The 56793-nt window shown below is 64.2% G+C and carries 54 protein-coding genes and 2 tRNA genes (1 of these 56 only partly in view); 30 read left to right on the forward strand and 26 right to left on the reverse strand.

Translation table 11 applies throughout. From position 1 onward, the window contains the following. The 8 genes from G7044_RS16090 to rplA all read left to right on the forward strand — a co-directional run. Positions 1 to 383 (forward strand): EF-Tu C-terminal domain-related protein (locus tag G7044_RS16090; protein WP_456238500.1); only part of this gene is annotated, 383 nt, incomplete at its 5' end. A 143-nt stretch (positions 384 to 526) separates the two neighbouring features. Next, positions 527 to 922, forward strand: coding sequence for a VOC family protein (locus G7044_RS16095; protein ID WP_166330731.1), 396 nt, complete (start codon positions 527 to 529; stop codon positions 920 to 922). A 143-nt stretch (positions 923 to 1065) separates the two neighbouring features. Next, complete coding sequence (locus G7044_RS16100; protein WP_166330733.1) at positions 1066 to 2937, forward strand: ABC transporter ATP-binding protein; 1872 nt, start codon at positions 1066 to 1068, stop codon at positions 2935 to 2937. A 96-nt stretch (positions 2938 to 3033) separates the two neighbouring features. After that, a tRNA-Trp gene (locus tag G7044_RS16105) sits at positions 3034 to 3109 on the forward strand. 206 nt (positions 3110 to 3315) lie between these two features. Next, entirely contained in the window at positions 3316 to 3507 is a 192-nt protein-coding gene (gene secE / locus G7044_RS16110; RefSeq protein WP_166330735.1) for a preprotein translocase subunit SecE, read from the forward strand. Between the two features lie 151 nt (positions 3508 to 3658). After that, positions 3659 to 4198, forward strand: coding sequence for a transcription termination/antitermination protein NusG (gene nusG, locus G7044_RS16115; protein ID WP_166330737.1), 540 nt, complete (start codon positions 3659 to 3661; stop codon positions 4196 to 4198). A gap of 95 nt (positions 4199 to 4293) precedes the next feature. Then, entirely contained in the window at positions 4294 to 4746 is a 453-nt protein-coding gene (gene rplK / locus G7044_RS16120; protein ID WP_166330739.1) for a 50S ribosomal protein L11, read from the forward strand. A gap of 3 nt (positions 4747 to 4749) precedes the next feature. Continuing rightward, complete coding sequence (rplA, locus tag G7044_RS16125) at positions 4750 to 5451, forward strand: 50S ribosomal protein L1 (RefSeq protein ID WP_166330741.1); 702 nt, start codon at positions 4750 to 4752, stop codon at positions 5449 to 5451. A gap of 35 nt (positions 5452 to 5486) precedes the next feature. Here the strand turns inward: rplA and G7044_RS16130 are convergent, their stop codons facing one another. Continuing rightward, positions 5487 to 6362, reverse strand: coding sequence for a glycosyltransferase (locus tag G7044_RS16130; RefSeq protein ID WP_166330743.1), 876 nt, complete (start codon positions 6360 to 6362; stop codon positions 5487 to 5489). Positions 6363 to 6726: 364 nt separating this feature from the next. On the opposite strand from G7044_RS16130, the gene rplJ reads away from it, so the two are divergent. The 6 genes from rplJ (at position 6727) to G7044_RS16160 (ending at position 19268) form a co-directional block, all read left to right on the forward strand. Next, complete coding sequence (rplJ, locus tag G7044_RS16135) at positions 6727 to 7242, forward strand: 50S ribosomal protein L10 (RefSeq protein WP_166330745.1); 516 nt, start codon at positions 6727 to 6729, stop codon at positions 7240 to 7242. Between the two features lie 66 nt (positions 7243 to 7308). Further along, positions 7309 to 7683 carry a 50S ribosomal protein L7/L12 gene (gene rplL / locus G7044_RS16140; RefSeq protein ID WP_166330747.1) on the forward strand — a complete coding sequence of 125 codons (375 nt, stop codon included), beginning with the start codon at positions 7309 to 7311 and terminating at the stop codon, positions 7681 to 7683. 241 nt (positions 7684 to 7924) lie between these two features. Continuing rightward, positions 7925 to 12079 (forward strand): DNA-directed RNA polymerase subunit beta, encoded by a 4155-nt coding sequence (rpoB, locus tag G7044_RS16145; RefSeq protein ID WP_166330748.1) that lies wholly within the window; start codon positions 7925 to 7927, stop codon positions 12077 to 12079. A 94-nt stretch (positions 12080 to 12173) separates the two neighbouring features. Next, the gene (gene rpoC, locus G7044_RS16150; RefSeq protein ID WP_166330750.1) at positions 12174 to 16424 is read left to right on the forward strand and encodes a DNA-directed RNA polymerase subunit beta'; all 4251 of its coding nucleotides are present in this window, start codon (positions 12174 to 12176) and stop codon (positions 16422 to 16424) included. Between the two features lie 171 nt (positions 16425 to 16595). Further along, entirely contained in the window at positions 16596 to 19010 is a 2415-nt protein-coding gene (gene lon, locus G7044_RS16155; protein WP_166330752.1) for an endopeptidase La, read from the forward strand. 183 nt (positions 19011 to 19193) lie between these two features. Beyond that, positions 19194 to 19268: transfer RNA gene (locus G7044_RS16160), tRNA-Val, on the forward strand. 139 nt (positions 19269 to 19407) lie between these two features. Here G7044_RS16160 and G7044_RS17895 read toward each other — a convergent pair. The 9 genes from G7044_RS17895 to G7044_RS16200 all read right to left on the reverse strand — a co-directional run bounded on the left by G7044_RS17895 (position 19408) and on the right by G7044_RS16200 (position 26903). Continuing rightward, on the reverse strand, positions 19408 to 19941 hold the full coding sequence (locus tag G7044_RS17895) for a hypothetical protein (RefSeq protein ID WP_207630341.1): 534 nt from the start codon (positions 19939 to 19941) through the stop codon (positions 19408 to 19410). Between the two features lie 6 nt (positions 19942 to 19947). Next, positions 19948 to 20526 (reverse strand): vWA domain-containing protein, encoded by a 579-nt coding sequence (locus tag G7044_RS17900; protein WP_207630342.1) that lies wholly within the window; start codon positions 20524 to 20526, stop codon positions 19948 to 19950. Positions 20527 to 20647: 121 nt separating this feature from the next. Beyond that, on the reverse strand, positions 20648 to 21691 hold the full coding sequence (locus G7044_RS16170) for a lysine-2,3-aminomutase-like protein (protein ID WP_166330754.1): 1044 nt from the start codon (positions 21689 to 21691) through the stop codon (positions 20648 to 20650). 26 nt (positions 21692 to 21717) lie between these two features. Then, positions 21718 to 22044 carry a heat shock protein HspQ gene (gene hspQ / locus G7044_RS16175; protein ID WP_166330756.1) on the reverse strand — a complete coding sequence of 109 codons (327 nt, stop codon included), beginning with the start codon at positions 22042 to 22044 and terminating at the stop codon, positions 21718 to 21720. 105 nt (positions 22045 to 22149) lie between these two features. Further along, entirely contained in the window at positions 22150 to 23460 is a 1311-nt protein-coding gene (locus G7044_RS16180; RefSeq protein ID WP_166330758.1) for an AI-2E family transporter, read from the reverse strand. 98 nt (positions 23461 to 23558) lie between these two features. Beyond that, a complete protein-coding gene (locus tag G7044_RS16185) occupies positions 23559 to 24782 on the reverse strand; it encodes a saccharopine dehydrogenase family protein (protein WP_166330905.1) in 1224 nt (407 codons plus the stop codon). A gap of 17 nt (positions 24783 to 24799) precedes the next feature. Beyond that, a complete protein-coding gene (gene nspC, locus G7044_RS16190) occupies positions 24800 to 25897 on the reverse strand; it encodes a carboxynorspermidine decarboxylase (protein ID WP_166330760.1) in 1098 nt (365 codons plus the stop codon). A 200-nt stretch (positions 25898 to 26097) separates the two neighbouring features. Next, positions 26098 to 26556, reverse strand: a complete 459-nt coding sequence (locus G7044_RS16195) for an ATP-binding protein (protein ID WP_166330762.1) — start codon at positions 26554 to 26556, stop codon at positions 26098 to 26100. A 20-nt stretch (positions 26557 to 26576) separates the two neighbouring features. Beyond that, positions 26577 to 26903, reverse strand: a complete 327-nt coding sequence (locus G7044_RS16200) for an STAS domain-containing protein (RefSeq protein WP_166330764.1) — start codon at positions 26901 to 26903, stop codon at positions 26577 to 26579. 87 nt (positions 26904 to 26990) lie between these two features. Between G7044_RS16200 and G7044_RS16205 the strand changes: the two genes are divergently transcribed. Then, positions 26991 to 28289: a carboxylesterase family protein gene (locus tag G7044_RS16205; protein WP_166330766.1), complete on the forward strand. Its 1299-nt coding sequence runs from the start codon at positions 26991 to 26993 to the stop codon at positions 28287 to 28289. Positions 28290 to 28358: 69 nt separating this feature from the next. Here G7044_RS16205 and rplT read toward each other — a convergent pair whose 3' ends face one another. The 4 genes from rplT to pyk form a co-directional block, all read right to left on the reverse strand. Beyond that, positions 28359 to 28718 carry a 50S ribosomal protein L20 gene (rplT, locus tag G7044_RS16210; RefSeq protein WP_166330768.1) on the reverse strand — a complete coding sequence of 120 codons (360 nt, stop codon included), beginning with the start codon at positions 28716 to 28718 and terminating at the stop codon, positions 28359 to 28361. Positions 28719 to 28733: 15 nt separating this feature from the next. Further along, complete coding sequence (rpmI, locus tag G7044_RS16215; protein ID WP_166330770.1) at positions 28734 to 28934, reverse strand: 50S ribosomal protein L35; 201 nt, start codon at positions 28932 to 28934, stop codon at positions 28734 to 28736. Positions 28935 to 29044: 110 nt separating this feature from the next. Next, positions 29045 to 29254 (reverse strand): hypothetical protein, encoded by a 210-nt coding sequence (locus tag G7044_RS16220; protein WP_166330772.1) that lies wholly within the window; start codon positions 29252 to 29254, stop codon positions 29045 to 29047. Positions 29255 to 29287: 33 nt separating this feature from the next. Then, complete coding sequence (pyk, locus tag G7044_RS16225; protein WP_166330774.1) at positions 29288 to 30733, reverse strand: pyruvate kinase; 1446 nt, start codon at positions 30731 to 30733, stop codon at positions 29288 to 29290. A gap of 102 nt (positions 30734 to 30835) precedes the next feature. On the opposite strand from pyk, the gene G7044_RS16230 reads away from it, so the two are divergent. After that, positions 30836 to 31594, forward strand: a complete 759-nt coding sequence (locus tag G7044_RS16230; RefSeq protein WP_166330776.1) for an N-formylglutamate amidohydrolase — start codon at positions 30836 to 30838, stop codon at positions 31592 to 31594. On the opposite strand, the gene G7044_RS16235 is transcribed toward G7044_RS16230, so the two are convergent. The 5 genes from G7044_RS16235 to G7044_RS16255 form a co-directional block, all read right to left on the reverse strand. Continuing rightward, entirely contained in the window at positions 31591 to 32250 is a 660-nt protein-coding gene (locus G7044_RS16235; RefSeq protein ID WP_166330778.1) for a glutathione S-transferase family protein, read from the reverse strand. The two genes, G7044_RS16230 and G7044_RS16235, sit on opposite strands and share 4 nt — an antisense overlap. Positions 32251 to 32376: 126 nt before the next feature. Beyond that, entirely contained in the window at positions 32377 to 32799 is a 423-nt protein-coding gene (locus G7044_RS16240) for a hypothetical protein (RefSeq protein WP_166330780.1), read from the reverse strand. Between the two features lie 71 nt (positions 32800 to 32870). Then, on the reverse strand, positions 32871 to 33998 hold the full coding sequence (locus G7044_RS16245) for a GNAT family N-acetyltransferase (RefSeq protein ID WP_166330782.1): 1128 nt from the start codon (positions 33996 to 33998) through the stop codon (positions 32871 to 32873). Further along, positions 33995 to 34711, reverse strand: a complete 717-nt coding sequence (locus tag G7044_RS16250) for an LrgB family protein (protein WP_166330784.1) — start codon at positions 34709 to 34711, stop codon at positions 33995 to 33997. The genes G7044_RS16245 and G7044_RS16250 overlap by 4 nt, the downstream gene beginning before the upstream one ends. Then, positions 34704 to 35057 (reverse strand): CidA/LrgA family protein, encoded by a 354-nt coding sequence (locus G7044_RS16255; protein WP_166330786.1) that lies wholly within the window; start codon positions 35055 to 35057, stop codon positions 34704 to 34706. Before G7044_RS16255 ends, G7044_RS16250 begins: the two co-directional genes overlap by 8 nt. A gap of 252 nt (positions 35058 to 35309) precedes the next feature. Between G7044_RS16255 and G7044_RS16260 the strand changes: the two genes are divergently transcribed. Then, positions 35310 to 38759 (forward strand): chromosome segregation SMC family protein, encoded by a 3450-nt coding sequence (locus tag G7044_RS16260; RefSeq protein ID WP_166330788.1) that lies wholly within the window; start codon positions 35310 to 35312, stop codon positions 38757 to 38759. A gap of 10 nt (positions 38760 to 38769) precedes the next feature. On the opposite strand, the gene G7044_RS16265 is transcribed toward G7044_RS16260, so the two are convergent. Then, positions 38770 to 39612, reverse strand: coding sequence for an aminoglycoside phosphotransferase family protein (locus G7044_RS16265; RefSeq protein WP_328803868.1), 843 nt, complete (start codon positions 39610 to 39612; stop codon positions 38770 to 38772). 102 nt (positions 39613 to 39714) lie between these two features. Here G7044_RS16265 and G7044_RS16270 point away from each other — a divergent pair, with 102 nt between their 5' ends. From G7044_RS16270 to zapE, 4 genes are all read left to right on the forward strand, one after another. Further along, positions 39715 to 40278, forward strand: a complete 564-nt coding sequence (locus tag G7044_RS16270) for an NADPH-dependent FMN reductase (protein WP_166330792.1) — start codon at positions 39715 to 39717, stop codon at positions 40276 to 40278. Positions 40279 to 40341: 63 nt separating this feature from the next. After that, positions 40342 to 40797, forward strand: a complete 456-nt coding sequence (locus G7044_RS16275) for a RidA family protein (protein ID WP_166330794.1) — start codon at positions 40342 to 40344, stop codon at positions 40795 to 40797. Beyond that, the gene (locus G7044_RS16280; RefSeq protein ID WP_328803869.1) at positions 40797 to 41543 is read left to right on the forward strand and encodes a glycerophosphodiester phosphodiesterase family protein; all 747 of its coding nucleotides are present in this window, start codon (positions 40797 to 40799) and stop codon (positions 41541 to 41543) included. The genes G7044_RS16275 and G7044_RS16280 overlap by 1 nt, the downstream gene beginning before the upstream one ends. Further along, positions 41543 to 42655, forward strand: a complete 1113-nt coding sequence (gene zapE / locus G7044_RS16285; protein ID WP_207630344.1) for a cell division protein ZapE — start codon at positions 41543 to 41545, stop codon at positions 42653 to 42655. Before G7044_RS16280 ends, zapE begins: the two co-directional genes overlap by 1 nt. On the opposite strand, the gene G7044_RS16290 is transcribed toward zapE, so the two are convergent. Then, positions 42652 to 43926 (reverse strand): bifunctional folylpolyglutamate synthase/dihydrofolate synthase, encoded by a 1275-nt coding sequence (locus tag G7044_RS16290; protein ID WP_166330797.1) that lies wholly within the window; start codon positions 43924 to 43926, stop codon positions 42652 to 42654. The genes zapE and G7044_RS16290 overlap by 4 nt on opposite strands. Positions 43927 to 43943: 17 nt before the next feature. Beyond that, a complete protein-coding gene (accD, locus tag G7044_RS16295) occupies positions 43944 to 44864 on the reverse strand; it encodes an acetyl-CoA carboxylase, carboxyltransferase subunit beta (RefSeq protein WP_166330799.1) in 921 nt (306 codons plus the stop codon). Between the two features lie 104 nt (positions 44865 to 44968). Between accD and cls the strand changes: the two genes are divergently transcribed. Next, positions 44969 to 46396 (forward strand): cardiolipin synthase, encoded by a 1428-nt coding sequence (cls, locus tag G7044_RS16300; protein ID WP_235931359.1) that lies wholly within the window; start codon positions 44969 to 44971, stop codon positions 46394 to 46396. Positions 46397 to 46514: 118 nt separating this feature from the next. On the opposite strand, the gene G7044_RS16305 is transcribed toward cls, so the two are convergent. Then, positions 46515 to 47108 (reverse strand): CAP domain-containing protein, encoded by a 594-nt coding sequence (locus G7044_RS16305; protein ID WP_235931360.1) that lies wholly within the window; start codon positions 47106 to 47108, stop codon positions 46515 to 46517. A 160-nt stretch (positions 47109 to 47268) separates the two neighbouring features. Between G7044_RS16305 and G7044_RS16310 the strand changes: the two genes are divergently transcribed. Both G7044_RS16310 and G7044_RS16315 read left to right on the forward strand, forming a co-directional pair. Then, complete coding sequence (locus G7044_RS16310; protein WP_166330803.1) at positions 47269 to 48054, forward strand: DUF6478 family protein; 786 nt, start codon at positions 47269 to 47271, stop codon at positions 48052 to 48054. 9 nt (positions 48055 to 48063) lie between these two features. After that, positions 48064 to 48441, forward strand: a complete 378-nt coding sequence (locus tag G7044_RS16315; protein ID WP_166330805.1) for a hypothetical protein — start codon at positions 48064 to 48066, stop codon at positions 48439 to 48441. An 18-nt stretch (positions 48442 to 48459) separates the two neighbouring features. On the opposite strand, the gene G7044_RS16320 is transcribed toward G7044_RS16315, so the two are convergent. Together G7044_RS16320 and G7044_RS16325 are read right to left on the reverse strand one after the other, a co-directional pair. Then, positions 48460 to 49176, reverse strand: coding sequence for a GNAT family N-acetyltransferase (locus G7044_RS16320; RefSeq protein ID WP_235931361.1), 717 nt, complete (start codon positions 49174 to 49176; stop codon positions 48460 to 48462). After that, complete coding sequence (locus tag G7044_RS16325) at positions 49173 to 49913, reverse strand: competence/damage-inducible protein A (RefSeq protein ID WP_166330807.1); 741 nt, start codon at positions 49911 to 49913, stop codon at positions 49173 to 49175. Before G7044_RS16325 ends, G7044_RS16320 begins: the two co-directional genes overlap by 4 nt. Positions 49914 to 50008: 95 nt before the next feature. Here G7044_RS16325 and map point away from each other — a divergent pair, with 95 nt between their 5' ends. The 6 genes from map to lpdA all read left to right on the forward strand — a co-directional run bounded on the left by map (position 50009) and on the right by lpdA (position 56567). Beyond that, positions 50009 to 50812: a type I methionyl aminopeptidase gene (gene map / locus G7044_RS16330; RefSeq protein ID WP_166330809.1), complete on the forward strand. Its 804-nt coding sequence runs from the start codon at positions 50009 to 50011 to the stop codon at positions 50810 to 50812. After that, on the forward strand, positions 50809 to 51633 hold the full coding sequence (locus G7044_RS16335) for a BadF/BadG/BcrA/BcrD ATPase family protein (protein WP_166330811.1): 825 nt from the start codon (positions 50809 to 50811) through the stop codon (positions 51631 to 51633). Before map ends, G7044_RS16335 begins: the two co-directional genes overlap by 4 nt. A gap of 475 nt (positions 51634 to 52108) precedes the next feature. After that, a complete protein-coding gene (gene queA, locus G7044_RS16340; protein ID WP_166330813.1) occupies positions 52109 to 53155 on the forward strand; it encodes a tRNA preQ1(34) S-adenosylmethionine ribosyltransferase-isomerase QueA in 1047 nt (348 codons plus the stop codon). 9 nt (positions 53156 to 53164) lie between these two features. Next, positions 53165 to 54493, forward strand: a complete 1329-nt coding sequence (locus G7044_RS16345; RefSeq protein WP_166330815.1) for an MFS transporter — start codon at positions 53165 to 53167, stop codon at positions 54491 to 54493. Between the two features lie 70 nt (positions 54494 to 54563). Next, entirely contained in the window at positions 54564 to 55136 is a 573-nt protein-coding gene (locus G7044_RS16350; protein ID WP_235931362.1) for a DUF924 family protein, read from the forward strand. 39 nt (positions 55137 to 55175) lie between these two features. Next, positions 55176 to 56567, forward strand: a complete 1392-nt coding sequence (lpdA, locus tag G7044_RS16355; RefSeq protein WP_166330819.1) for a dihydrolipoyl dehydrogenase — start codon at positions 55176 to 55178, stop codon at positions 56565 to 56567. A gap of 69 nt (positions 56568 to 56636) precedes the next feature. Here lpdA and G7044_RS16360 read toward each other — a convergent pair whose 3' ends face one another. Then, a protein-coding gene (locus G7044_RS16360) for a GFA family protein (protein ID WP_166330821.1) crosses the window boundary here: on the reverse strand, positions 56637 to 56793 show its end. Its footprint extends 194 nt past the window's final position; 157 of the gene's 351 nt are visible here — the last part of the coding sequence; its start codon lies off the right edge, out of view; it ends in the stop codon at positions 56637 to 56639.

A 56793-nucleotide genomic window follows, 5' to 3' on the forward strand; every position in this document is an offset into this window, starting at 1 on the left:
GCGGGGAAGCTGGCGACAACGTCGGCGTTCTGCTGCGCGGCATCGACCGTGACGGCGTCGAGCGTGGCCAGGTTCTGGTGAAGCCGAAATCGGTGACCCCGCACACCAAGTTCGAAGCCGAGGCCTATATCCTGACCAAGGAAGAAGGCGGCCGCCACACCCCGTTCTTCGCGAACTACCGCCCGCAGTTCTACTTCCGCACGACGGACGTGACCGGGACCGTGAAGCTGCCGGAAGGCACGGAAATGGTGATGCCGGGCGACAACCTGAAGTTCGAGGTCGAACTGATCGCCCCGATCGCGATGGAAGAAAAACTGCGCTTCGCCATCCGCGAAGGCGGCCGCACCGTCGGCGCCGGCGTGGTGTCGAAAATCATCGAGTGATCCGAAGCCCTTGGGCCAAAGGATATCGTGATGGAAGGCCGCCCCTCGGGGCGGCCTTCTTCGTGTGCTGAAGGGGGGCGCCTGCTGACACGTCTTGTCAGCAGCTGTGAACAATACTCGCGTCCTCGCAACAGGAGCATGTGATGATTGACCATATTGGATTCGCGGTTTCAGACCTTGGCCGCGCGCGGCAGTTTTATGAAAGCGCGCTGCGCCCGCTGGGAATCGCCCCGATGATGGAGGTGACCGAGGAAATGACCGGTGGTCACGGTGAGCATCTGGGGATGGGCCGCGAAGGCAAGCCCTTCTTCTGGATCGGCACTGCCAAGCGCGCGTCAGGCAGTGCCCACGTGGCTTTCGTGGCCGTGGACCGGGCGGCGGTCGATGCGTTCCACGCGGCGGCGCTGGCGGCAGGTGGGGGTGACAACGGCGCGCCGGGCCTGCGGCCGGAATATCACCCCGGTTACTACGCCGCCTTTGTGCTGGATCCTGATGGTAACAATATTGAGGCCGTCTTCCACGACGCCGCCGCGGGCTGAGCCGCGTCAGGCCATGATCGGCCGGAACCGGGGCAGTGGCGGACGGCCAGCCACTGCCCCCTTCGCGGGCAAGGCGGGGTGGGGCGCTTGACATCGGGGCGCATCAGGCACACCTATCCTATTCTACAATATTGGATTTTATCATGTTTCGCTGGTTTGAAGGCCGGCTGGATCCCTATCCGTCCGACCCGCCCAAAATGCCCCCGCGCAGCTTCTGGGGTTTCTTGCTGCACTATTCGCGCGGCGCGCTGCCGTGGCTGGCCCTGCTTGCGTTGGGTGCCGGGCTGATCGCCATCGTCGAGGTGGTGCTGTTCGGCTATCTGGGCGATCTGGTGAACCGGCTGGCCGACACGCCGCCCGACCAGTTCTGGCAGGTCGAGGGCGGTCGGCTGATGCTCATGGCGGTCCTGCTGCTGCTGGTGCTGCCGGGGCTGAATGCGCTGTTCAGCATGATCATGCATCAGACCATGCTGGGCAATTTCCCGCAGCGCATCCGCTGGCAGGCGCATCGCTATCTGCTGCGTCAGTCGGTCGGCTATTTTCAGGACGAATTCGCCGGTCGTATCGCGCAGCGGCTGATGCAGACCGCGCTTGCCGTGCGCGAGGTGGCGATGAAGATCGTCGATGTCGGCGTCTATGTACTGTTCTACTTTATCGGCGCGCTGGTGCTGGCGGCCAGTCAGGACTGGCGGCTGGCGATCCCCTTTGTCGTCTGGGCCATCGCTTACGGCACGCTGCTGCGCGTGATCGTGCCGCGGCTGGCGCAGGTGGCTCAGCAACAGGCCGACGCGCGCAGCACCATGACCGGGCAGGTCGTCGACAGCTATACCAATATCGCGACGGTCAAGCTTTTCTCGCATTCCGACCGCGAGGAGCGGTGGATGCATGCCGGCATGGATGGTTTCCTGCAGACCGTCTACAGGCAGATGCGCCTGTCCGCTTTGCAGGACATCCTGCTGACGGTGATCAACGTTGTGCTGGTCGCGGCGGTATCGGCGGTAGGGCTGATCCTTTGGACCGGCGGCGTGATCAGTGTAGGTGCGCTGGCTGTCGCGATCCCGCTGGCGCTGCGGCTGAACAACATGTCGCACTGGATCATGTGGGAATTCGCCGCCCTGTTCGAAAATGTCGGCACCGTTCGCGACGGGATTTCGTCTCTGGCCATGCCGCGCATGGTGCAGGACCAGCCGGGCGCTGCGCCGCTGGTCACCGGGCCGGGTGCGGTGCATTTCGACGATGTGACCTTCCGCTATGGCGCCGATGAAACCGACCGGCCGCTTGCGGTGCTGGACGACCTGACCCTGCATATCGCACCGGGCGAGCGGGTGGGCCTGATCGGCCGGTCCGGTGCCGGGAAGTCGACCCTGGTGAACCTGCTGCTGCGTTTCCACGATGTCGAAAGCGGGACCATCACCATCGACGGGCAGGACGTGTCGCAGGTGACGCAGGACAGCCTGCGCGCGGCGATTGGTGTAGTGACGCAGGACAGCAGCCTTCTGCACCGCTCGGTCCGCGACAATATTGCCTATGGCCGCCCCGATGCCTCGGACGCGGATATTGACCGGGCCGTCACCATGGCCGAGGCGCAGGACTTTGTGCCTGGTCTGTCGGACAGCCACGGTCGGCGCGGGTTGGAGGCGCATGTCGGCGAACGCGGCGTCAAGCTTTCGGGCGGTCAGCGCCAGCGGATTGCCATCGCGCGGGTGGCGCTGAAGGACGCGCCGATCCTGGTGTTGGACGAGGCGACCTCGGCGCTGGATAGCGAGGCGGAGGCGGCGATTCAGTCGCGTCTCGATCTGCTGATGGAGGGCAAGACGGTGATCGCGATTGCGCACCGGCTGTCCACCATCGCGGCGATGGACCGGCTGATCGTGCTGGATCAGGGCCGAATCGCCGAACAGGGCACCCATGCCGAACTGCTGGCGGCTGGCGGCCTCTATGCCCGGCTCTGGGCGCGGCAATCAGGGGGCTTTCTGGTCGCCGATGACAGCGACAGCGCCGACGCGGCCGAATAAGCGCCGGGCCCTGCTACGCATCGCGACGCTTTCACGTCGCGATGCGTTCCCCCCTTGCGCGTGCCGGCAATCCGCACTAATCAGGCGCCGCGGCTTAGGGGTTTAGCTCAGTTGGTAGAGCATCGGTCTCCAAAACCGAGGGTCGTGGGTTCGAGTCCCCCAACCCCTGCCAGTCGCATCCGGCCAGGACCATGGAACGGTCCGCCGGCCATCCTTTCAGCATGATCCTTGCTTGCGCCCGCGCCATCACGGCAGCGGCTGGCATATTGTCTGTTGGCGGCAGGGATCAGGGCGGGGCAGGGCGCTTCATCGTTCGCTGTGGCTTGAAACCTCGCGCGCTTCGGTTTATCTGACCGGCTGCAACACCGAGGATCCCCGATGGCCAATCCCGCACAGTTTCTGTCCCAGGTCCGCGCCGAGGCCGCCAAGATTACCTGGCCCACCCGGCGCGAAGTCATGACGACGACCATCATGGTCTTCATCATGGCAACGCTTGCGGCGATCTTCTTCTTCCTTGTCGATCTGGCCATCCGCACCGGTCTGGCCTGGCTGGTCGGCTTCACGGGCTGACGGGGTTGCATTCAGGACCGGGCGGCTGTATCCCCGCCCGGACTGTCCGGATGACGGCGTGCACGATTCGTTGCGCGCCGGTTTCATTTTCGGGCTGAACGGAATCATTTGGACGGCAGGCCCGTCCGACGAATCAGAGGTCGATCGGAACATGGCAAAACGTTGGTACTCGGTCAGCGTCCTGTCGAACTTCGAAAAGAAGGTCGCCGAGGCGATCCGCCAGGCGGTGGTCGAAAAGGCGCTGGAAGACGAGATCGACGAAGTGCTGGTTCCCACCGAAGAGGTGATCGAGATCCGGCGCGGCAAGAAGGTGACCTCCGAGCGTCGCTTCATGCCCGGCTATGTGCTGGTGCGGATGGAGCTGAACGACCGCACCTATCACCTGGTCAACTCGATCAACCGGGTGACCGGTTTCCTGGGGCAGCAGGGCAAGCCCTCGCCCATGCGCGACGACGAAGTGAACCTGATCCTGCACCGCACCGGTGAGGGCGGGGCCGAAATCGCGCCGCGTAACCTGATCCGTTTCGACATCGGCGAGACGGTGAACGTGACCGACGGCCCGTTCGAGGGCTTCTCGGGCACGGTGGAAGAAGTCGACGACGCCGCCAACCGCATCAAGGTCACGGTGTCGATCTTTGGCCGGCCGACGCCGGTCGAACTGGAATTCACGCAGGTGTCCAAAACCGCCTGACGTGATGTCGTGGGAGGTTCGGGTCTGACCCGACCGGACCACTAAGTCAGGGCTCGCGCCATTCCGGCCGGGCACGATGATAAGGAGAGGGCCAGATGGCCAAGAAAGTAGTTGGGCAGCTGAAGCTGCAAATCAAGGCGCAGGAAGCGACTCCTTCGCCGCCGGTTGGTCCCGCCCTGGGTCAGCGCGGCATCAACATCATGGAATTCTGCAAGGCGTTCAACGCCAAGACGCAGGAAATGGTCAAGGGTTCGCCTGTTCCGGTCGTGATCACCTATTACGCCGACAAGTCGTTCACCTTTGAAACCAAGACTTCGCCCGCGTCCTATCTGCTGAAGCAGGCCGCCGGCCTGAAGCCGCAGGGCAAGCGCAACCGCGCCAAGGGTTCGGAAAAGCCCGGTCGTTCGACCGCCGGCACCGTGACCAGCAAGCAGGTTCGCGAAATCGCCGAGATGAAGATGAAGGACCTGTCCGCGAACACGGTTGAAGAAGCGATGAAAATCATCGCCGGCTCGGCTCGTTCGATCGGCATCGAGGTGAAGGGCTAAGCCATGGCGAAGATTGCAAAGAAAAAAGCCGCGGCTCGTGCCGCCTTCGAAGGCAAAGCCAACCTGACGGTTGCTGATGCCGTCAAGCTGGTGAAAGAATCCGCTTCGGCGAAATTCGATGAAACCATCGAAATCGCGATGAACCTGGGCGTCGACCCGCGCCACGCTGACCAGATGGTCCGCGGCGTGGTCCAGCTGCCTGCCGGCACCGGCAAGGACGTTCGCGTCGCCGTGTTCGCCCGTGGCCCCAAGGCTGACGAAGCCAAGGCCGCCGGTGCGGAAGTCGTCGGTGCGGAAGACCTGCTGGAATCGATCCAGGGCGGCAAGCTCGATTTTGATCGCGTCATTGCCACTCCGGACATGATGCCGCTGGTCGGTCGCCTGGGCAAGATCCTGGGCCCGCGCAACCTGATGCCGAACCCCAAGGTCGGCACCGTGACCATGGACGTGGCGCAAGCCGTCGCCGCCGCCAAAGGCGGTGAGGTCCAGTTCAAGGCCGAAAAGGCCGGTGTCGTTCATGCCGGTATCGGCAAGGTCAGCTTTGACGCCGACAAGATCGCTGAAAACGTTCGCGCCTTCATCGAGGCGGTGAACCGCGCCAAGCCGACTGGCGCCAAGGGCACCTATGTCAAGAAGGTCTCGATCAGCTCGACCATGGGGCCGGGTGTCTCGATCGACGTGGCTGACGCGGTTGCCGCGCAGTAAGCCGCGCAACCCGTAGGAAACAGAAAGCCCCGGTCTTAGACCGGGGCTTTTTCTGTTGGCGGCTGTCCCGAAAGAGATGGTGCGTTCTGGATGATCTTGGTGAAGTGCTCGGGTCTCAGATCGTTGAAGCTTGCGCGGACAGCCTGCATGAAGCGCCGGGGCCGATTCCCGAAACGATAATCGTGATCGGCCTTCGCTTCTGCCAGCTTCTTGGCCTGCGCGGCGATCGTGTCGGATTCGGCGTGGGCTGTGTGGATATAAGCCAGCGGCCAAGGCAGACTAAGCGATGGTGCCATGCGATGATGACCGCGATGCATCAGTGCATAGGGATTGCGGATTTTGCCCGGCCCATTCACGATGGCAAAGCCGATGGCGATGTGAGGTTCGAATTTGGCAAGCAGCTGCGGGCCTTCGGGGGCGTTCATCAGAAACAGCCCGGTCGGGCGGCTGATGATCGAATTTTCCGGGACACGGTCGATATGATCATGCAGCGTTGCGACGAAGTCAGTGGACAGCGCGTCATCGTCATCCAGGCGAAAGTGCAAAGTCCGCCTGTCCTGTATGACATCCTGCCGCGCCATCCACGGATGGATGGCATCATTGATATGTGCCGCAGTGTCATAGACGATCTCAACCTGCGGCAGGTCGCTGGTGACGCGTGCCAGTCGCTGCTGGAACGGTTCCGGCAGTTCGGGTGAGGTGAAGATTGCGAACCGGAAATCCTGATCGCTCTGCCATTTCAGCGAGGGCAGGCAGATCTTTTCAAAGAAATAGAACCGTTCCTCAAGGCGGTCGGGTGCATAAAGCACGCTTTTGCGATACTCTAGGTCGTCATGGCGCCGTGCAAGTTTCACATCGCTGCGCCCGAGATAGGAAAATCGCATATACCCGAATATGCGTGTCGTTGACATGCTGGAATTTTCTCCCTTGGATTTTCTCGGCCTAACATGCCGCAAGCGCCAAGAAAAGCGCGGCGGGAAATGAGATTTCTGCAATTGCATCCAGTGCATCCGCTGGGGCGGTTGCATTCAGCGTAAACCAAGGCTAAAGCAGGCCCTTCAGGCGGGCGAGCGATTCGTTTCGTCGGCCTGTTCCTGTCCGAGACGGAGGGTGCCGCGCGCGGCTTAATGTCCTTCCCGAGATGGAAGTCGAGACCATTTTTCCGGGGGCTCTCCTCGGGTGATCTCGGGTCCATCGTTAACGGACCCGACCCGCGGCCCAACAAGCCGAGGGAAAGTGAGAGCCGGGGGTTCGCCCCCAAACTTGGAGTAAACCGTGGATAGAGCGCAAAAAGAACAGGTGGTCGAAGAACTCGGCCAGATCTTTGATGGCTCTGGCGTCGTGGTGGTTGCCCGCTACGAAGGGATGACGGTTGCACAAATGCAGGACCTGCGCGCGCGTATGCGCGAAGAAGGTGGGTCCGTTCGCGTTGCCAAGAACAGGCTCGCCAAGATCGCCCTGGAAGGTAAGCCATGCGCAAGCATCGCCGACTACCTGACGGGTATGACCGTGCTCGCCTATTCCGATGATCCTGTGGCTGCGGCCAAGGTCGCGGACAAATACGCCAAGGACAATGACAAGTTCGTCGTCCTGGGCGGTGCAATGGGTGACACGGCCCTTGATCCGGCCGGTGTCAAAGCCGTCGCTGCCATGCCGTCGCGTGAGGAGCTTATTGCTTCGATCGTGGGCTGCATTGGCGCGCCTGCTTCGAACATCGCCGGTGCGATTGGCGCACCTGCTTCGAACATCGCGGGCATCCTTACGACGCTCGAAGAGCGCGAAGCTGCCTGATGCAACCCCTTCCCGACGTGTGGCTGATGTCCGACGTTGGAACACTAAACTGGAAAGAACGGAAAAATGGCTGATCTGAAAAAACTCGCCGAAGAAATCGTGGGCCTGACCCTGCTGGAAGCCCAGGAACTGAAAACCATCCTGAAGGATGAGTACGGCATCGAGCCCGCCGCTGGCGGCGCTGTGATGATGGCTGGCCCGGCTGCTGGTGCTGCCGAAGCTGCTGAAGAAAAAACCGAATTCGACGTCGTCCTGGTCGACGCCGGCGCCAACAAGATCAACGTGATCAAAGAGGTGCGCGGCATCACCGGTCTGGGCCTGAAAGAAGCCAAGGACCTGGTCGAAGCTGGTGGCAAAGTCAAAGAAGGCGCTGCCAAAGACGAAGCCGAAGAGATGAAGAAAAAGCTCGAAGCGGCTGGCGCCAAGGTCGAACTGAAGTAATTCGGTTCCTTTGGGAAAGAAAATTGGCAGGGTCCGGGGTTTCCCGGTCCCTGCCGAACCTGTCTTGAAGGACGCTGATTCAGTGCCTACATGGCATCAGCTTCCCTCAGGGCATGTTCAGGTTCGGGAGCCGCGCGGTGGGACGGGCGGCAGGTATTGAACTGGAACCCCTGACATTCGCAGGCCGCACGCACCGGGCCCCGACGGTGCGCGCGTGTCAAGACGAAAGGTGCAATACCCCATGGCGCAGTCCTATGTCGGCCAGAAGCGCATCCGGCGCAATTACGGCAACATTCGCGAAGTTCTTGAAATGCCGAACCTCATCGAGGTTCAGAAATCCTCTTATGACCTGTTCCTGAACTCGGGCGACGGCGCAAAGCATGCCGACGGCGAGGGGATCCAAGGTGTCTTCCAGTCGGTCTTCCCGATCAAGGATTTCAACGAGACCGCGACGCTGGAATTCGTGAAATACGAGCTGGAAAAGCCGAAATACGACGTCGACGAATGCCAGGCCCGCGACATGACCTATGCTGCGCCGCTGAAGGTCACGCTGCGCCTGATCGTCTTCGATGTCGACGAAAACACCGGCGCCAAGTCGGTCAAGGACATCAAGGAACAGGACGTCTTCATGGGCGATATGCCCCTGATGACCCAGAACGGGACGTTCATTGTGAACGGCACCGAGCGGGTTGTGGTGTCGCAGATGCACCGTTCGCCGGGTGTGTTCTATGACCACGACCGCGGCAAGACCCATTCCTCGGGCAAGCTGCTGTTCGCCTGCCGGATCATTCCCTATCGCGGTTCCTGGCTGGACTTTGAATTTGACGCCAAGGACCTTGTCTTCGCGCGCATCGACCGCCGCCGGAAGCTGCCGGTGACGACGCTGCTTTATGCGCTTGGCATGGATCAGGAAGGCATCATGGATGCTTTCTACAAGACCGTTTCCTTCACCCTGCGTCGCCCGAAGAAGGGCGCCGAGGGCGGCTGGGTCACGCGCTTCTTCCCCGAACGCATGCGCGGCTCGCGTCCTGCCTTCGATCTGGTGAATGCCGAAACCGGCGAGGTTATCACCAGTGCCGGCGACAAGGTTACCCCTCGTCAGGTCAAGCAGCTGCTGGAAGGCGGCAAGGATATCGACCTGCTGGTCCCGTTCGAGCAGATCATCGGCCGCTATGTCGCCAAGGATATCGTCAACGACACCACCGGCTTCATCTATGCCGAAGCGGGCGACGAGATTACTGCCGAATACAACAAGGACGGTGAGCTTTCGGGCGGCAGCCTGAAGGTGCTGCTGGACAATGACATCACCGAGATCCCGGTGCTGGACATCGATAACGTCAACGTGGGCGCTTACATCCGCAACACGATGGCGGCCGACAAGAACATGAACCGCGATCAGGCGCTGATGGATATCTATCGCGTCATGCGTCCGGGTGAGCCGCCGACCGTGGAAGCGGCCTCGACCATGTTCGACAGCCTGTTCTTCGACAGCGAGCGTTACGACCTGTCCGCCGTGGGCCGGGTCAAGATGAACATGCGTCTGGATCTGGATGCGCCGGACACGCAGCGCACGCTGCGCCCGGAAGACATCGTGGCCTGCATCAAGGGTCTGGTCGAACTCCGCGACGGCAAGGGCGAGATCGACGATATCGACCACCTCGGCAACCGCCGGGTGCGCTCGGTCGGCGAGCTGATGGAAAACCAGTATCGCGTCGGCTTGCTGCGCATGGAGCGTGCCATCCGCGAGCGTATGTCGGGCGTCGAGATCGACACCGTCATGCCGCAGGACCTGATCAACGCCAAGCCGGCGGCGGCGGCTGTCCGCGAATTCTTCGGCTCTTCGCAGCTGTCGCAGTTCATGGACCAGACCAACCCGCTGTCGGAAGTGACCCATAAACGCCGCCTCTCGGCGCTTGGGCCGGGCGGTCTGACGCGCGAACGCGCAGGCTTCGAGGTTCGCGACGTTCACCCGACCCATTACGGTCGGATGTGTCCGATTGAAACGCCAGAAGGTCAGAACATCGGCCTGATCAACAGCCTCGCGACGTTCGCCCGCGTCAACAAGTACGGCTTCATCGAAACCCCCTACCGCAAAGTGGTCGAGGGCAAGGTGACCGACGACGTGGTCTATATGTCCGCGACCGAGGAAATGCGTCACACCGTGGCGCAGGCCAACGCGACGCTGGACGGCGACGGCAAGTTCGTGGACGAGCTGATCTCGACCCGTCAGGCCGGCGACTTCACGCTGAACCCGGTGGATGCGATCGACCTGATCGACGTGTCACCGAAACAGCTGGTCTCGGTCGCTGCGGCGCTGATTCCGTTCCTTGAAAACGACGACGCCAACCGCGCCCTGATGGGCGCGAACATGCAGCGTCAGGCGGTTCCGCTTCTGCGGGCCGAGGCGCCGTTTGTCGGCACCGGCATGGAAGCCACCGTTGCGCGCGATTCCGGGGCCGCCATCATGGCGCGCCGTTCGGGCGTCATCGACCAGGTCGATGCGCAGCGTATCGTTGTGCGCGCCACCGAAGATCTGGGCGCGGGCGATGCTGGCGTGGACATTTACCGTCTGCGCAAGTTCAAGCGTTCGAACCAGTCCTCGACCATCAACCAGCGCCCGCTGGTCAAGGTGGGTGAGCGCGTGGTGAAAGGTCAGGTCATCGCTGACGGTCCCTCGACCGATCAGGGCGAACTGGCCATCGGCCGGAACGTGATCGTCGCCTTCATGCCGTGGAACGGCTATAACTACGAAGACTCGGTGCTGATTTCCGAGCGGATCCACCGCGACGACGTCTACACCTCGATCCATATCGACGAATACGAAGTCGCCGCCCGCGATACCAAGCTGGGGCCGGAAGAAATCACCCGCGACATCCCGAACGTCGGCGAAGAAGCGCTGCGCAATCTGGATGAGGCTGGCATCGTCTATATCGGTGCCGAGGTTGGTCCGGGCGACATTCTGGTCGGTAAGATCACGCCCAAGGGCGAAAGCCCGATGACGCCGGAAGAAAAGCTTCTGCGCGCCATCTTCGGCGAAAAGGCTTCGGACGTGCGCGATACCTCGCTGCGTCTGCCGCCGGGTGCTTACGGCACCATCGTCGAGGTCCGCGTCTTCAACCGTCACGGTGTCGACAAGGACGAGCGTGCGCTGCAGATCGAACGCGAAGAAGTCGAGCGCCTGTCGCGCGACCGCGACGACGAGCTGGCGATTCTGGAGCGTAACATCTATGCGCGCCTGAAAACGCTGATCTCGGGCAAGACCGCCGTGAAGGGTCCGAAGGGCATCAAGGCGAACAGCACCGTCGATGACGAGCTGCTTTCCTCGATCTCGCGCGGGCTGTGGTGGCAGCTGGCCATCGGCGACGAAGACACCGCCAAGGAAGTCGAGGCGCTGCACGACCAGTTCAACGCTCAGAAGAAGGCCCTTGAGGCCCGCTTCGAGGACAAGGTTGAAAAGGTCCGTCAGGGCGACGACCTGCCTCCGGGTGTGATGAAGATGGTCAAGGTCTTCGTCGCGGTGAAGCGCAAGCTGCAGGCCGGTGACAAGATGGCCGGTCGTCACGGCAACAAGGGTGTTGTGTCGAAGGTCGTCCCGATCGAAGACATGCCGTTCCTTGCTGACGGTACTGCGGTCGACATCGTTCTGAACCCTCTGGGTGTGCCGTCGCGCATGAACGTCGGTCAGATCCTTGAAACCCATATGGGCTGGGCCGCGCGCGGTCTGGGGATCCAGATCGACGAGGCGCTGGAAGCGTTCCGCAACGGCTCGGGCGACATGGACGGCGTGCGCGCCGCCATGAAGAACGGCTATGGCGACGAGATGTATACCCAGACCTTCGACGGCATGGGCGATGATCAGCTGCTGGAACACGCGAACGCCGTTCGCGCCGGTGTGCCGATTGCGACCCCGGTCTTCGACGGTGCCAAGGAAGGCGACGTCAACGACGCGCTGCGCCGGGCAGGGTTCGACACCTCGGGTCAGTCGGTGGTCTTCGACGGCCGCACCGGCGAGGCGTTCGCGCGTCCCGTCACCGTCGGCGTCAAGTATTACCTGAAGCTGCATCACCTTGTTGACGACAAGATGCACGCCCGTTCGACCGGTCCGTACTCGCTTGTCACGCAGCAGCCGCTGGGTGGTAAGGCGCAGTTCGGTGGTCAGCGTCTGGGTGAGATGGAGGTCTGGGCACTGGAAGCCTACGGCGCCGCCTATACCCTGCAGGAAATGCTGACGGTCAAGTCGGACGACGTGGCAGGCCGGACCAAGGTCTATGAAAGCATCGTCAAGGGCGAGGACAATTTCGAGGCAGGCGTCCCGGAATCGTTCAACGTTCTTGTCAAAGAGGTCCGGGGTCTGGGCCTCAACATGGAACTCCTGGATGCGGAGGAAGACGAGTAACGGCGCGTGCAAGCACGCACCCTACGGACGGTTTCGTAGGGTGCGTGATCCTCACGCACCGCTCTCCCTCCGCGCCCCTCATTAGGAATTGAAAATGAACCAGGAACTCGCCACCAACCCCCTGAACCCGCTGGCCCAGCCGCGGCAGTTCGACGAAATCAAGATCTCGCTGGCCTCGCCCGAAGAAATTCTGGCCTGGTCCTATGGCGAGGTGAAGAAGCCCGAAACCATCAACTACCGTACATTCAAGCCCGAACGTGACGGGTTGTTCTGCGCGCGTATCTTTGGCCCGATCAAGGATTACGAATGCCTGTGCGGCAAGTACAAGCGCATGAAATATCGCGGTCTGGTCTGCGAAAAATGCGGCGTGGAAGTGACCCTGCAAAAGGTCCGCCGCGAGCGTATGGGCCATATCGAACTGGCCGCGCCGGTCGCCCACATCTGGTTCCTGAAGTCGCTGCCCTCGCGCATCGGCCTGATGCTGGACATGACGCTGCGCGATCTGGAACGGATCCTGTATTTCGAAAACTACGTCGTGATCGAGCCGGGTCTGACGGATCTTTCCTATGGCCAACTGCTGTCCGAGGAAGAATATCTGGACGCGCAGGACCAGTTCGGCGCTGACGCCTTTCAGGCCGATATCGGCGCCGAGGCGATCCGTGCCATGCTGTCGAATATCGACCTTGCGGCAACCGCCGACCAGCTGCGCGAGGAACTGAAAGAGGCGACCGGCGAACTGAAGCCGAAGAAGATCATCAAGCGCCTGAAGATCGTCGAGAGCTTCCTCGAATCCGGCAACCGCCCGGAATGGATGGTCATGACCGTGATCCCGGTCATCCCGCCGGAACTGCGCCCGCTGGTTCCGCTGGATGGTGGCCGTTTCGCGACAAGCGACCTGAACGACCTGTATCGCCGCGTTATCAACCGCAACAACCGCCTGAAGCGCCTGATCGAGCTGCGTGCGCCCGACATCATCGTGCGCAACGAAAAGCGGATGCTGCAGGAATCGGTCGACGCGCTGTTCGACAACGGCCGTCGCGGCCGCGTCATCACGGGCAACAACCGTCGCCCGCTGAAATCGCTGTCGGACATGCTGAAGGGCAAGCAGGGCCGCTTCCGCCAGAACCTGCTGGGGAAACGGGTCGACTTCTCGGGCCGTTCGGTCATCGTGACCGGGCCGGAGCTGAAGCTGCACCAGTGTGGCCTGCCGAAGAAAATGGCCTTGGAGCTGTTCAAGCCGTTCATCTATTCGCGTCTGGAAGCCAAGGGCTATTCCTCGACCGTGAAGCAGGCCAAGAAGCTGGTCGAGAAAGAGCGTCCCGAGGTCTGGGATATCCTTGACGAGGTGATCCGCGAGCACCCGGTTCTGCTGAACCGTGCGCCCACGCTGCACCGTCTGGGCATTCAGGCCTTTGAACCGATCCTGATTGAGGGCAAGGCGATCCAGCTGCACCCGCTGGTCTGTTCGGCCTTTAACGCCGACTTCGACGGTGACCAGATGGCCGTTCACGTTCCGCTGTCGCTTGAAGCGCAGCTGGAAGCACGCGTCCTGATGATGTCGACGAACAACGTTCTGTCGCCCGCCAACGGCGCGCCGATCATCGTTCCGTCGCAGGACATGATCCTTGGTCTGTATTACACGACCATGATGCGCGAGGGCATGAAGGGCGAAGGTATGCTGTTCACCAGCATCGACGAGGTCGAGCACGCGCTCGCCTCGGGCGAGGTGCATCTGCATGCCAAGATCACCGCCCGTCTGAAACAGATCGACGAAGACGGCAACGAGGTGATGACCCGGTTTGAAACCACCCCCGGCCGTCTGCGGCTGGGTGCGCTTCTGCCGATGAACGCCAAGGCGCCGTTCGAACTGGTCAACCGCCTGCTGCGCAAGAAAGACGTGCAGCACGTCATCGACACCGTCTATCGCTATTGCGGCCAGAAAGAGGCCGTGATCTTCAGCGACAAGATCATGGGCCTTGGCTTCCGCGAGGCATTCCGCGCCGGGATTTCCTTCGGCAAGGACGACATGGTGGTTCCCGACAACAAGTGGAACATCGTCGAGGAAGTTCAGGACCAGGTCAAAGAGTTCGAACAGCAATATCTGGACGGTCTCATCACCCAGGGCGAGAAGTACAACAAGGTCGTCGACGCCTGGTCGAAGTGCAACGACCGCGTGACCGATGCCATGATGGCCACCATCTCGAAGGTGAAAACCGACGAGAAGGGCGCCGAAATGGAACCGAACTCGGTCTATATGATGGCCCACTCGGGTGCGCGGGGCTCTGTCACGCAGATGAAGCAGCTTGGCGGGATGCGCGGCCTGATGGCCAAGCCGTCGGGCGAGATCATCGAGACGCCGATCATCTCGAATTTCAAGGAAGGTCTGACCGTTCTTGAATACTTCAACTCGACCCACGGCGCCCGGAAGGGTCTGTCCGATACCGCGTTGAAGACGGCGAACTCGGGTTACCTGACCCGTCGTCTGGTCGACGTGGCGCAGGATTGCATCGTGCGCGAATACGATTGCGGCACCGATCGCGCGATCACCGCTTCGGCGGCGGTCAACGACGGCGAGGTCATCTCGCCGCTGAGCGAGCGCATTCTGGGCCGCACCGCGGCCGAGGACGTGATGGTTCCGGGCACCGATGAAGTCATCGTCCGTCAGGGCGAGCTGATCGACGAACGCAAGGCCGATGCGGTCGAAGCGGCGGGCGTGCAGAAGCTGCGCATCCGTTCGGCGCTGACCTGTGAATCGGAAGATGGCGTTTGCGCGATGTGCTATGGCCGCGACCTGGCCCGTGGCACGCTGGTCAATATCGGTGAAGCGGTCGGCATCATCGCCGCCCAGTCCATCGGTGAACCCGGCACCCAGCTGACGATGCGGACCTTCCACATCGGCGGCGTGGCGCAGGGTGGTCAGCAATCCTTCACCGCCGCGAACCAGGAAGGCACCGTTGCCTTCGAAAACGAGGCGATCATCACCAACGACGCCGGCGAGCAGATCGTGATGGCGCGCAACATGACGCTCAACCTGATGAACAAGCAGGGCGAGCCGGTGGCGTCGCACAAGCTGTTCTACGGCTCGAAGCTGATGGTGAAAGAGGGTGACGAGGTCATTCGCGGCCAGAAGCTGTTCGAATGGGATCCCTATACGCTGCCGATCATCGCCGAAAAGGCGGGGACCGCGAAATTCGTCGACCTCATCTCGGGCCTGTCGGTCCGCGACGAGACCGACGACGCGACCGGCATGACCCAGAAGATCGTGACCGACTGGCGCTCGACCCCCAAGGGCGGCGACCTGAAGCCCGAGATCCTGGTCGTCGATGCCGATGGCGAACCGGTCCGCAACGATCAGGGCAACCCGGTCACCTATCCGATGTCGGTCGACGCGATTCTGTCGATCGAAGACGGGCAGGAGATCAAGGCCGGTGACGTGGTCGCCCGTATCCCGCGTGAAGGTGCCAAGACCAAGGACATCACCGGGGGTCTGCCGCGCGTGGCAGAACTGTTCGAGGCCCGCCGTCCGAAGGACCACGCCATCATCGCCGAGATCGACGGTTATGTGCGCTTCGGCAAGGACTACAAGAACAAGCGCCGCATCACCATCGAACCGGCTGACGACAACCTGGATGCCGTCGAATACATGGTGCCCAAAGGCAAGCACATCCCGGTGCAGGAAGGCGACTTCGTGCAGAAGGGTGAGTACATCATGGACGGCAACCCGGCGCCGCATGACATCCTGCGCATCATGGGGATCGAGGCCCTGGCCGACTATCTCATTGACGAGGTGCAGGACGTCTATCGTCTGCAAGGCGTGAAGATCAACGACAAGCACATCGAGGTGATCGTTCGCCAGATGCTGCAGAAGATCGAGATCCTGGACAGCGGCGACACCACGCTGCTGAAGGGTGAACACGTGGAGCGTGACGAGTTCGAGGAAGAAAACGCCAAGATCACCGCCAAGGGCGGCAAGCCCGCCTCGGGCGAGCCGGTCCTGCTGGGCATCACCAAGGCGTCGCTGCAAACCCGCAGCTTCATCAGTGCCGCGTCCTTCCAGGAAACGACCCGCGTGCTGACCGAAGCCGCCGTTCAGGGCAAGCGCGACAAGCTGGTCGGCCTGAAGGAAAACGTCATCGTCGGCCGGCTGATCCCGGCCGGGACCGGTGGCGCGACCATGCGGATGAAGAAGATCGCAACCGATCGCGACGCCGAGGTGATCGAGGCACGTCGTGCCGAGGCCGAAGCGGCCGCGGCACTGGCCGCCCCGGTGGCCGAGGATGTGGTTGCCACGCCCGACGCCGATGTGGTTCTGGCCGGTGGCAATGACGACGGCAGCGAAACGTGATCAGCTGATGTGAAAATGGAAAAAGCCCGGCCCCGCGCCGGGCTTTTTCATAGCGCAAGCTGGCGCGCCTGCGGCATTGAAACGCACCCTTCGGCACCCTAGATTTGGGGGACGCAGGGGGTCCGCATCGCCGATATCGGGACGCGCGCCCTCGGGCTTGAAAGGAAGAACATGACCGAACTTAATCATTCGCATCCCGTGCTGCCGCTTCGCGACATCGTCGCGTTCCCGCACATGGTCGTGCCGCTGTTCGTCGGTCGCGACAAATCTGTGCGGGCTCTTGAAGCGGTCATGGCCGAGGATCGTCCGATCCTGCTGGCGACCCAGAAGGATGCCGCGGTCGATGAACCGACCGCCGATGGCATCTATCGCATCGGTGTCCTGGCCAATGTGCTGCAACTGCTGAAGCTGCCCGACGGCACCGTCAAGGTGCTCGTCGAAGGTCAACGCCGCGTCGAAATCACCAGCTTCATCGACAATCCCGACTATTTCGAAGCGGAGGCGACCCCGCTGATCGAAGAATCGGGCGATGCCGATACGGTGACCGCGCTGACCAATGCGGTGGCGGAAGAATTTGAAAGATACGTCAAGGTTCGCAAGAACATCCCGGACGAGGTCGTCTCGACCGTGGCGGAAACCACGGAAGCCGAACGGCTGGCCGATCTGGTCGCGGGTCATCTTGGCATCGACATTGCCAAGAAGCAGGACCTGCTGGAAACGCTGGTGACGGCGGAACGGCTTGAAAAGGTTTACGGCCTGATGCAGGGCGAAATGTCCGTCCTTCAGGTCGAGAAGAAAATCAAGTCGCGCGTCAAGACCCAGATGGAGAAGACCCAGCGCGAGTACTATCTGAATGAGCAGATGAAGGCCATTCAGAAGGAACTGGGCGACGGCGAGGACGGCGGCAACGAGCTGGCCGAGCTGGAAGAAAAGATTGCCAATACCAAGTTCAGCAAGGAAGCCCGCGAAAAGGCTGAATCCGAACTGAAAAAGCTGAAGTCGATGTCGCCGATGTCGGCCGAAGCCACGGTCAGCCGCAACTATCTGGATTGGCTGCTGGCGCTGCCATGGGGCGTGAAATCGCGCACCAAGAAGGATCTGGGCAAGGCCGAACAGGTGCTGGACGCCGATCACTATGGTCTGGAAAAGGTCAAGGAACGGATCGTCGAATATCTGGCCGTGCAGGCGCGCAGCCAGAAGCTGAAAGGCCCGATCCTCAGCCTTGTCGGCCCTCCGGGCGTGGGTAAAACTTCGCTTGGCCGGTCGCTGGCGAAGGCCACGGGGCGCGAATTCATCCGTATCTCGCTGGGCGGGGTGCGCGACGAATCCGAAATCCGCGGCCACCGTCGGACCTATATCGGCTCGATGCCCGGCAAGATCATCCAGGCGCTGAAAAAGGCCAAGACCACGAACCCGCTGATCCTGCTCGATGAAATCGACAAGATGGGGCAGGATTTCCGTGGCGACCCGGCTTCGGCGATGCTGGAGGTTCTGGACCCCGAACAGAACTCGACCTTCGTCGACCACTATCTCGAGGTGGAATACGATCTGTCTGACGTGATGTTCGTGACCACGGCCAACAGCTATAACATGCCTGGGCCGCTGCTGGACCGGATGGAGATCATTCCGCTGGCCGGTTACACCGAGGATGAGAAGCGCGAGATCGCGCGCCGTCACCTGCTGCCCAAGCAGGTCAAGGCGAACGGTCTTCGGAAGGGCGAATTCACCGTCTCGGACGAGGCGCTGGATCACGTCATCCGCTATTACACCCGCGAAGCCGGTGTCCGTTCGCTGGAACGCGAGATCGCCAAGCTGGCCCGCAAGGCCGTGACCGAGATCCTGAAGGGCAAGACCAAGACGGTCGAAGTCACGCCCGAAAAGGTCGAGGAATATCTGGGCGTGCGCCGGCACCGCTTCGGTCTGGCCGAAGCAGAGGATCAGGTCGGTGTCGTCACCGGGCTGGCCTGGACGCAGGTGGGCGGCGATCTGCTGCAGATCGAAGCGCTGAAGCTGCCGGGCAAGGGTCGCATGAAAACGACCGGGAAGCTGGGCGAGGTGATGAAGGAATCGATCGACGCGGCATCGTCTTTCGTCCGCTCCATCGCGCCGGAACTGGGCATTAAGCCGCCGGAATTCGAACGTCGGGACATCCACGTTCACGTTCCCGAAGGTGCGACGCCCAAGGATGGCCCTTCGGCCGGTCTGGCCATGGTGACCTCGGTCGTGTCGGTGATGACCGGCATCCCGGTCCGCAAGGACGTCGCCATGACCGGCGAGGTCACGCTGCGCGGCAACGCGCTGGCGATCGGCGGGCTGAAGGAAAAGCTGCTGGCGGCGCTGCGGGGCGGTATCAAAACCGTGCTGATCCCGGAAGACAATGCCAAGGACCTGGTTGAGATCCCGGCCAACGTGAAGGAAGGGATGACCATCATCCCGGTTTCGAACGTGCGTGAGGTTCTGAAGCACGCGCTGGTGCGGATGCCCGAGCCGGTCGAGTGGGACGAGGCGGCCGAAGAAGCCGCCGAGGCCGCCCGTCAGGCCAAAGCCCGCAACGAGCAGGGTGGCGCTGCGCCGACGGCGCACTGAGCCACCAGCCATGAAATGACGAAAGGGCGTGGGGGGAAACCTCCGCGCCCTTTTTCGTGTGCGACCGCCAGGCAGTCAGAGTGCAGTTCAACCAGGCCGCAGCCGACATCGAGCCAGCCTGTCCGCAAAAAACAACGGTTCCCCCTTGCATGGGTTGGCGGGGGTCGCTATCTAGCGCCGCACGGGTGATTAGCTCAGTGGTAGAGCGCTTCGTTCACATCGAAGATGTCAGCGGTTCAAATCCGTTATCACCCACCAGAATCTTGTATGACCCCCGCGGCTTATGGCTGCGGGGGTTGTCGTTTGTGAATTGGCCATTGGCGCCGCGAATCTTGCCGTTGATGCGAAAGATGTCGCAATCGTGTCTGTAAGGCATCCACAATGCGCGGCTCGCCTTTTATCCCAGCTGATCCTTCAGCAAGTGCTTGACCGAGGCATCGAAGCTGTCCGCCTGGCCCGGCTGCGCTTGCTGTTCGGCCAGATAGGCATCGCGCTTGGTGACAAGTGCGGCCATCTCGGCCTCGGCCTTCTTGCGGGCCTCCAGTTGCGCCTCGACATGGGCCGCGCGTTCTGGCGCGGTCATTCCCTTCAGCGCGTCGTTCAGCTCGGCTTCGGGGATGGCCTCTAGCGCGACGTCGCCGTTGGAAATGTCGGCGACCAGATCGCTGCCGCCCGTCACCGCCTCGCGCCGTCCGCCCTTTTTGGCGTAGAAGCTGGAATTGTCTGCCCGCGCGGACGCCGAGGCCGTGGCCCGTTCCGCCACCTTGTCGCGCACGGCCGATTGTTCGGCGGCTGAACCATAGGGCAGGATCGTGGCGTCGATGCGGCCCTGAATCTGGATGATCTGGTCGTCATAAGGGGTCTGCACCTGCACCACCTGACCGCCATCCTGCGGGATCGGGTGATACTGGCCGCCGCCCAGCCGGGCCATTTCCTGCTAGTATTCGCGCGTTTCGGGGTCGTCGCCGGCCTGGATGGTGTTGACGATGATCCCTTTCTTGCGGGCCTCGGCGATCACCTCGGAATAGCGCGGCGCACCGCGGTAATCCATGTGCGGCGGGGCGTCACCGACCAGGAAGATGATGCGGCGGGTATCCGCGCCCTCGATCCAGTCCTGACCGCGCACGGCGGCTTCCAGCGCCTCGTTCACCGATTCGGGGGTGTCCCCGCCGCCATCTGCGGTGAAGCGGCGCAGGTCCGAATACAGGCCCTGCAGGTCGTGGGTCATGTGATGAGGAAGCGTGACATAGTCGTCACCCCGGTCGCGATAGCCGATCAGCGCCATGCTGATATCGGCGTCGGGATTGACGTCGAGCATGGTGTTGGTGATTGACCAGATCTTTTGCTTGGCGCCCTCGATCAGGTCCGCCATCGAGCCTGTCGTATCCAGCACGAAAGCAACCTGGATCTTTTGCTGCGGGCCTTGGTTCCCGGTTGCGGCTTCCGCAAGGGCGGCGCCGGGCAGGGCCAGAAGCACGGGTAGCAGCAGGGCCGTCGACGGGGGTAACATACGCATCTCGTCCTCCTCACAAACTGCGGGAAGGATGACATGGCGGCGGAAATTCGCCTAGCGCCGCGGGGGCATCAGGGCAGGGTCTGGCGCGAATGTGACCCGCGCGTGATCGCGGCGAGAGCGATCAGCAGCCGACATCGGCATAATCGTGGACGCGGCCCTGCCAGTCGCGGATGCGCCAATGGCCGGGGCCGTTTGGCGTGACCGAGCCGGAATCGAGCGGCACCTTTCCGAACCCGCCCGGCAGGTCCAGGACATAGCTGGGAATCGCCACGCCCGAGAGATGGCCGCGCAGCGCCGCCATGATGGCCAGCCCTTCGGCGATGGTGGTGCGGAAATGGCTGGTGCCGCGGGCGAGGTCGCAGTGGTGCAGATAATAGGGCGTCACCCGCAGTGCCGTCAGGTCGCGAAACAGTTTGGCCAGCACTGCGGCATCGTCATTCACCCCGCGCAGCAGAACGCTTTGCGACAGAAGCGCGATGCCGGCATCGGCAAGGGTGCGGATGGCCTCGCGGGCCTCGGGCGTCAGTTCGTCGGGGTGGTTGGTGTGGATGACGACATAGACCGCCGCCCGGCGGCGCAGCAGCGGTGCCAGCGCGGCGATACGGTCGGGGGCGACCACGGGGACGCGGCTGTGCAGGCGGATCACGTCCAGATGCGGGATCGCGTCCAGCCGTGCCAGCACTGCGTCCAGACGGCGCGGCGACAGCGTCATCGGGTCGCCTCCGGTCAGGATGATCTCGCGCAGTGCCGGGGTGGCGGCGATGTGATCCAGTGCCGCGTTCAACTGATCGGGGGGCAGGGGGCCGGCGGCGCCGACGACCTCGCGCCGAAAGCAGAAGCGGCAATAGACATCGCAGGTCTGGGTGATGTGCAGGATCGCGCGGTCGGGATAGCGATGTGTCAGGCCGGGAACGGGGCTGTGGGCAGCGTCACCGATGGGATCGGCCAGCTCCTCGGGGCGGGTCAGCATCTCGCGCGGGTCGGGGACGAACTGGCGGGCGATGCCGGGGCCGTGCTGCTGCATCGCGGGTGTGACGCGGATGCGGAAGGTTTCGGCGACGCGGTCGAGTTCCGGCGCGTCCGTCGCATCGGCCAGACCGGCGCGCACCAGATCCCCGGCCGAGGTCAATGCCGTCGCGGGCAAGGCTTTGGGGGCACCGTCCATATGGGGTTTCGCCGCGCCTTTGCGCGTCAGTTCAGCGCTGCCTGCAGCGCGTAATAGCCATCATTGAATTCGCCGAACTGGGCGATCAGTTCGGGATGTTCCACCGGTTCGCCGGAACTGTCCGCCACCAGGTTCTGTTCCGAGACATAGGCGACGTAATAGGTCGCCTCGGTTTCAGCATAGAGGTGGTAGAAGGGCTGGTCCTTTTTCGGGCGGCTGTCTTCGGGAATGGATTCGTACCATTCCTCGGAGTTGGAGAACTTCGGGTCGATATCGAAGATCACACCACGGAACGGATGCAGACGATGCCGCACCACCTGGCCGATCATGTATTTCGCCGTAATCGCTTCCATCAGACCCTCTGTCGAATTTCAGACTCTTACGCCTTCGACGCGAAGCTGTCTATGGATAGGTCGCCAGATGACGCGATGATCACCAGGTTTTGCGTCCCGCCTGCATCAGTCGGGCTGCGGGCGGGCTGTCATGACATCGGCGGTTTCTGCCCGCGCCTCGGATACGGTTTCCGCGGAATCTCCGGCCTCTACGATGTCGCGGGCCTCTTCTTCATCCTCATCTTCCAGCGCAGGCGGATCTTCGCCGGCCAGAAAGTTGCCGAATTTTTCCAGCCCAGGAATGTGGTCGGCCAAGACCTTCATCACCACCAGAATGGGCACCGCCACGACCATGCCCAAGACCGACCACAACCACGCCCAGAGCGCGACGGTCACGAAGACCACCACCGTGTTCAACTGTAACCTGCGCGAGACGAAATAGGGCGTGACCAGCTGCCCCTCCAGCGAGGTCAGCCCCAGATAGGTCGCCGCGACCATGAAGGGCGTATAAATATCGCTGAAGCTGATAAGCGCCACGACGAAGGACGCGGCCACCCCGGTTACCGCGCCCAGATAGGGAATGAAGTTCAGGATAAAGGCTGCCACGCCCCACAAAAGCGGCTGCGGCATGTCCCAGATCCACATCGCCAGCCCGACGCTGACCGCCAGCCCTGCATTGATCAGCGTGATCGCACCCAGATAGGAACCCAGCGCCGCCTCGATCTCGCGCAGCGCCATATAGGCGGCGCGCTTTTCCTTCAGCGTGTCAAAACTCTGCACGACCTTCAGATACATAAGATCGCCGGACGCGATGAGGAAAAACAGCAAAAACAAAGTAAAGACGATCTGCCCCAGCACCGACGGCCCCGCCTCCATCACCGTGCTCAGGGTCGAGGCCTGGTCTGTGTCCACCTCGACGCGAATCGAGGGCTCGCCTTCGGACTGGGCGATCACGTCCGAGGCGGCATCGGTTGCGGCCTGCGGGGCGGGGTCCGGATCTTCGTCGCCGCCGGTCATCTCCTCGATCTTGGCGGCGGCCTGCTCCAGCGGCTTGACGCTTTCGCGCAGGGTATCCACCCGCTGTTCCAGCCGCACGGCGATCTGGTCACTGTCGTCGACAATATCGCTGAGTGGGCCAGAGATGAAATAGCCCAGTACCGCCACCAGCGCGACCAACCCAAGCGTGACGATTGCCGCCGTCACCGTGGCGCCGACGCCCAGCCGATCCATCAGCCGCCGGAAGGGGACGAAGACGAAGAACAGCAATACGGCAAGCGAGACCGGCATCAGAAAGGCCGATGCCATGGTGACAAAATGGAACAGCAGGATCAGAAAGACCCCGACAATGGCCCAGCCGGGAACGGAGCGTACGCGTTTTTCGGGCCGGTTGGGGCTCGGGAAACGGTGCTGGGTCGTGTATTTCGGCTGAGGGGGCATCCGGAACTCCGCAGGGTTGTCCAGCCAGCCTAACGCAAAACGCGACCCGGCGGGTTCCCGGATCGCGTCATAGTATTTGTTTGCCCGGGACTTGGCCGTCAGATCGGATGATCGCCCGAGGCGTCGATCACGCGCGTCGGCAGGCCCATTTCGCCCAGCAGTTCCAGGAAGGGGCGGGCAGGCAGGTCTTCGACATTGGCCATCCGCTTAACATCCCAGGTGCCGCGCGCGACCAGAATGGCAGCGGCAACCGGCGGTACGCCAGCGGTATAGCTGATGCCCTGGCTGCCCACTTCCTCGTAGGCTTCCTTGTGGTCGGCGACGTTATAGATGAACACTTCGCCCGGCTTGCCGTCGCGGCTGCCCTTGACCAGATCGCCGATGCAGGTCTTGCCGGTATAATCGGGCGCGAGGCTGGACGGGTCGGGCAGCACCGCCTTGACCAGTTTCAGCGGCACGACCTCTTGTCCCTCGGCGGTCTTGACCGGCTGTTCGGACAGCAGGCCCAGCGATTGCAGGACGGTAAAGACGTTGATGTAATGCGCGCCGAAGCCCATCCAGAAGCGCACATCGGCGTCCTTGTAGCGGGCCGACAGGCTGTGCACCTCGTCATGGCCGGACAGATAGGCGGTCTGCTTGCCGACGACGGGCAGGTCCCATTCGCGGCCGACTTCGAACATCTTGTTCTCGGTCCATTTGCCGCCCTGCCAGGCATAGACGGTGCCGGTGAATTCGCGGAAATTGATCTCGGGGTCGAAATTCGTCGCGAAATAGCGGCCATGGCTGCCGGCGTTGATGTCGACGATGTCGATGCTGTCGATCTTGTCGAAATATTCGTCCTCGGCCAGGCGCGCATAGGCGTTGACCACGCCCGGATCGAAGCCCGCGCCCAGAACGGCCGTCATCCCTGCCTTTTCCACCGCCTCGCGACGCTTCCATTCATAGTTTCCGTACCAGGGCGGCGTTTCGCAGACCTTGGCCGGATCTTCATGGATAGCCGTGTCGATATAGGCGCAGCCGGTGTCGATGCAGCCCTGCAGCACCGTCATGTTCACAAAGGCCGACCCCACATTGATGCAGATGCCCGCATCGATCTTGCGGATCAGATCAGCCACGGCGGCGCTGTCCATCGCATCGACCTGATGGCTGGCGAAGTCCATCTTGTGGCCCTTGTCGCGCAGCGATGCGATGATCGCATCGGCCTTGGACTGCGTGCGCGATGCGATATGCAGCGCGCCGAATTCCTGGGCCCATTGCGCAAGCTTGTGCGCGGTGACCTGGGCGACGCCTCCGGCGCCGATGATGAGAACGTTTTTCTTCAACATTTCCCCCTTCGGAGTCAGGACAGGCTGTCCCGGTAGTCATCATAGGTAAATTCACGGACCGGGCGGATCGTTCCGTCCAGATCACGGATGGCGATGGCCGGCATATTCACACCGTTGAACCAGTTCTTCTTGACCATCGTATAGCCGGCAGCGTCAGCGATGCTGATGCGGTCGCCGACTTCCAGCGGCTGCTGGAATTGCGCATCGCCGAAGATATCCCCTGCGAGGCAGGTCTTTCCGGCGATCTGATAGGGATGACCGCCGGTTTGCGGCAGCTTTGCGGTTTCGCGATAGATCAGCAGATCGAGCATATGCGCCTCGATGCTGCTGTCGACCACGGCGATTTTCTTGCCGTTGTCGATGATGTCCAGCACGCTGACCTCCAATGTGGCGGTGCCGGTGATGCTGGCCTCGCCCGGTTCAAGGTAAACCTGCACGCCCAACCGGTCGCTGAAGGCCTTCAGCCGGTCGGCGAGGCGGTCCAGCGGATAGCCCTCGCCGGTGAAATGGATGCCTCCCCCCAGCGAAACCCAGTCGAGACGCTTAAGGAAGGGGCCGAAATCAGCCTCGATCCGGTCGAGCTGGCCCGAGAACAGGTCGAAGTCGCGATTCTCGCAATTGTAGTGGATCATGACCCCGTCGATCCGGCCTTCCGCGGCCTCCAGCCGGGCCATGTCCCATTCGCCAAGGCGAGAGAAGGGCCGCGCCGGGTCCGCCAGATCGAAGCCAGAGGTCGAGAAACGCGGGTTCAGCCGCAGCCCGCGGGCGATATGGTCGGCCTTGTCCGCGAAGCGGTCCAGCTGGGTCAGCGAATTGAAGATGATCTTGTCGGCATAGCCGATCGCCTCGTCGATCTCGTGATCGGCCCAGGCGACGGAGTAGGCATGGGTTTCCTTGCCGAATTTTTCGCGCCCCAGACGCAGTTCGAACAGGGAAGACGAGGTGGTGCCATCCATATAGTCGCGCATCTGGTCAAAGACCGACCAGGTGGCAAAACACTTCAGCGCCAGCAGCGCCTTGGCACCCGAGGCCTCGCGCAGGCGGGCCACGATTTCCATGTTCCGGCGCAGCGCCGACAGGTCCATCAGGTAATAGGGCGTCTGCAGAGTCATCGCTTCCCCACGGTGATCGAGAGGGCTGCGATATATGCTGCCCTGCCTTGCTTCGCAAGGAAGCGCAGCCCGCTGTGGCAGCGAATGATGACAAGGCCGTGACGAAACGCCCCGCGATGCGGTCCCGCGTTGGCCCTTGTTGCACCTTGCCAGCGATTGGCCCGGCGCGGTGTGGCGGCAGACCTGGCGGACGGGCGCGCTTAATCCGGCCTTGGCGGTTGCAGCGGGATGGTGAAAGCGACGAAGTTGCGGCCCCGTTCGCGGAAATAGACCAGCGATTGCGCCAGGTGGCCAATCAGGAACCAGCCAAAGCCGCCCTCGGGATGGGTCTGCGGATCGGGGCCGGTCGAACTGAGGCAGACCCGCGGCAGCAACCCGCCATCGTCGCTGACCGAACAGGCCAGGCCGTCCGGCTGCGCAACCACGCTGAGATGCACCATCGGCTGGTCCCCGGATTCCAGATCACGGCCATGAAGGGCGACGTTGTTCAGCAACTCGGCCAAGGCAAGCTCTGCCCGTCCCATCAGGTCGGGCGTCGCATGGGGGCTGAGCCGGGTGTTCATATCGATCAGGACCTCGCGCACGGTTCTGGTCACCGCGACGAAGCTGCGGGTGAAGACGATGATCGGCTGTGCGGTGGCGTTGCCCCGACTTGCCATCAGCTGTTCCTTTCCGACGATCAAGACCCGGTACCGTGTTCCGCGCCGATTATGTCAAAGACCTGGTCCATTCGCGTCAGCCGGAACACCCTTTCGACATTCGGCGTCAGCCCGCGCAGCAGCATCCGGCGACCTTCTGGTAGCGCTTTCTTCAGCGCGATCACCGCGCCCAGCCCCGAACTGTCGAGGAACTCGACCTCTGAAAGATCCAGCACCAGATCTGGCCCTTTGATGGCGACATGCGGGCGCACGGTGTCCTTGAATTCGCCCGCGATTACGGCGTCCAGCCGGCGTTCGGACATGCGCACCACGACCCGACCCGATTCGTTCTGCACGGTTACATTCATTCTGGTCTCATCATTCTGCCTGCTGGCATCCTTAAGCCCAAATCCTTACCATCCGGTGAACACGAGACCAGTCTGGCGAGGAAACCGATGCCAAAGCAGCCGGGCGATGGCGCCGAGGAGATCGCGATCTCGTCCCCCGGCGGTCCGATTCGCGCTCGTCTTGTGCGGGGGCTGATCCGCGCCTGCGGGATTCCTTATGCGCAGGCAGGGCGCTGGCAGCCGCCGCGCGTCGCCGCGACTGGGCCGGTCAACGCCCTCCACCCCGCGCCGGCCTGCCCGCAACTGCCCATTGCGCGCCTTGACGCCTTGCTGCCCAACGCGTTTGCGGGTCTGCGCTTTGATGAAGCCTGCCTGAACCTTTCGGTGACCGCCCCGGCGGGCGGGCAGGGGTTGCCGGTGATGGTCTGGCTGCATGGCGGCAGCTACGAATCGGGGGCAGGCGATATGAATGTCTTCGACCCCTCGGCGCTGGTGATCGAACAGCAGGTCGTCGTGGTGGCGGTCACGCATCGGCTGGGCCTGTTTGGATGGCTGGGCGACGAAGGGCGGGCCGCCAACCTGGGTGCGTTGGACGTGATTGCGGCGCTGAATTGGGTGGCCGACAATATCGCGGCTTTTGGCGGCGATCCGGGGCAGGTCACGCTGTTCGGTCAGTCCTCAGGCGGGGATCTGGCGGCGCGGTTGATGGTCTCGGGCCGGATCACCGGGCTTGTGCACCGGGTCATCGTGCAAAGCGCCCCTCTGGATTTGCCGCTGCGGACCGAAAAGATGCGCGCGACCATGCGCCGCGTCGTGCAGGGGCTGACGGTGGGGGAAACGACCCGGGAAGTGCTGGACCGGCAGGCGGCGGCACGCCGGGCGGTGCGACGATACGGGTTGGCCGGACAGATGCCGTTCGGGCCGGAATTCGGCGCCGATCCCTTCCCTGAGGAGGCCGATCTGCCCACTTTCCATGCCGCCATCGCGCCCGAGATCCCTCTCCTCATCGGCCATACCCGCGACGAGGCCGCGCTGTTCTTGCCGCCAAGGCCGCAGGGTGCCGCCCGGCTGGCCGAGCCGCTGCGCCGCGCAGCTGTGCGGATGCTGACGAACCGGCTGTATGGCCGGCCAGCTGATGGCTTCGCTGTGCATCACCGCAGGGCGGGCGGGCAGGCGACGCGTTTCCAGGTCGATTGGCCGGGTGGGGATTGGGGGCCTTCGCATCTGGCCGACCTGCCGCTGCTGTTTCCTGGCCCGGACTGGCTGGGAACGCCGCTGGTCCCCCGGGGCATGAGGCTTGACGAGCTGACCCGCATCGGTGCGCCACTGCGCCAGGCATGGGCCGATTTTGCGCGCAGCGGTCGCGCCCCCGGCGATCTTCCGGGAATACTGCGCGTCGACGGGTGAGCGCATGAAAAAAACCCGCGCCAAAAGCGCGGGTTTCAGATCGCTATCAAGTGCGGATCAGGCAGCAGATCAGGCTGCGGCTTTCGCCTGTTCGACGATCGCACCGAATGCTTCGGGCTCGTGCACGGCCAGATCGGCCAGCACCTTGCGGTCCACCTCGATGCCGGCTTTCGACAGCAGATTGATGAAACGCGAATAGGTCATGTCGGCATCGACCGCACGGACGGCAGCGTTGATACGCTGGATCCACAGCGCGCGGAAGTTGCGCTTGCGGTTCTTGCGGTCGCGGGTGGCGTATTGGTTCGCCTTGTCGACGGCCTGGGTCGCGGTACGGAAGTTGCGCGAACGGTTGCCGTAATAGCCCTTGGCTGCGTCAAGGACCTTCTTGTGGCGGGCGTGGGTAACCTTGCCGGATTTAACTCGTGCCATGTGTCAGTCCTCGGATCAGCGGTTATAGGGCATGTATTTCTTGACGATCTTGGCATCCGCGTCCGTCAGGACCGAGGTGCCGCGCGCATCGCGAATGAACTTCGTCGTGCGCTTGATCATGCCGTGGCGCTTGCCGGCCTGGCCGGACTTCACTTTGCCCGAGGCCGTGAACGAGAACCGCTTCTTGGCAGCCGCTTTGGTCTTCATCTTCGGCATTTTACACTCCTTGTCAGAGGTTTACGCACGACTCGGCAATGCCATCTCGGCCGGCCGCGCGGGATTGAAGCCGTCCCTATACGGGGAGGGCAGCGGAAAGGCAAGCGGGATCAGGGAAAAAGCCGGTCCCAGGCGGCGCCGATTTGCGCAAAGCCGACACTGCCCGGTTGCAGCCAGGCCGCCAGCGCCAGCGCAAGCACGCCGGCAACAAGCAGGATTGCGGCACCGCGCGGCGCCTCGGTCCGCAGCAGCGAGATGATCGCCGCAGGAATCGACAGCACGCAAAGCGCGGCGCCCAGAAGCAGAAGGATGTCGGCCATGGCTTTTCCCTGTAACCCGTGTGGGGGACAGGCTTATTCCTGTTCAGACCGATTGATCAAGCGTTCATCGCAGGAAGCGACGCGCAGGATGTTCGTCGTGCCGGCGATATTGAAGGGCACACCGGCAGTGATGACGATCTGCTGGTCCTCGGTCGCAAAGCCGAAATCGCGGGCCGCGCGGGCGGCGCTGATGACCGCTTCGCGGAACCGCGACAGCGGCACGGTCGCGACGCAATGGGTGCCCCAGGTCAGGCACAGCCGGCGCAGCACGCGTTCGATGGGCGACATGGCGATGATCGGCGTGCGCGGGCGTTCGCGCGCCACCAGGCTGACCGTGGTACCCGATTGCGTATGCGCGCAGATGGCCGAGATATCAGTGGTTTCCGCGATTTCGCGGGCGGCAGCGACGATGCCGTCGGCCACGGTCTTGCGGTCGGCCTTGCGCGATGCCTCGATCACCTCGCGATAGGTCGGGTCGATCTCGACCGAGCGGGCGACACTGTCCATCGTCCGCACGGCATCGACCGGGAACTGACCGGCCGCCGATTCGGCCGAGAGCATGACGGCGTCGGCGCCTTCATAGATGGCATTGGCCACGTCCGAGACCTCGGCCCGGGTCGGCATCGGGCTTTCGATCATCGATTCCAGCATCTGGGTGGCGACGATCACCGGCTTGGCGGCGGCCCGGCTTTGCCGCACGAGCCGTTTCTGGATCGGCGGCACCGACTGCACCGGCAGCTCTACCCCCAGATCGCCACGCGCGACCATGATCCCGTCCGAGACGGCAAGGATTTCGGGGAAGGCGCGCACGGCGGCGGGCTTTTCGATCTTCGACAGGATCGCGGCGCGGCCCTTGGCCAGTTCGCGGGCTTCCAGCACGTCCTCGGGGCGTTGGACGAAGGACAGGGCCAGCCAGTCGGCACCCAGTTCACAGGCAAATTCCAGATCGCCGCGGTCCTTGTCCGACAGCGCCGCCAGCGGCAGCACCACGTCGGGAACGTTCACGCCCTTACGGTCGGAAATCGTACCGCCCACGGTGACCGTGCAATCGGCGAAATCGGCGCCGCATTCATCCACTTGCAGGCGGATCTTGCCGTCATTCACCAGCAGCGAGGAACCGGCTTCCAGCGCCGCGAAGATTTCCGGGTGGGGCAGCTGTACGCGGGTCGCGTCGCCCGGCGCGGGATCGAGGTCAAAGCGGAACTTTGCCCCATCGGCCAGATCCTGCGGGCCTTCGGCAAAGGTGCCGACGCGCAGTTTCGGGCCTTGCAGGTCGGCCAGCACCGCGATCGGACGGCCCAGATCGGCCTCGATCTTGCGGATGGTGTCATAGCGCGCCCTGTGGTCTTCATGGCTGCCATGGCTCATGTTCAGGCGGAAGACATCTGCGCCGGCCTCGAACAGGGCGCGGATGGTGTCATAGTCGGAAGAGGCCGGTCCCAGCGTGGCCACGATTTTGATATTGCGGTGGCGTCTCATGGCTATGTCTCCGGCTGGTCGGTTGAATGTTTGCGCCATCATGGCCGAAACGGCGGGCCGCGACAACTGGCAGAGCGTGAAGAATTGACGTAAGGGGCGCGTATGAAAGATGACAGTCTGACCCGGCATGACGCCTTCTGGACCGAGGGCGAGGCCCGCGACAGCCGCTGGCTGATTACCTGCGATCACGCCACCAATCGGGTGCCCGACTGGGTCGGCGGCGGCGATCTGGGTATCGCGCCCGAAGATATGGCGCGCCACATTGCCTATGACGTCGGCGCGGCCGGGGTGTCGCGTAAGCTGGGGGCGCTGATGGGCGCGCCTGTGGTCGGATCGGATTTCTCGCGTCTGGTGATCGACCCGAATCGGGGCGAGGATGACCCGACCCTGCTGATGCGGCTGTATGACGGGACGGTGATCCCAACCAATCGCGATGCCGATGCCGCCGAACGCGATCGGCGGCTGAACGCCCTTCACCGCCCTTACCACAGCGCGCTGGAATCGCTTGCTGCCACGCGTTCCGACCGCGCCATCTGCGCCATTCACAGCTTCACTCCGCAGCTGCGCGGCAGGCTGGCGCGGCCTTGGGTTGTCGGCGTTCTGTATTCCCACAAGGACGAACGCCTTGCCCCCTTGCTGATCCAACGTTGCCGGCAGCAGGGCTGGGTCACCGGCGATAACGAGCCTTATTCGGGGCATCTCGACGGCGATTCCATCGACCGCCACGCATTGGCGCAGGGCCGCCCCAATGTGCTGATCGAGGTCCGCAACGACCTGATCCGCGACGATGCCGGTCAGCAGGAATGGGCCGAAAGGCTCGCGTCGGTGATGGACGGGCTGCTGGAGGAAGCGGGGCTTTAATCCCGCTCCGGCGCACCCAGCGGAAAATAGCTGCGGAAGGGGCGGGCCTCGTCAATGGCCCGCGCGAAGGATGGCCGGGCCAGCAGGCGTGCGCGATAGGCCCGCAGATTCGGGTGGTCTTGCGGGATCGGGTGCGTCCAATCGGCATAGAACAGCGCCGGCCCCGCCGCGCAATCGGCCATGCTGAAGGCGTCGCCCGCCGCCCAATCGCGCCCGGCAAGTTCCGTTTCCAGCCAGTCATAGGCGCGGTCAAGTTTCTCGGCCGCGACCGTCAGGCCCTCGTCGCGCTTGACGGCATTGATGCCAAGCGCACCGTCGACCGCATATTGCGCCGCGTTCATCACATGCAGGTCAAAGAAGCGGTCCATGAAGCGCACCTTGAGCGCCAGATCGGGGCTGTCGGGCAGCAGCTTCACCGGGCCGGGATGGACGCGGTCCAGATATTCGATGATGATACTGGTCTCAGCCAATTGGGTATCGCCATCGACCAATAGCGGAAATTTCCGCAGGGGCCAGCGGCGCAGCCACTCTGCCCAGTTGTCGGTCTGGTCGGGTTCCAGCAGGCGGAACTCGAACGGCGTCGCGTTCTCGTAAAGCGCGATCAGCACCTTCTGGGTATAGGAGGAAAACGGGTGGCCGTAGAGGATCAGTGACATGATGCGCCTGTGCTGCCGCGCTTGCCTGACTGTGCGGTGGCGTGCACGGATCCGCAAGCGGCGGCGTGGTTGCCGGGAGCAATTGGAGAGGGATGATTGGCTGCCCAACGACCAATGCGGTTAAAGCTAGGCGTTCTTTCCAGTTCCTGAGGCCCACATTCTAGCTTGGAATTCGTGCGCCACTTTGCCAGGAGGATCATCCAAGTCATCACGAATATGCCAGACCAGAAGCGACCAAAGCCGATCATGTTGGTCTTTGGTCATATTTTGCTTGTTCGACTCTGCGATTTCGTCGGTGAAGCTGTGCAACGCCATGATTACTTGAGGCGATCCAATCAAGTGGAGATTGTTTACGATCGAGGCAAAGCGCATTTTTGCTTCAGGGGACGGTTGCTCGCCCACAATTCCGCTCGCCGCCGCAAAGAACTCCTCATAATAGGCAAGCTTCTTTGACCGCCAAATCGCCTTTCGTTCTGCCTGCTTGGTAAAATAAAAGGTCCCCGCAGAGATAGTGACTGACGCGATTGCAGTAATTATTGCTGCCCACATGATCGACTGAATCCTTTGGCGGCTAGATTGGCCTTGCGGGGACTTTGTCCGTTGTCGCGACCAGCTGCAAGCTAACCCCGCCGGAACGGTCCCCAGTCGCGCAGGAACTCGATTTCCTCGCCCACGGCCTGCCGCTCGCGGTCGAGATAGTCGGCGATGGCGCGGCGAAAGCCGGGATCGGCGACCCAGTGCAGCGAATGGGTCTCGGTCGGCAGATAGCCGCGCGCAAGCTTGTGTTCGCCCTGCGCACCGGCCTCGACCCGGGCCAGACCCTCGGCAATCGCGAAGTCGATGGCCTGATGGTAGCACAGCTCGAAATGCAGGAAGGGGTGTTCCTCGACCGCGCCCCAATAGCGGCCGAAAATGGCGTCGGGCCCCAGCAGGTTCAGCGCGCCTGCGATGGGGCGGCCGTCGCGTTCGGCCAGGACCAGCAGACAATCGTCGCGCATCGTCTCGTGCAGGCGGTCGAAAAAGGCGCGGGTCAGGTAAGGGCGGCCCCATTTGCGCGCGCCGGTGTCCTGATAGAAGGTCCAGAAGGCGTCCCAATGTTCGGGCTGGATCTCATCGCCGCGCAATTGCCGGATGGTGCCGCCGAAATCCTGCGCCCGCGCGCGTTCCTTGCGCAGCGCCTTGCGCTTGCGCGAAGACAGCCGCGCAAGAAACTCGTCGTAATCGGCATAGCCGTCATTTTCCCAGTGGAACTGCTGAGTGCTGCGGGGCAGGAAACCGGCCTGTGCGCCAAGCGCTGCCTCGGCTTCGGTGCAGAAGGTGACATGGGCGCCCGACAGCCCGTTTTGCTGGCAAAGCTGGGCCATCGCGGCAAGCAGCGCGGTCTGGCCTTCGGCATCCGGTGCGATCAGGCGCGGGCCGGTGACAGGGGTAAAGGGGACCGCGCATTGCAGCTTGGGATAGTACTGGCCGCCGGCGCGGTGCAGGGCCTCTGCCCAGGCGTGGTCGAAGATGTATTCGCCCTGGCTGTTGGTCTTCACATAGCAGGGGGCGACGCCGCGCAGCTTGCCCTCGTCGCGCAGCCCCAGATGGGCCGGGTGCCAGCCCGTGCCCTCGCCGACCGAGCCCGAATCCTCCAGCGCAGCAAGAAAGCGGTGGTTGGTGAAGGGATTCGCGCCCGCGCCGGTGGCGTCCCAATCCGCGGCCGGGATCTCGGCGATGCGCTGGTGGACGGTGACCGCGAGGCTCATGAAAACAGGCCCAGCACCAAGGGTGCGATGATGGCGGTCAGCACGGCGTTCAGCCCCATGCCGATGCCCGCGAAGGCGCCGGCGGTTTCATTCACCTGAAAGGCGCGCGCGGTGCCGATCCCATGCGCGGCAACGCCGACCGCAAAGCCCCGCGCGCGCCAGTCCGTGACCCGCAGCGCGTTCAGCAAGGGCGTGGCCACGATCGCGCCGAAAATGCCGGTCAGCAGCACCAGAACCGCCGCCAGCGTGGGCTGGCCGCCGATGCGTTCGGCGATGCCGATGGCCACTGGCGCCGTTGTCGATTTCGGCGCGAGCGATGCCAGCAGGACCTGATCCAGCCCGAAAGCCCGCCCGATCGCCAGCGCCGACAGCACCGCAACGACCGAGCCGACCAGCAACGCGGCCGCCACCGGCAGCGCCGCGCGCTTGATCCGCGACAGGTTGTCGTAAAGCGGCAGGCCCAGACAGACCGTCGCCGGTCCAAGCATGAAATGGACGAATTGCGCGCCCTCGAAATAGGTCTGATAGCTGGTCCCGCTGATCCACAGGACCGAGCCGAGGATCACCACCGCAATCAGCACCGGGTTGGCGATGCTGCGCCGGCCCGAGGCGCGAAACACCGCGTCCCCCGCCCAATAGGCCGCCAGTGTGGCCGTCAGCCACAGCAGCGGCTGGCTGGACAGATAGGACCAGATCAGCGCCGCATCAGTCATCGCGCGACCCGGTCAGCCGGGCGATGGCGGTAAAGGTCAGCGCGCCCGCCCCGATGGCGAGGACGGTCGAAACGCTGACCGCCAGCGCCAGCCCGACCCCGTGTTGCGACAGCACCGGCAGATGGGCGATCACGCCGACGCCGGCGGGCACGAAGAACAGGGACAGATTGGCCAGAACCGATTTTGTAACCGGTCGCAGCATGTCGGCAAGCCGCGGCCGCAGCATGCAGGCGCCGACCAGCAGCACCAGCCCCATGACGGGGCCCGGCAATGGCAGATCCAGCCCGCGCGAGGCGATCTCGCCTGCAAGCTGAAAGCACAGAATGATGGTCAGGGCCGGGATCATGCGGCGAAGTTATGCGCCTTCGCCGTCCCTGACCAGAGGGGCAGCCATGCAGCTGCCGACAGGCAGCCATGCGACGACTGCGCCATGCGGCGTTGCGCGGAGGGCGTGCAGCGGGATCTTGTGAGGCCGCAAAAATCTTGGGGATATGTCGCGCGCGGCCGCTATATCTTGCGGTTTCAGTTGACTTGGACGGCTCCGCTTTGGAAAATCGGGCAAAACAGAACCGATTCCGGGGTAACGGGGGCAGCGCGCGTGAAATTCGACCGGCTCAGGCTGAATGGCTTTAAATCCTTCGTGGATCCTACCGATCTGGTTATCCGCGAGGGGCTGACCGGCGTGGTCGGCCCGAACGGTTGCGGCAAGTCGAACCTGCTGGAGGCGCTGCGCTGGGTCATGGGCGAGAACCGGCCAAGCGCGATGCGCGGCGGCGGGATGGAGGACGTGATCTTCGCCGGCACCTCGCGGCGCGGCGCGCGCGCGCATGCCGAGGTGACGCTGACCATCGACAACCGCGAACGTCTGGCTCCGGCAGGGGTGAACGATCAGGACGGCATCGACATCGTGCGCCGAATCACCCGCGACGCCGGCTCTGCCTACAAGATCAACGGCAAGGATGTACGCGCCCGCGACGTGCAGATGCTGTTCGCGGATGCCTCGACCGGGGCGCATTCGCCGGCGCTGGTCCGGCAGGGGCAGATTTCCGAACTGATCAACGCCAAGCCCAAGGCGCGCCGTCGGATTCTGGAAGAAGCTGCCGGGATTTCCGGCCTGTATGCCCGCCGGCACGAGGCGGAACTGAAGCTGAACGGTGCGGAAACCAACCTGACGCGGGTTGATGACACGCTGGATCAACTGGCGACGCAGGCGGCGTCGCTGTCGCGTCAGGCCCGTGCGGCGGCGAAATACCGCGAAATCGGTGCGGCGCTGCGGCTGGCCGAAGGCGTCCTGCTGTATCGCCGCTGGGCCGAGGCGGATCAGGCGCGAGAGGCGGCGCTGGAGGCGTTGCGCGAGGCGGTGAAATCCGCGGCGGACGCCGAAGCCGCCGCGAAAAAGGCGTTGGGCGCGCGCGAAACTGCCGAAGCGGCGCTGCCTCCGCTGCGCGAGGAGGAGCAGATCGCCGCTGCCCTGCTGTCGCGGGCCGTTGTCGACCGCGAGGCGCTGGACGAGGCCGAGGCGCGGGCCGAGGCCGCCATCGTGCAATTGCGCGCGCGCATCACCCAACTGGCGCGCGACATCGACCGCGAAGGCCAGCTGAATCGCGACGCGGCCGAGGTTGTGGAACGGCTGGGCTGGGAAAAGCGCGAGTTGGAAAAGGCCGGGCAGGGGCACGAAGACAAGCAGGCGCAGGCGGGTTTCGCTGCCGATGAAGCCGCCGAAGTCCTGCGCGAGGTCGAGGCCAAGCTGGCCGAACTGACCGACGAATCGGCGCGTCTGGCCGCGCAGGCCCAATCGGCAGAGCGGCTGGTCGCCGATCTGACCGCCATGCGTGACCGTGCCGAACGTGCGGCGAGTGAGTCAGAGGCCAATGTCGCGCGCGCCGATGCGGCCGGCGCCGAGGCCGAAGCTGCCCTGCAAGGCGCCGAGGCCGCCCAACAGGACGCCGCCGCCGCCGCCGACGGGGCCGAGGAGGCGCTTGCCGAAGCCGAGGCCATCCGTGCCGAGGCTGAAACCACCGAGGCCGCGACCCGCGCCCTGCGTTCCGAACAAGAAGGCGAGGCGAGCGCCTTGCGCGCCGAGATGACGGCGCTGGAAAAGCTGGTGGCGCGTGGTGCCGGGGACGGCACCGCGCTGCTGGATCAGGTTCGGGTGACGAAGGGCTATGAAATCGCTTTGGGCGCGGCCTTGGGCGATGACCTTTCGGTCGGGCTGGCCGGGGAAGGCTCTGGCTGGGCGGCTCTGCCGGGTTACGACGACGCCGCACCCCTGCCGGCGGGCGCGACGCCGCTGTCGGCGCAGGTGTCGGGGCCGGCGGTTCTGATGCGCCGGCTGCCTCAGATCGGCATTGCCGGCAGCGCGGCTGAGGCGGTCGCGATGCAGCTCGCGTTGCGGCCCGGCCAGCGGCTGGTGACGCGCGACGGCGGGTTGTGGCGCTGGGACGGGATGCGGGTGCTGCCGGGCGAGGCGTCCTCGGCCGCGGCGCGGCATCTGGAGCAGGTGAACCGGTTGGCGGAACTGCGCGGCCAATCGGATGAGGCCGCTGCACGGGCAGCGGAAGCCGTTGCAGCCCATGACGCGGCGCGCGCGGCGCTGAACGCGGCGGGGCAGGCCGAAAAATCCGCGCGCGAAGCCCGGCGCGACGCCGAACGGGCGCTGTCGGATGCGGCACGCGCGGAGACGCGGGCCGAAAGCGACCTGTCGCTTGCCCGCGCCCGGTCCGAATCCGCCAGTGCTGAACTGGCGCGCCATGCCGCCGATGCCGGCGACGCGCGGGCGCGTCTGGCCGAGGCGCAGCGCGCGTTGGCGGCCTTGCCCGATCGTGGCGCGGCGGCGGCGGCGGTCGAGTCCGCGAAAACCGGGGTCGAGGCGGCGCGCATCGCCACCATGACCCGGCGTGGCCTGCTGGACGAATTGCGGCGCGAGGCGAATGCCCGCACCCGCCGCCTGCAGGAAATCGCCAAGGAAGAATCGGGCTGGAAGCTGCGGCTGGAACAGGCGGGCACACGCGCCGCCGAGTTGGAAGACCGTCGTGCCGCAACCGAGGACGAACTGGCCGGGGCCGAGGATCAGCCGGCGCTTCTGGCGGAAAAGCGCGACCAGCTGCGCGACGCCGAAGAAGCGGCAGGCAGCCGCCTGACCCGTGCCCGTGTGGCCCTGGCCGAAGCCGAGGATGTGCTGCGCGCCGCCGCCATGACCGAACGCGACGCTGAACGTGCAGCCTCGGAATCGCGCGAGACCCGCGCCGCCCGCGAGGCCCGCGCCGAGGCCGCCCGCGAAACCGAAGCCGCCGCCCGCGCCCGTATCTTCGAGGAAGTCGAGACCACCCCGGACGCCCTGCGCGAATCGCTGGGCGAGGTGGAGTTGACCGGCTCCGCGACCCAGCTGGAAGACGAGATCGCCCGGCTGCGCGCCGCCCGCGACGGGCTTGGCCCCGTCAACCTGCGCGCCGACGAGGACAAGCGCGAGTTGGAGGATGAGCGCGACAAGCTGGCCACCGACAAGGCCGATCTGGAAGAGGCGATCCGCAAGCTGCGCGCCGGGATCGGCAGCCTGAACCGTGAGGGGCGCGAGCGCCTGTTGGCCGCCTTCGATACTGTGAACAGCAATTTCACCGCGCTGTTTACCCATCTGTTCGGCGGTGGCGAGGCCAAGCTGGTGCTGGTCGAATCCGACGATCCGCTGGATGCCGGCCTTGAAATCATGTGCCAGCCGCCGGGCAAGAAACTGTCGACGCTGTCGCTGCTGTCTGGGGGCGAACAGACGCTGACGGCGCTGGCGCTGATCTTCGCGGTGTTTCTGGCCAATCCGGCGCCGATCTGCGTGCTGGACGAGGTCGACGCGCCGCTGGACGACGCCAATGTCGGCCGTTTCTGCGACCTTCTTGACGAGATGACCCGCCGCACGGACACCCGCTTTCTGGTCATCACCCACCACGCCGTGACCATGGCGCGGATGGACCGGCTGTTTGGCGTGACCATGATCGAACAGGGCGTCAGTCAGCTGGTCAGCGTCGATCTGAAACGGGCCGAGCAGTTGGTGGCGTGATCCGTCGGCGTTATTCCTCAGCCATTGCCGAAAGTTCCGCGCGGGCGGCCTCGGCAATCTGAAGGTCGATGGCGGCATTGGGGTCGTCATCGGCGATGAACCATGCCGCCGACAGCCCGGTCCAGGCGAGGATCCACTGCAGCAGCCGCCGCCTCTCCAGTCCGGCGGCCTCGCAGACCACGGCCAGCCGGCGCTGAAAGACGCCGTGCCGGGTCGCCATCGGCTGCGAGGGGTCCGACAGGTCGGGATTGGTGAAGATATTGGCGAAGTCGAAGCCGCGTTCCCCGCGCAGGCCGTGCGGGTCAATGGCCAGCCAGCCACTCGCCCCGAAATCCAGGATATTGTCGTGATGCAGATCGCCATGCAGCACCACCTGATCGCGGGGCGCGGCCAGCAGGGTCGACGCCGTTGCCCATGCCGCAGCCAACAGGCCACCATGACGGGCGGCGGCCGTTTCCAGATCGCGAAACCATACGCTCAGCGGCATTAAATCTGGCGGATTGGGCCTTGCTTGATGCAAATGACGGGCGGTTTCGCAGATGATCCTGCTGGCCCGATCGTCCTCGGCCCCGCGCGCCATGGCGGATAACGCGCGCGTGCCCTCGGCGCGTGCCAGCAGCAATGCACCCCCGTCGCGGTTCAGGACCGGCGCGGCGCCGCTGCCTGCCCACCAAGCCATGACCGCAGCGCCGCGGATCTCATCGGGTTGGGCGGTCAGCTTCAGCATCGCCGGGCGACCTGCCTGCCGCACTGGCATCAGCCGCGCGTGATGGGTGGCAAATTCCGGCCCGTCGGGCCGAAGTTGCCAGCGGACCAGCCACGGGGCCAGCGAGGGCGGCACGGGATGGGGCACGATTTTCCTGCGATCCAGTTGCATTTCGCATCATGGCTGCGACACTTGCGGCCATGAAACAATAGGCATAGCTCAAATCCGATATTTCTGAAGGACAGTGCCATGAAACTGAACGTCATCATCACCAGCACCCGCCCCGGCCGCAATGGCGAGCCGGTCGGCAACTGGTTCTACGACTACGCCAAGGCCCATCCGGGTGCCTTTGACGAGGTGATCCTGTCCGACCTGGCCGAAATCGGCCTGCCGCTGCTGGACGAGCCCCATCACCCCCGCGCCAAGAAATATCAGCACGAGCATACCAAAAACTGGTCGCGCATTGTCGACGGCTCGGACGCGTTTGTCTTTGTGCTGCCGGAATACAACTATGCTCCGCCGCCCAGCTTCTTCAACGCCATCGACTATCTGGCGCTGGAATGGAATTACAAGCCGGCGGGATTCGTGTCCTATGGCGGCATCTCGGGCGGGATGCGCTCGACCCAGGGCGCGAAAGAGATCCTGACGACGGTCAAGGTGGTTCCGGTGCTGGAACAGGTCGCTGTGCCGATGGTCTTCGACTATCTGAAGGACGGCGCATTCGCCGCGCCGCAGATCGTGCAGGACAGTGCCGATGTGATGATCGCGGAACTTGGCCGCTGGGCCGCCGCGTTGAAACCGATGCGCGGATAATGGCCTTCGACAAGCGCGCCGATCCGTCCTAGGATCGGCGCGAATTTCTTGACGGAGCCGGAAATGTCCCACGATGCCCGCCTGAGCGCCCTGAACATCACCCTGCCGGACGCCCCTGCACCTGCGGCAAACTATGTGCCCTATGTCCGGTCGGGCAATCTTCTGTATGTGTCGGGCCAGATTTCGGCCGGGCCGGACGGCCCGATCAAGGGCCGGCTTGGCGATGATCTTGACGTGGCCGCCGGCGCAGCAGCCGCCCGAAACTGCGGTCTGGCGCTGCTGGCGCAGGCGCGCGCGGCGCTCGGCTCGCTTGATCAGGTGGTGCGGGTGGTGAAGCTGGGCGCTTTCGTCTGTTCCAGCAATGACTTCACCGACCAGCCTGAGGTCGTGAACGGCTGTTCGGACCTGATGGTCGAAGTCTTCGGCGAAGCGGGCCGCCATGCCCGCGCTGCCGTGTCGGTCAATGCGCTGCCGCGCGGTGTGGCCGTGGAAATCGAGGCAATCTTCGAGGTGGCATGATGGCTCTGCATCCCGATTTCACCCGTCTTCCGATCGCCCATCGCGGCCTGCATTCGCCCGGTGTGCCCGAAAATTCGCTGGCGGCATTCCGTGCGGCCATCGCCGCCGGCTACGGGATCGAGCTGGACGTCCAGCCCTCGGCCGAGGGCACGCCGATGGTGTTCCACGACTATGACCTGACGCGGATGTGCGGGGACGAGGGCTATATCGCCGACCGCGACGCCGAAGATCTGGCCGAATTGCGGTTGCTGGACACCGATGAGGGTATCCCCTCGCTGGTTGAGGTCCTGCGCGAGGTCGCGGGCCGTGTCCCGCTGCTGATCGAGATCAAGGACCAGGACGGCCGGCTGGGCCGCAATATCGGTGAATTGCAGAACCGTGTGGCGGCGGCGCTGTCGGCCTATGACGGCCCGGTGGCGGTCATGTCCTTCAACCCGCATACCGTCGCCGCCTTCGGCAAGGCGGCGCCCGAGGTGACGCGCGGGCTGACCAGCTGCGACTATCCCAAGGAAGACTGGCCGATGCTGGACGATGACGACCGCGCCCGACTGGCGCGGCTGGAAGACTATCCGGCCTCGGGTGCTGAATTCCTGTCGCATCATTGGCGCGATCTGGACAATCCGGCGGTCACCGCCCTGGCGGCGCAGGGCGTTCCGGTGCTGTGCTGGACCATCCGCTCGGCCGCCGAAGAAGCCGAGGCCCGCAAGCTGGCGAACGGCATAACCTTCGAAAACTATTCCGCCTGATGGTCACGGTCACTGAACTTTACGACGCCCGTGTCGCTGACGGGCGGTTGAAGGACGATGCGGCGCAGCGCGCGGTCCTGCCGGAAATGGACAAGATTGTGGCCGGCCTGACCGAAGCCGCGCCTGCCGCGAAACCGGGTGGCTGGCGGCGGCTTTTCGGCGGTGCGTCCGAACCCGCCGCCCCGGGGCCGCGCGGGCTGTATCTGTGGGGCGGCGTTGGGCGCGGCAAGTCGATGTTGATGGACCTGCTGATGGAGGCGGCCCCCATCACCGCCAAGCGCCGGGTGCATTTCCACGAATTCATGCAGGAAATTCAGGCCGGGCTGCACGCTGCCCGCCAGCGCGGCGATCAGGACACCGTCCGCCCGGTGGCCGAGGCGGTGGCCGCCAAGGCCCGGCTTTTGTGCTTTGACGAGATGCAGGTCACCGACATTGCCGATGCGATGATTGTCGGCCGCCTGTTCGAGGTGCTGTTCGAACGCGGCACCTGCATCGTCACCACCTCGAACCGGGTGCCAGAGGATCTGTACAAGAACGGCCTCAATCGCCAGCTTTTCCTGCCTTTCATCGCCCTGATCCGCAACCGGATGGAGGTCTTCGCCCTCGACAGCCCGCGCGATCACCGGCAGGGGCGCAGGCCGGGCGAACAGGTCTGGTTCAGCCCGCTCAATCGCGAAAGCCGCGCCGCCGTGGATGCTGCCTGGACCGAGTTGACCGATGGCCAGGCGGTCGCGCCGCTGCAATTGCAGGTGCAGGGCCGCGAGGTCGAGATTCCGGCCCATGCCGGTCGTCTGGGCCGGGCTGGTTTCTGGGATCTGTGCGGCAGGCCATTGGGACCGGCCGATTATCTGGCAGTGGCCCAGGCGCTGGATGTGCTGGTGATTGACGATATTCCGCTGCTGTCATCGTCGAATTTCAACGAGGCCAAGCGCTTCGTCACCTTGATTGATGCGCTATACGAGGCGAAGGTCCGCGTCATCGCCTCGGCCGCTGCCGAACCAGAGCGGCTTTACGTCGAAGGCGAGGGCAGCTTCGAATTCGAGCGCACCGCCTCGCGCCTGCGCGAGATGCAGGATGCAACATGGGGCGCCGAAGGGGCCGCGCCGGCCTAGCCGTTTTCGCGCAGCACCATCCCCGCCAGATACAGCGACCCGCAGATCAACAGCCGCGCGCCCGGATGGGCGGCGGCCAGATCCGCCACCGCGCTGCCCGGATCGGGGGCGGTGGTCGCGGCCAGGCCGACCGACAGGGCGCTGTCGCGGGTGGCCTCGGCGGGCAGGGTGTTGGCCTCGCCGGGGATCGACACGGCGGTCAGGCTTTGCGCCTGCCGGGCAAGGGGACGCAGGTAACCGGCGACATCCTTGGTGTTCAGCATCCCGCAGATCAGATGTGTGGGCTTTCGCGCCATGCCGGCCAGCGTCGCGGCCACGGCTTCTCCACCCGCGGGGTTGTGGCCACCGTCCAGCCACAGCTCGCAACCATGGGCGGCGGCGATGTCGACCAGCGGCCCATGCTTCAGCCGCTGCATCCGGGCCGGCCATTCGGCGCGGGTGACGGCGGCCTGCGCCTCGGTCGCGCCGAAGCCGAGCGCGCGCAGGGCGGCGATGGCGGTGCCCGCATTGTCGATCTGATGCGGGCCGGGCAGGTTCGGGCGGGGCAGGTCGATCAGCCCGTGATCGTCCTGAAAGATCATCCCGTCCGCTTCCGGCGCGACCTGCCACTGCTGACCATAGGCGATGATCGGCGCACCAAGGCGCGCGGCGCGATCCTCGATCACCGCCAGCGCCTCGTCTTGCTGCCGGGCGATGACGACCGGCACCCGGCGCTTGAGGATGCCGGCTTTCTCGCCGGCGATTTCGGGCAGAGTCTCGCCCAGATATTGGGTGTGGTCGACGCTGACCGGGGTGATGATGGTCAGGGCCGGCTGTGCAACGACATTGGTCGCGTCCAGACGCCCGCCAAGGCCGACTTCCAGCAGCGTGTAATCGGCAGGCGTACGGGCAAAGGCCAGAAAGGCGGCGGCGGTGGTCAGTTCGAAAAAGGTGATCGGGCGGTTGGCGTTGACGTCTTCGATCTCGGTCAGGATGGACGACAATTCGGGTTCCGGGATCAGGTCGCCCGCCAGCCGGATGCGTTCATGGAACCGCGCCAGATGCGGTGAGGTATAGGCGTGGACGCGCTTGCCCGCGGCCTCCAACCCGGCGCGGATCATCGCCTGGGTCGAGCCCTTGCCGTTGGTGCCGGCGATATGGATCACCGACGGCAGCCGGTCCTGCGGATTGCCCAGATCGTCCAGCAGCCGCAGCATCCGGTCCAGCGACAGGTCGATGATCTTCGGGTGCAGCCCCATCACCCGCTGCAGGATAGCGTCCGAATCGTCCATGCCGAAGCGCTTGGCCCTCAGGCTTTGCTGGTTTCGGAGGCGGGAAGGGCAGGCGTCGCCGGTGCCGCGAGTTCACCCTTTACGGCGGGGGGCTGGCCCATCATCATGCGAATGATGGTGATCAGCTCGTCGCGCAACTCGCCGCGCTTGGTCACCCGGTCGAGCATGCCGTGATCCAGCAGGTATTCGGCGCGCTGGAAACCCTCTGGCAGCTTTTCGCGGATCGTCTGTTCGATCACGCGCGGGCCGGCAAAGCAGATCAGCGCATTGGGCTCGGCAATCTGGACATCGCCCAGCATCGCGTAAGACGCCGTGACGCCGCCAGTGGTCGGATGGGTCAGCACGACGATGTAGGGGAGGCCGGCTTCCTTCAGCATCTGAACCGCAACAGTTGTGCGCGGCATCTGCATCAGCGACAGGATGCCTTCCTGCATCCGCGCCCCGCCCGCCGCCGAAAACAGCACCAGCGGGCGCTTCAGCTCGACCGCACGCTGCGCGGCGGCGATGATGGCATTGCCCACATACATCCCCATGGATCCGGCCATGAAGCTGAAATCCTGCGCGGCGGCGACGATGGGCGTGCGGCCCATCTCGCCTTCGGCGACCAGCATCGCCTCTTTCTCGGCGGTGGATTTCTGCGCCGCTTTCAGCCGTTCGGGATATTTCTTCTGGTCGCGGAACTGCAGCGGATCGACGATCGGCTCGGGCACCGATACTTCCTTGAAGATGCCGTTGTCGAACAGGGCGGCGAAACGCTCTCGCGGGGTGATCGGCAGGTGATGGCCGCAATTGGTGCAGACCTGCAGGTTTTCAGCAAGTTCGCGGTGGAACAGCATGGTCCCGCATTCGGGGCATTTGGTCCACAGGTTTTCCGGCACATCGCGCCGTGAAAACAGCGAGTTGATGCGAGGGCGGACGTAATTCGTGATCCAGTTCATCTGCGGCGGCTCCTGACCGGGGGGCGTGGGGACAGATAGGCCGGCTGGCGCCGAATTGCAATTGCGGCGGGCGCGCTGCCGGGGTTTCATGTGCAACCATGTGGATGACCTTCCTGATAAGCCTGAACTATCTGGCCGCCGCCTTCGTCGTGCTGCGTGTATTGACGCGTTCGCGGATGGAGCCATCCGTCCGGCTGGCCTGGATCATGGTGATCGAGGTCCTGCCGGTGGTGGGCATCATCGCCTATTTCCTGTTCGGCGAGGTGCGCATCGCCCGTGCAGAGCGCCAGAAGGCCGCCGATATCCGCGCCCGGCTGAGCGGGATGTGGACGCCTAGCCCCGAGGCAGTGGCAGATCCGCCCGAATGGCTCGCCGGAATCGCCGCGACGGCGCATTCCGTGGGCGGGATGGTACCGGTGGCCGGCAACCGGTTGTCGCTGATGTCGGAAAATGACGATGGTTTCGATCCGATGATCGAGGCCATCGACGCGGCGCAGGACCATGTTCATGTGCTTTTCTATATCTGGCTGGACGATGTTGCGGGGCGACGCGTTGCGTCGGCACTTGTCGCGGCGGCGCAACGCGGGGTTGCCTGCCGGGTTGTGGTCGACGCGGTGGGTTCGCGCCGGTTCATCCGTTCCGCGGCGTGGCGGCAGATGGAGGCGGCCGGGGTCGAACTGGCCGAGGCGATGCCCACCGGGTTCTCGCTGCTGCTCAGCGCGCTGACGCGCCGGCTGGACCTGCGAAATCACCGCAAGATCGTGCTGGTCGACAACCGCATCGGCTTTACCGGCAGCCGTAACGCCGCCGACATGGCTTTTGCGATCAAGCGCCGATTTGCGCCATGGATCGACGTCTGGTTCGCGGTCGAAGGCCCGGTGCTGCGGCAGATGCAGGGCGTCTTTCTGGCCGATTGGATGAGCTATACCGGCCAGGACCTGGGCGAGCGTGTGCTGGTTGCGGTGCCGGCAGCGACCCGTCCGGGGGTGATCGGGCAAGTGGTGGCGACCGGGCCTGACCGGCGGGCGGGCAGCGTTTCGGATTGCATCATCGCCATGCTGGCTGCCGCACGCCGAAAGGTCATCATTACCACGCCCTATTATGTCCCCAGCACCGCGCTTGATATGGCGATCCAGGCCTGTGCGCGGCGCGGGGTCGAGGTCACGCTGATCCTGCCGGCGCGCAATGATTCGCTGTTTGTCAGTGCGACCTCGGAAGGGTTTTACCAAGGCCTGCTGCGCGCCGGGGTCCGCGTCATGCTGTTCAAGCCCGGGCTGCTGCATGCCAAGCTGGGTAGCGTTGACGGCCGGGTGGCCATGCTGGGCAGCGGCAACCTCGACCGGCGCAGCTTCGAGCTGAACTACGAAATGAACCTGATCGTTGTTGGTGAAGACATTACCGCCGAAATCGACGCCCGCCAGCAAAGCTATGTCGACCGGTCCCGGCAGTTGCTGCTGGAGGAGGTCGAAGCATGGCCCAGCTGGCGGCGTATTCGTAACAACATGCTGGCGTTGGCGACCCCGCTGCTCTGACGCCGCGCACCTCGCCGCCGCCGCTGTCCGGTTTTGCCCCAACGCAGTCCCGCGATGGCCGCGGGGCTGCGCATCCCCAGCGAATCGCCCGGGGTGCTTTTACGCAAGCATGCGCGTGTCAGCCGCGCGGCTTGCCATAGATGGCAGCCCAGAACGTCGTCTTGCCATCGGCTGCAACCGCCTGACCGATCCCGAAATCCTGCGTGCCGGAAATGACGATGTTGGACAGGTGGTCTGGCGAACTGGACCATTCCGCCAGCACCCGCGAAAGGTCGAAGCGGCCTGCCGCGATGTTTTCTGCCGTCAGCCGCGGCGCATAGCCTTGCACCTTGGCGCGTGCCATCGGGCCGGTGGTCTTGGTGCCGGCATGGGTCATGGCCCCACGCTTGGCCATTTCGCAGGCATGCGCTTCGGCAGCGCGCTGCAGCCGGGCGTTGGTGCGCAGCGGCGCCAGACCGCGCGCGGCACGGGCGCGGTTCGTTGCGGCCAATGCGGCCGCGGCTGCAGCGGGACTGGTCGGCACGCAACGCGCCTGACCCGCAGCAGCAACCAGGATTTCACCATGCCCATCGGTTCGCATGACGCCCTTGGGCAGGCGCGGTGACAGGGTCGAGGCGCGTGCAGTGATGGTGGGCGGTTCGGCCGGGGGCGCGGCGCAAGCTGCCAGCAGCAGGGCAACCATGGGTAGTAGAAAATAGCGAAAGACGTTCATTTCAAAATTTCGTGCTACGGTTGATTCGGATCGGACGCCCCGCTTGATAACCCGCGCACTCCTAATGTCGAGTTAATGTCTCATCAGCGGGCACTTGCCCCAGCGTCCCGGCTTGATTATGCCGAAAGGGACTGAAATTGCCTCGGAACGTTGGCGGAAAATGGCCCCTCGCCTCAGAAGTTGGATTGACCGCCTCCAGCGGCAGCGCGTTCAGGCGCAATGGGCCCGGTTGAGCGAGGGCACCGCCGGGCTGCGCACCGGCCGAATCAGCTATTTACGCGACGAGGCGGCGATTCTTCGGCGCACTCTTGACCGGTTCCTTCGGCAATCCGACCAGCGGCTGGCGGTTTCGCGGGCCGATCTGAAGGATGTGGTGCTGCCGGGGGGGACCGATTGGCGCTGGCGGCCGGAGTTTCTGTCCGTGCCAGCGCGGCCCTCGGGGGTTGCGGCCCCGGAGAATGCTGCGCGGCTGGGCGAAAGCGTTGCAATCTGGCACGACTGCGCGCATCGCGCGCTGATGCTGCGGCAGGTGCCCAACGCGCGGGCGACGGATCTGGCGGCTTTTGGCCTGCGGGTCGAGGTGATGGGATTTTCCGGCAGCTTCCTGTCACTGTCCATCGACCTGCCACCTGCGGCGCTGCAGGGGCTGACGCGCGACTATATCATCCGGCTGGAAACCACGACCGAGTCTGAGAGCGCTCAGGAGATCTATTTCAGGCTGAACATCGGCAACGGCCCGAACACCGAAGAATTGCTGCGTCATTTGGGCGGGACACAGGCGGGGCAGGTCAATCAAACGGTGACCGAGTTCGACCTCGCTTCGACGCAGATGAACGAAAAGCGGCTGGACAAGATCTGGCTGGACGTCATCTTCGAGAAGCCGCAGATGAACTCCGTCACCATTCGCGAAATGATCCTGTCGCGCCATCTGCGCGCGCATGTTTAGGGGCGGTTCATGTCCGATTTCGAATCTTTTGGCCTGAAGGCGGGCGTCTGGGCCGGTCTGCTGCGGCGTCCGACCGCGCCCAAACGGGTGCTGCTGGTCCATCTGGCTGCTCCCGTCGCCGAGGCGAAGATCCGCGCCGATCAGCCGGGGACGTGGCGCATCGAGGTGGCCCTGCCTGCCGACTGCCTGGCTGACGGGGTGCAGAGCTTTGCCCTGCTTGCCGATGAGGGCGAGGGTGACGCACCCTTGCCGGGGGCCGAGCGGCTGGCGACGCTGTCGCTGGTGGCCGGCACGCCGCTGGATATGGACCTGCGCGCCGAGATCGACCTGATCCGCGCCGAGCTGGACCTGTTGAAGCACGAATTTCGCCGCATCGCGACCGAGTAGCGCGCCGCAGCGGCAATTTCAGCGTCGGTAATAGCAGTAGCCGCCGATCTCAATGAAGCCGAGGCCGCGATACAGCGCCTGTGCGGGGGCGTTTTCGGCGGTGACCGCCAGTTGCATCGTCGCCGCCCCTTGCGATTCGGCCCAGAAGGCGGCCTCGCGGATCATCCAGCCGGCGAGGCCGCGGCGACGCATGGCGGGGATGATTTCCAGCGCGTGCAGCACCGCAACCGGGCCATCCACGGCAACGAATGCCATACCTGCGGCGCGGTCCTCGGCCCGGCCAAGAATTGCCGCCTTCGGCAACGACACCCGGTCCATCACCGCCTGACGGCCCGCGTCTATGCCCGTTTCCGTCCAGAGGTTCCGCTGTATCGCCAGTGGTGGCCAGACCGCGAATGCGGTCACGCGGGGGACGGGAATGTCGGTCAGATTCAACAGGGGCGCCGCCAGCAGCCGCGTCGGCTTTTGCGCCTGCCAACCGCGCGCCAACAAGGCAGCGGCCAAGGGATCGCCGTCGGCAACGCGAAACAGCGGCGGCTGATTCCAATTGGTCTGTATCGCGGTGGCCTGGTCCAGATCGCCCTCGGTCCAGTCCGAGCCGATGGGCCGCGCCGAGTTGACACGGTCGCCCCCGCCCGGCGCGCGCCCGATGCGGATCGCCCCGGCCGAGGCGTACTCCGCCGCCGGCCAGCTGGCCTCGAACGCGGCGTCCAGCATGGCCGGGGATGGGGTCATGCGCCGATCCGTTGTTTCAGGTCGGCCATCGCCGCCGAAACGCGGCTTTGGTCAAGCCCGCGCACCACCAGAACGGTGCCGTAAGTGCCATCGCGGTGCCAGGGATAGGAACCGAGCGAGAGGTCGGCATATGCCTCGGCCACGGCCTTGAGTTCATCGGCAACGTCGGATTCGCCGCGATGGACATCCAGCGATTCGCTGACCGGCGGGCGGCCGGTGGGCAGGCCGGGCAGGATGGCGTCGACCATGGCGCGGAAAACTTCAGGCACGCCGGCCATGACATAGGTATTGCCAAGATGGAAACCCGGCGCGGCGCTATAGCTGTTCGCGATCAGTTCGGCCCCCAACGGAATCCGGGCCATGCGCAGCCGGTTGCCTGTGACGGGGACGCCGCGCGCTTCCCAGCGGGCGCGCATGACGGCAAGGGCCTCGTCGTTCATCTCGATGCCGGTGCTGAAGGCCTCGGCCACGGCGTCGGCGGTCACGTCGTCATGGGTGGGTCCGATCCCGCCCGAGGTGAACAACAGGTCGTAGCGCCCGCCAAGCGTGCTATCCAGTGCCCGGATTGCCTCGACGATCAGGTCCTGTTCATCCGCAACGACACGGATTTCCTTCAGGTCAATGCCAACCGCCGACAGCACCCCGGCCAGATGATGGGCATTGCCCTCGCGGGTCCGGCCCGACAGGATTTCGTCGCCGATGACGAGGATGGCGGCGGTCTTGTTATTCGATTGCATGGAAGCCTCCGTTGCGCGGGCAAAGCTTACGCGGGCGGCGGGGGTGGAACAAGCGGGCGGGCATGGTTATGTCTCGGGCAACGAAAGGTTCAGCCATGAATGACGGTTCTCTGACGCGGGAAGGTATCCGCATCCACCAGCCCGGCGATTTTGCGGGCATGCACAAGGCCGGCGCGCTGGCAGCACAGATCCTCGATGAGGTCGGCGCGTTGGTCCAGCCGGGCGCGACCACTGGCGCCATCGACGACTTCATCCGCAATCGGGTCGAAGAAGCCGGCGCGACCTCGGCCACCATCGGCTATCGCGGCTATCAGCATGCCAGCTGTATCAGCGTGAATCACGTCGTCTGTCACGGCATCCCGGGCGAGAAGGTGCTGAAGGATGGCGATATCCTGAATGTCGACGTCACCGTAATCGTTGATGGTTGGTATGGCGACAGCTCGCGCATGTATGTGGCGGGGACGCCTTCGGTGAAGGCACGCCGGCTAATCCAGGTCACCCATGACGCGTTGATGAAGGGGATCGAGGCCGTGCGCCCCGGCGCCACTTTCGGCGATATCGGCTGGGCGATTCAGGAATATGCCGAGGGTCAGCGGATGTCCGTGGTGCGCGATTTCTGTGGCCACGGGCTGGGCCGGGTCTTCCATGCGCCGCCGAATGTGCTGCATTTCGGCCGCCCCGGCAAAGGCCCGGTGATCGAGGAAGGCATGTTCTTCACCATCGAGCCGATGATCAATCTGGGCCGTCCGGAAACAAAGACGCTGGCCGATGACTGGACGGCGGTGACTCGCGACAAATCGCTGTCGGCGCAGTTCGAACATTCCATCGGCGTGACCGCGTCCGGGGCAGAGATCTTCACGCTGTCGCCCACGAACAAGTTCTACCCGGAACTGGGTTGAGCCTGTTTCTCGGCCTTGACGGGGGCGGGACGGGCTGCCGCGCGATCCTGACCGATGCCGAGGGCCGCGTGATGGGCCGGGCCGAGGGTGGCCCCGCGAATGTCATGTCCGACCCCGAAGGCGCGGTTTCGCAGGTGACCGCCTGCGCATTGGCGGCGCTGGCGGGACATGATCCCGCGCAGGTGACGGCGGTCTTGGGACTGGCGGGTGTGAATACCTCGGGCGCGGCGGAATGGCTGCCGCAGCGCCTGCCTTTCGGGCGGGTGCGGGTGGTGCAGGATGCTGTCACTGCTGCGGCTGGCGCGTTGGGTGCGCAGGACGGCATCGTTGCCGCGATGGGGACCGGCTCGGTCTTCATCCGCCAAACGGCGGGCGAGGTGGTGACCATTGGCGGCTGGGGTCCGATTCTGGGCGATGAGGGCTCGGGGAACTGGCTTGGCCGCCGCTTTCTGGCGCATGTTCTGCGGGCCTCGGACGGGCTGGCTGCGGAAACGCCGCTGACCCACGCCACCATCGCCCGGCATGGCGGACGAAGCGGGATCGTGAGTTTTGCGCGCTCTGCCGCAGCTGCCGATTTCGCGGCCGAGGCGCGGCAAATCCAATCCGATCCGCAGGATCCCGCCGCTCAGCATCTGCTGGCCGAGGCGGCGCAGGCCGTCGCGCAGTCAATTGCGGCGCTGCAACCTCGGACGCCGCTACCAGTGGTCTTTACCGGCGGTCTCGGGCCGGTTTACTCGGGCCTGCTGCGCGACCGTTGGGAGCTGCGCGAGCCGCTTGGTACGCCTCTTGATGGCGCGCTGCGTCTGGCGCGCGAAGTTTGAATAAAATCCTCGGCGCTTCTGCTTTGCTTCGAATCGTCAATTCGGGCTAACCCATCAGCAAGGCCAGAAGGCCAGATCCATTCCGTTTCCTGCGCGGTGACACTGGGGTGCGCATGGGGGCGAAAGGGGTTCTGGCGTGGGGCCGGAACCCCTTTTCGTTGGTGTCACGGGTGCATCCGCGAACCTATGTGTCGTGCGATTTGTCCGCCATCTGCTGTTGCCGCAGAACTGGGGGTAAGCGCCCGATGTAAAGGAAAACAGTGCGGCCTTTGGGGCAGGCGTCAACGATTGCCGGAAGTCCTTGGCCGCTGCCTGTGGCTAGCCTCGGCCTTGGGCTCAAGTCGCCGCATCGCGGTATCCTGTACGGCGTCGTGGGACCGGGGCAGGCGGCGCGCGCGCAGCCTCCGTTCATTGTGAGATGCGGTGGCCCGATGCAGGGCTTGACCTGCCGACGCTGCGAGAACACAAGCCTCATATGCAACTTTCCGATTTTGACTTTCACCTGCCCGACGGGCTGATCGCCACCCGGCCCGCGCGCCCGCGCAGCAGCGCGCGGCTGCTGGTGGCCGAAGGCGATACTATTGCCGATCGCCATGTTCGTGACCTGACCCAGCTGCTGGGGCCGGGCGACCTTCTGGTGCTGAATGACACCAAGGTGATCCCCGCGCGGCTGTCGGGCACCCGCACGCGGCAGACCCCGCAGGGCGAAGTCACCGCCAAGGTCGAAATCACCCTGCTGGAGCCGCAGGCAAATGGCTGGCAGGCGCTGGCGAAACCGCTGCGCAAACTGAAGCCGGGCGAGGTGATCCGCTTTGGCGATGCGCTGTCGGCGACCGTGGCCGAGATGTCGGAAACCGGGCTGGTCCTGCAATTCGACGCCGAGGGCTCGGCATTGGATGCGGCGCTGGATCAGGTGGGCGCGATGCCGCTGCCACCCTATATCGCCGCTCTGCGCGCCCCGGACGAGGCCGACCGCGAGGATTACCAGACCGTCTGGGCGAAGAATTCGGGCGCTGTCGCCGCGCCGACCGCGAGCCTGCATTTCGACGACGAGTTGTTGGCGCAGCTGCGCCAGCGCGGCGTGCGGTTCGTCCATGTCACCCTGCATGTCGGTGCCGGTACTTTCCTGCCGGTCAAGGTCGAGGACGTGACCACCCACCGCATGCATGCCGAATGGGGCGAGGTCACGCCCGAGGCTGCAGCGCTGATCAACGACACCAAGGCGCAAGGCGGGCGGGTCATTCCGGTCGGCACCACCGCGCTGCGGCTGATCGAATCGGCCGCGACAAAGGATGGTCGCGTCCAGCCCTTCGCGGCGGCGACCGACATCTTCATCTATCCCGGCTACCGCTTCCGGGTGACGGATGCGCTGATGACGAATTTCCATCTGCCCAAGTCGACGCTGCTGATGCTGGTCTCGGCGCTGATGGGGCAGGACCGGATCCGCAACATCTATCGTCACGCGGTCGATACGGGTTACCGGTTTTTCTCCTATGGCGACGCCTCGCTTCTGATTCCGTAAAGGTTCGGCATGATTTCGGTTCTGCGCACATCCTGGCCGCTTCTTCTGGGTATCCTTCTGTTGCTGGTCGGCAACGGGATGCAAGGCACGCTGCTGGGGATTCGCGGCGGGATCGAGGAGATCTCTACCGACCGCATGGCGGTGGTCATGGCGGGGTATTTCGCCGGTTTCCTGCTGGGCAGCCGGCTGGTGCCGGGGATGATCCAAAGCGTGGGCCACGTGCGGGTCTTCGCGGCGCTGGGTTCGCTGATCTCGGCGGTGCTGATCCTGTATGCCGCCGTGCCGAACTGGATCGCCTGGACGTTGCTGCGGGTGCTGATCGGGTTTTCATTTTCCGGCGTCTACATCACCGCCGAAAGCTGGCTGAACGCGTCAAGCACCAATGAAAACCGTGGTCAGGCGATGTCGGCCTATATGATCGTGCAGATGGCCGGGCTGGTCAGCGCGCAGGTTCTTATCAATTTCGGCGATCCCAGCGGCTTCATGCTGTTCATCCTGCCCTCGGTGCTGGTGTCGCTGGCCTTCACCCCGATCCTGCTGGCGGCAACGCCTGCGCCCGCCTTTGGCGCGCTGAAACGGATGAGCATCCGGCGGCTTTATCAGGTGTCGCCACTGGGCTGCATCGGCATCTTCGCAATGGGGGGCGTGTTTTCGGCGCTGCTGGGGATGACCTCGGTCTGGGGCACCATCCTGCAGATGAGCGTGCGCGACATCTCTGCCATCGTTGCTGCAGTCTATCTGGGCGGGCTGGTGGCGCAATTCCCCATCGGCTGGCTGTCCGACCGCATGGATCGCCGCCTGCTGGTCCTGCAATTGCTGCTGGTCGGTGTTGCCGTGGTGCTGCTTCAGCTGATCTTTCAGCCGGGCATCTGGGGGCTTATCGCGGTGGCCGCCATCGCTGGCGGCGTGGCCAACCCGGTCTATGCGCTGCTGTTGGCGCATACCAACGACCATCTGGAGGCCGATGACATGGCCGCAGCCTCGGCAGGGTTGCTGTTTCTGAACGGGCTGGGGGCGATCGGAGGCCCGTTGATCGTCGGGCGGATGATGGCGATGATCGGGCCGAATGGGTTCTGGATCTTCATCGTTGTGCTTATGGCGGCGCTGGCGGCCTATACCGCCTGGCGTATGACCCGGCGCGAAGCGCTTGCCCCTGAAGACACCGGCAATTTCGCCGTCATTGCCCCCGCCGCCACCACCGTTGCCGTCGAGGTGGCGCTTGAGGCCGCGCAGGACGAGACCCTCCATAACTCTGATGAGGACGAGCTTGCGTCGGCCGATTACGAACCGGCCGAAGGGCTGCCCGCAACGGATTACAACCCGAACGCGCCGCGCTGAGGCACAGATACCCGCTTGCACCCCCCGCGTCGCTGCGGCAACGATAACAGGGATGACGGGAGGGCAGGCGATGACTCCGCAGCAGATTAACGCATTCTGGCTGGACGAGATCGACGAAAAGCAATGGTATAACGGCAGCGCCGAGCTGGACCGGACCATCAGCGAACGTTTCGGTGCCGCATGGGAGCAGGCCGATTCGCTGGCCTCCAGCTGGTCCGGGACCGCCGAAGGGGCGCTGGCGGCGCTGATCCTGACTGACCAGTTCCCCCGCAACATGTTCCGCGACAACGCCCGCAGTTTCGCCACCGACAAGCTGGCGCGGCGGATCGCCACCAATGCGATCAAGACCGGGCTCGACATGGCCACGCCCGAGCCGGCGCGGCAGTTCTTTTATACCCCGTTCATGCATTCCGAGGAGATGGGCGACCAGAACCGCGCCGTTTCCATGTTTGAAGAACGCATGCCCGGCGACAATGTTCGCCACGCCCATCTGCACCGCGAGGTGATCCGCCGCTTTGGCCGCTTCCCCTGGCGTAACGACGCGTTGGGACGCGAAACGACCCCGCAAGAACGCGCGTTCCTGGATGCCGGCGGTTATGGCGCATTGGTGGCTGGCCGAGTGTCGCTTGCTGACGCTGGGTAAATGATTTAACGCTCAACTATCTTTGCCGAGGAGCTTCACATGGCGCAGAATTTCGACGTGATTGTTATCGGTGCCGGCCCCGGCGGCTATGTCGCGGCGATCCGCGCGGCGCAGCTTGGCCTGAAAGTCGCCTGCGTCGAACGCGAGCATCTGGGCGGTATCTGCCTGAACTGGGGCTGTATCCCGACCAAGGCGCTGCTGCGCTCTGCCGAGGTGTTCCACCTGATGCACCGGGCCAAGGAATTCGGCCTGTCGGTCGAGAAGGCGGGCTATGACCTCGACAAGGTGGTCGAGCGTTCGCGCGGCGTTGCCAAGCAGCTTTCGGGTGGCGTCGGTCACCTGCTGAAGAAGAACAAAGTCACCGTGCTCATGGGCGCGGCCACGATCCCGGCGCCGGGCAAGGTCACCGTCAAAACCGACAAGGGAACCGAGGAACTGACCGCCAAGTCGATCATCCTTGCCACCGGCGCCCGCGCCCGCGACCTGCCGGGGCTGGAAGCCGACGGCAAGCGCGTCTGGAGCTATAAGCACGCGCTGAAGCCCCCGCATGAGCCGAAGAAGCTGCTGGTCATCGGCTCCGGCGCCATCGGCATCGAATTTGCCAGCTTCTTCAACACGCTTGGCGCCGACACGACGGTGGTCGAGGTGATGGACCGGGTGCTGCCGGTCGAGGATGCGGAAATCTCGGCGCTGGCGAAGAAGCAATTCGTCAAGCAGGGGATGAAGATCCTGGAAAAATCGACGGTCAAATCGCTGGACCGCAAGGCCGACAAGGTCATTGCCACGATCGAGTCCGGCGGCAAGACCGAGACGCAGGAATTCGACACCGTGATCTCGGCCGTGGGCATCGTCGGGAATGTCGAGGATCTGGGCCTGGAAAAACTGGGCGTGAAGATCGACCGCACCCATGTCGTGACGGACGAATTCTGCCGCACCGGGGTCGAAGGGCTTTATGCCATTGGTGACGTCGCGGGCGCGCCCTGGCTGGCGCATAAGGCCAGCCATGAAGGGGTTATGGTGGCGGAACTGATCGCTGGCGGGCATCCGCATCCGATCAAGCCGAACTCGATCCCCGGCTGCACCTATTGCAACCCGCAGGTCGCATCTGTCGGCCTGACCGAGGAAAAGGCCAAGGCCGCGGGCCATGACATCAAGGTCGGCCGCTTCCCCTTCATCGGCAACGGCAAGGCCATCGCGCTTGGCGAACCGGAGGGGCTGGTAAAGACGATCTTCGACGCCAAGACCGGCGAGCTTCTGGGCGCCCATATGGTCGGCGCCGAGGTGACCGAACTGATCCAGGGCTATGTGGTCGGTCGCACGCTGGAAACCACCGAGGCCGAACTGATGGAAACGGTATTCGCGCATCCGACCCTGTCGGAAATGATGCACGAATCGGTGCTGTCGGCCTACGGCCGCGCGATCCACTTCTGATCGCCGCAGCGCATCAGTTAACGCCCCGAGATCCTCGGGGCGTTTTTCATTTCGGCAGTCGCTGCAGACCTAATAGCTGGCGCCGTCATTCATATTCGGCGTCAGGCTGCGCGCATCCACGCCGTCCAGACAGTTGACGTTGATCGCATACAGCTTCTGCCCGTTCCGTTCGCCCCGCGCATAGGGCTCAATCCCGCAGGTCGGGCAAAACCGGTGCGAGATCTGC

This window comes from Paracoccus xiamenensis (assembly GCF_011308835.1).
Lineage (GTDB): Bacteria > Pseudomonadota > Alphaproteobacteria > Rhodobacterales > Rhodobacteraceae > Paracoccus > Paracoccus xiamenensis.

Bases quoted from the DNA above. Each gene is read 5' to 3' on its own strand.
- G7044_RS16095 (WP_166330731.1), top strand. From the start codon at position 527: ATGATTGACCATATTGGATTCGCGGTTTCAGACCTTGGCCGCGCGCGG.
- G7044_RS16100 (WP_166330733.1), top strand. From the start codon at position 1,066: ATGTTTCGCTGGTTTGAAGGCCGGCTGGATCCCTATCCGTCCGACCCG.
- secE (WP_166330735.1), top strand. From the start codon at position 3,316: ATGGCCAATCCCGCACAGTTTCTGTCCCAGGTCCGCGCCGAGGCCGCC.
- nusG (WP_166330737.1), top strand. From the start codon at position 3,659: ATGGCAAAACGTTGGTACTCGGTCAGCGTCCTGTCGAACTTCGAAAAG.
- rplK (WP_166330739.1), top strand. From the start codon at position 4,294: ATGGCCAAGAAAGTAGTTGGGCAGCTGAAGCTGCAAATCAAGGCGCAG.
- rplA (WP_166330741.1), top strand. From the start codon at position 4,750: ATGGCGAAGATTGCAAAGAAAAAAGCCGCGGCTCGTGCCGCCTTCGAA.
- G7044_RS16130 (WP_166330743.1), bottom strand. From the start codon at position 6,362: ATGTCAACGACACGCATATTCGGGTATATGCGATTTTCCTATCTCGGG.
- rplL (WP_166330747.1), top strand. From the start codon at position 7,309: ATGGCTGATCTGAAAAAACTCGCCGAAGAAATCGTGGGCCTGACCCTG.
- rpoB (WP_166330748.1), top strand. From the start codon at position 7,925: ATGGCGCAGTCCTATGTCGGCCAGAAGCGCATCCGGCGCAATTACGGC.
- rpoC (WP_166330750.1), top strand. From the start codon at position 12,174: ATGAACCAGGAACTCGCCACCAACCCCCTGAACCCGCTGGCCCAGCCG.
- lon (WP_166330752.1), top strand. From the start codon at position 16,596: ATGACCGAACTTAATCATTCGCATCCCGTGCTGCCGCTTCGCGACATC.
- G7044_RS17895 (WP_207630341.1), bottom strand. From the start codon at position 19,941: ATGGCCCGGCTGGGCGGCGGCCAGTATCACCCGATCCCGCAGGATGGC.
- G7044_RS17900 (WP_207630342.1), bottom strand. From the start codon at position 20,526: ATGCGTATGTTACCCCCGTCGACGGCCCTGCTGCTACCCGTGCTTCTG.
- G7044_RS16170 (WP_166330754.1), bottom strand. From the start codon at position 21,691: ATGGACGGTGCCCCCAAAGCCTTGCCCGCGACGGCATTGACCTCGGCC.
- hspQ (WP_166330756.1), bottom strand. From the start codon at position 22,044: ATGGAAGCGATTACGGCGAAATACATGATCGGCCAGGTGGTGCGGCAT.
- G7044_RS16180 (WP_166330758.1), bottom strand. From the start codon at position 23,460: ATGCCCCCTCAGCCGAAATACACGACCCAGCACCGTTTCCCGAGCCCC.
- nspC (WP_166330760.1), bottom strand. From the start codon at position 25,897: ATGACTCTGCAGACGCCCTATTACCTGATGGACCTGTCGGCGCTGCGC.
- G7044_RS16195 (WP_166330762.1), bottom strand. From the start codon at position 26,556: ATGGCAAGTCGGGGCAACGCCACCGCACAGCCGATCATCGTCTTCACC.
- G7044_RS16200 (WP_166330764.1), bottom strand. From the start codon at position 26,903: ATGAATGTAACCGTGCAGAACGAATCGGGTCGGGTCGTGGTGCGCATG.
- G7044_RS16205 (WP_166330766.1), top strand. From the start codon at position 26,991: ATGCCAAAGCAGCCGGGCGATGGCGCCGAGGAGATCGCGATCTCGTCC.
- rplT (WP_166330768.1), bottom strand. From the start codon at position 28,718: ATGGCACGAGTTAAATCCGGCAAGGTTACCCACGCCCGCCACAAGAAG.
- rpmI (WP_166330770.1), bottom strand. From the start codon at position 28,934: ATGCCGAAGATGAAGACCAAAGCGGCTGCCAAGAAGCGGTTCTCGTTC.
- G7044_RS16220 (WP_166330772.1), bottom strand. From the start codon at position 29,254: ATGGCCGACATCCTTCTGCTTCTGGGCGCCGCGCTTTGCGTGCTGTCG.
- pyk (WP_166330774.1), bottom strand. From the start codon at position 30,733: ATGAGACGCCACCGCAATATCAAAATCGTGGCCACGCTGGGACCGGCC.
- G7044_RS16230 (WP_166330776.1), top strand. From the start codon at position 30,836: ATGAAAGATGACAGTCTGACCCGGCATGACGCCTTCTGGACCGAGGGC.
- G7044_RS16235 (WP_166330778.1), bottom strand. From the start codon at position 32,250: ATGTCACTGATCCTCTACGGCCACCCGTTTTCCTCCTATACCCAGAAG.
- G7044_RS16240 (WP_166330780.1), bottom strand. From the start codon at position 32,799: ATGTGGGCAGCAATAATTACTGCAATCGCGTCAGTCACTATCTCTGCG.
- G7044_RS16245 (WP_166330782.1), bottom strand. From the start codon at position 33,998: ATGAGCCTCGCGGTCACCGTCCACCAGCGCATCGCCGAGATCCCGGCC.
- G7044_RS16250 (WP_166330784.1), bottom strand. From the start codon at position 34,711: ATGACTGATGCGGCGCTGATCTGGTCCTATCTGTCCAGCCAGCCGCTG.
- G7044_RS16255 (WP_166330786.1), bottom strand. From the start codon at position 35,057: ATGATCCCGGCCCTGACCATCATTCTGTGCTTTCAGCTTGCAGGCGAG.
- G7044_RS16270 (WP_166330792.1), top strand. From the start codon at position 39,715: ATGAAACTGAACGTCATCATCACCAGCACCCGCCCCGGCCGCAATGGC.
- G7044_RS16275 (WP_166330794.1), top strand. From the start codon at position 40,342: ATGTCCCACGATGCCCGCCTGAGCGCCCTGAACATCACCCTGCCGGAC.
- G7044_RS16280 (WP_328803869.1), top strand. From the start codon at position 40,797: ATGGCTCTGCATCCCGATTTCACCCGTCTTCCGATCGCCCATCGCGGC.
- zapE (WP_207630344.1), top strand. From the start codon at position 41,543: ATGGTCACGGTCACTGAACTTTACGACGCCCGTGTCGCTGACGGGCGG.
- G7044_RS16290 (WP_166330797.1), bottom strand. From the start codon at position 43,926: ATGGACGATTCGGACGCTATCCTGCAGCGGGTGATGGGGCTGCACCCG.
- accD (WP_166330799.1), bottom strand. From the start codon at position 44,864: ATGAACTGGATCACGAATTACGTCCGCCCTCGCATCAACTCGCTGTTT.
- cls (WP_235931359.1), top strand. From the start codon at position 44,969: ATGACCTTCCTGATAAGCCTGAACTATCTGGCCGCCGCCTTCGTCGTG.
- G7044_RS16305 (WP_235931360.1), bottom strand. From the start codon at position 47,108: ATGAACGTCTTTCGCTATTTTCTACTACCCATGGTTGCCCTGCTGCTG.
- G7044_RS16310 (WP_166330803.1), top strand. From the start codon at position 47,269: ATGGCCCCTCGCCTCAGAAGTTGGATTGACCGCCTCCAGCGGCAGCGC.
- G7044_RS16315 (WP_166330805.1), top strand. From the start codon at position 48,064: ATGTCCGATTTCGAATCTTTTGGCCTGAAGGCGGGCGTCTGGGCCGGT.
- G7044_RS16320 (WP_235931361.1), bottom strand. From the start codon at position 49,176: ATGACCCCATCCCCGGCCATGCTGGACGCCGCGTTCGAGGCCAGCTGG.
- G7044_RS16325 (WP_166330807.1), bottom strand. From the start codon at position 49,913: ATGCAATCGAATAACAAGACCGCCGCCATCCTCGTCATCGGCGACGAA.
- map (WP_166330809.1), top strand. From the start codon at position 50,009: ATGAATGACGGTTCTCTGACGCGGGAAGGTATCCGCATCCACCAGCCC.
- queA (WP_166330813.1), top strand. From the start codon at position 52,109: ATGCAACTTTCCGATTTTGACTTTCACCTGCCCGACGGGCTGATCGCC.
- G7044_RS16345 (WP_166330815.1), top strand. From the start codon at position 53,165: ATGATTTCGGTTCTGCGCACATCCTGGCCGCTTCTTCTGGGTATCCTT.
- G7044_RS16350 (WP_235931362.1), top strand. From the start codon at position 54,564: ATGACTCCGCAGCAGATTAACGCATTCTGGCTGGACGAGATCGACGAA.
- lpdA (WP_166330819.1), top strand. From the start codon at position 55,176: ATGGCGCAGAATTTCGACGTGATTGTTATCGGTGCCGGCCCCGGCGGC.